Origin of the sequence: Arenibacter latericius DSM 15913, assembly GCF_000424985.1 — a bacterium.
In the GTDB taxonomy this organism is placed as follows: Bacteria; Bacteroidota; Bacteroidia; order Flavobacteriales; family Flavobacteriaceae; genus Arenibacter; species Arenibacter latericius.
Genome location: NZ_AUKX01000041.1, coordinates 1 through 46,037, shown reverse-complemented (window position 1 = coordinate 46,037; position 46,037 = coordinate 1). Strand labels below are relative to the sequence as shown.

At 35.8% G+C, this 46,037-nt stretch carries 45 protein-coding genes and 1 rRNA gene; 24 read left to right on the top strand and 22 right to left on the bottom strand.

What is annotated here, in order from left to right; translation table 11 throughout:
- Positions 1 to 158 precede the first annotated feature (158 nt).
- Positions 159 to 270: ribosomal RNA gene (gene rrf, locus H344_RS0112955) — 5S ribosomal RNA — on the top strand.
- Positions 271 to 629: 359 nt separating this feature from the next.
- Here rrf and H344_RS0112950 read toward each other — a convergent pair.
- The 9 genes from H344_RS0112950 to H344_RS0112910 form a co-directional block, all read right to left on the bottom strand.
- A complete protein-coding gene (locus H344_RS0112950; RefSeq protein ID WP_026810719.1) occupies positions 630 to 1,154 on the bottom strand; it encodes a 5' nucleotidase, NT5C type in 525 nt (174 codons plus the stop codon).
- A gap of 216 nt (positions 1,155 to 1,370) precedes the next feature.
- A complete protein-coding gene (locus H344_RS0112945; protein ID WP_034256605.1) occupies positions 1,371 to 1,622 on the bottom strand; it encodes a DUF6095 family protein in 252 nt (83 codons plus the stop codon).
- A 24-nt stretch (positions 1,623 to 1,646) separates the two neighbouring features.
- A complete protein-coding gene (locus H344_RS0112940) occupies positions 1,647 to 2,471 on the bottom strand; it encodes a DUF4249 family protein (protein WP_026810717.1) in 825 nt (274 codons plus the stop codon).
- Positions 2,472 to 2,475: 4 nt separating this feature from the next.
- Positions 2,476 to 4,854, bottom strand: a complete 2,379-nt coding sequence (locus H344_RS0112935) for a TonB-dependent receptor (RefSeq protein WP_026810716.1) — start codon at positions 4,852 to 4,854, stop codon at positions 2,476 to 2,478.
- A gap of 105 nt (positions 4,855 to 4,959) precedes the next feature.
- Positions 4,960 to 7,179: an NADP-dependent isocitrate dehydrogenase gene (locus H344_RS0112930; RefSeq protein WP_026810715.1), complete on the bottom strand. Its 2,220-nt coding sequence runs from the start codon at positions 7,177 to 7,179 to the stop codon at positions 4,960 to 4,962.
- 1,102 nt (positions 7,180 to 8,281) lie between these two features.
- Positions 8,282 to 8,632, bottom strand: coding sequence for a 50S ribosomal protein L19 (gene rplS, locus H344_RS0112925; protein WP_026810714.1), 351 nt, complete (start codon positions 8,630 to 8,632; stop codon positions 8,282 to 8,284).
- A 214-nt stretch (positions 8,633 to 8,846) separates the two neighbouring features.
- The gene (trmD, locus tag H344_RS0112920; RefSeq protein WP_026810713.1) at positions 8,847 to 9,524 is read right to left on the bottom strand and encodes a tRNA (guanosine(37)-N1)-methyltransferase TrmD; all 678 of its coding nucleotides are present in this window, start codon (positions 9,522 to 9,524) and stop codon (positions 8,847 to 8,849) included.
- A gap of 235 nt (positions 9,525 to 9,759) precedes the next feature.
- Positions 9,760 to 10,380 (bottom strand): hypothetical protein, encoded by a 621-nt coding sequence (locus H344_RS0112915; RefSeq protein WP_026810712.1) that lies wholly within the window; start codon positions 10,378 to 10,380, stop codon positions 9,760 to 9,762.
- A 301-nt stretch (positions 10,381 to 10,681) separates the two neighbouring features.
- Positions 10,682 to 12,076, bottom strand: coding sequence for a S1C family serine protease (locus H344_RS0112910; RefSeq protein ID WP_026810711.1), 1,395 nt, complete (start codon positions 12,074 to 12,076; stop codon positions 10,682 to 10,684).
- Positions 12,077 to 12,205: 129 nt separating this feature from the next.
- Here H344_RS0112910 and dapF point away from each other — a divergent pair, with 129 nt between their 5' ends.
- The 4 genes from dapF to H344_RS0112890 all read left to right on the top strand — a co-directional run bounded on the left by dapF (position 12,206) and on the right by H344_RS0112890 (position 15,349).
- Positions 12,206 to 12,994 (top strand): diaminopimelate epimerase, encoded by a 789-nt coding sequence (dapF, locus tag H344_RS0112905; protein WP_026810710.1) that lies wholly within the window; start codon positions 12,206 to 12,208, stop codon positions 12,992 to 12,994.
- Positions 12,981 to 13,508 (top strand): GNAT family N-acetyltransferase, encoded by a 528-nt coding sequence (locus H344_RS0112900; RefSeq protein ID WP_026810709.1) that lies wholly within the window; start codon positions 12,981 to 12,983, stop codon positions 13,506 to 13,508. The genes dapF and H344_RS0112900 overlap by 14 nt, the downstream gene beginning before the upstream one ends.
- Entirely contained in the window at positions 13,508 to 14,551 is a 1,044-nt protein-coding gene (mltG, locus tag H344_RS0112895) for an endolytic transglycosylase MltG (RefSeq protein WP_026810708.1), read from the top strand. Before H344_RS0112900 ends, mltG begins: the two co-directional genes overlap by 1 nt.
- Before the next feature lie 162 nt (positions 14,552 to 14,713).
- On the top strand, positions 14,714 to 15,349 hold the full coding sequence (locus H344_RS0112890; RefSeq protein ID WP_026810707.1) for a hypothetical protein: 636 nt from the start codon (positions 14,714 to 14,716) through the stop codon (positions 15,347 to 15,349).
- 123 nt (positions 15,350 to 15,472) lie between these two features.
- Here H344_RS0112890 and H344_RS0112885 read toward each other — a convergent pair whose 3' ends face one another.
- The 3 genes from H344_RS0112885 to dnaA are packed head-to-tail and all read right to left on the bottom strand — an operon-like array spanning position 15,473 to position 18,100.
- The gene (locus H344_RS0112885) at positions 15,473 to 16,195 is read right to left on the bottom strand and encodes an SAM-dependent methyltransferase (protein ID WP_026810706.1); all 723 of its coding nucleotides are present in this window, start codon (positions 16,193 to 16,195) and stop codon (positions 15,473 to 15,475) included.
- On the bottom strand, positions 16,196 to 16,663 hold the full coding sequence (locus H344_RS0112880) for a low molecular weight protein-tyrosine-phosphatase (RefSeq protein ID WP_026810705.1): 468 nt from the start codon (positions 16,661 to 16,663) through the stop codon (positions 16,196 to 16,198).
- A gap of 12 nt (positions 16,664 to 16,675) precedes the next feature.
- Positions 16,676 to 18,100 (bottom strand): chromosomal replication initiator protein DnaA, encoded by a 1,425-nt coding sequence (dnaA, locus tag H344_RS0112875; protein WP_026810704.1) that lies wholly within the window; start codon positions 18,098 to 18,100, stop codon positions 16,676 to 16,678.
- A 198-nt stretch (positions 18,101 to 18,298) separates the two neighbouring features.
- On the opposite strand from dnaA, the gene H344_RS0112870 reads away from it, so the two are divergent.
- The gene (locus H344_RS0112870) at positions 18,299 to 18,697 is read left to right on the top strand and encodes an acyl-CoA thioesterase (RefSeq protein WP_026810703.1); all 399 of its coding nucleotides are present in this window, start codon (positions 18,299 to 18,301) and stop codon (positions 18,695 to 18,697) included.
- Here H344_RS0112870 and H344_RS0112865 read toward each other — a convergent pair.
- The 4 genes from H344_RS0112865 to ribD are packed head-to-tail and all read right to left on the bottom strand — an operon-like array spanning position 18,686 to position 21,813.
- On the bottom strand, positions 18,686 to 19,297 hold the full coding sequence (locus tag H344_RS0112865) for an IMPACT family protein (RefSeq protein ID WP_026810702.1): 612 nt from the start codon (positions 19,295 to 19,297) through the stop codon (positions 18,686 to 18,688). The genes H344_RS0112870 and H344_RS0112865 overlap by 12 nt on opposite strands.
- Before the next feature lie 8 nt (positions 19,298 to 19,305).
- Positions 19,306 to 20,169 (bottom strand): DMT family transporter, encoded by an 864-nt coding sequence (locus H344_RS0112860; RefSeq protein WP_026810701.1) that lies wholly within the window; start codon positions 20,167 to 20,169, stop codon positions 19,306 to 19,308.
- The gene (locus tag H344_RS0112855) at positions 20,169 to 20,771 is read right to left on the bottom strand and encodes an HAD family hydrolase (protein ID WP_026810700.1); all 603 of its coding nucleotides are present in this window, start codon (positions 20,769 to 20,771) and stop codon (positions 20,169 to 20,171) included. The genes H344_RS0112860 and H344_RS0112855 overlap by 1 nt, the downstream gene beginning before the upstream one ends.
- The gene (gene ribD, locus H344_RS0112850) at positions 20,764 to 21,813 is read right to left on the bottom strand and encodes a bifunctional diaminohydroxyphosphoribosylaminopyrimidine deaminase/5-amino-6-(5-phosphoribosylamino)uracil reductase RibD (protein WP_026810699.1); all 1,050 of its coding nucleotides are present in this window, start codon (positions 21,811 to 21,813) and stop codon (positions 20,764 to 20,766) included. The genes H344_RS0112855 and ribD overlap by 8 nt, the downstream gene beginning before the upstream one ends.
- Before the next feature lie 30 nt (positions 21,814 to 21,843).
- Here ribD and H344_RS0112845 point away from each other — a divergent pair, with 30 nt between their 5' ends.
- The 5 genes from H344_RS0112845 to H344_RS0112825 all read left to right on the top strand — a co-directional run bounded on the left by H344_RS0112845 (position 21,844) and on the right by H344_RS0112825 (position 26,242).
- Positions 21,844 to 22,359: a GNAT family N-acetyltransferase gene (locus tag H344_RS0112845; protein ID WP_240484984.1), complete on the top strand. Its 516-nt coding sequence runs from the start codon at positions 21,844 to 21,846 to the stop codon at positions 22,357 to 22,359.
- A 42-nt stretch (positions 22,360 to 22,401) separates the two neighbouring features.
- Complete coding sequence (prmC, locus tag H344_RS0112840; protein WP_026810697.1) at positions 22,402 to 23,253, top strand: peptide chain release factor N(5)-glutamine methyltransferase; 852 nt, start codon at positions 22,402 to 22,404, stop codon at positions 23,251 to 23,253.
- A gap of 154 nt (positions 23,254 to 23,407) precedes the next feature.
- Positions 23,408 to 23,578 (top strand): LOG family protein, encoded by a 171-nt coding sequence (locus H344_RS21460; RefSeq protein ID WP_084148806.1) that lies wholly within the window; start codon positions 23,408 to 23,410, stop codon positions 23,576 to 23,578.
- A 57-nt stretch (positions 23,579 to 23,635) separates the two neighbouring features.
- Entirely contained in the window at positions 23,636 to 25,633 is a 1,998-nt protein-coding gene (gene ligA / locus H344_RS0112830) for an NAD-dependent DNA ligase LigA (RefSeq protein ID WP_026810696.1), read from the top strand.
- A gap of 306 nt (positions 25,634 to 25,939) precedes the next feature.
- Entirely contained in the window at positions 25,940 to 26,242 is a 303-nt protein-coding gene (locus tag H344_RS0112825) for a hypothetical protein (protein ID WP_026810695.1), read from the top strand.
- A gap of 57 nt (positions 26,243 to 26,299) precedes the next feature.
- Here H344_RS0112825 and H344_RS0112820 read toward each other — a convergent pair whose 3' ends face one another.
- From H344_RS0112820 to H344_RS0112795, 6 genes are all read right to left on the bottom strand, one after another.
- Positions 26,300 to 27,076, bottom strand: a complete 777-nt coding sequence (locus tag H344_RS0112820; RefSeq protein WP_026810694.1) for an NIPSNAP family protein — start codon at positions 27,074 to 27,076, stop codon at positions 26,300 to 26,302.
- Between the two features lie 277 nt (positions 27,077 to 27,353).
- Positions 27,354 to 29,678, bottom strand: a complete 2,325-nt coding sequence (locus H344_RS0112815) for an FdhF/YdeP family oxidoreductase (RefSeq protein ID WP_026810693.1) — start codon at positions 29,676 to 29,678, stop codon at positions 27,354 to 27,356.
- Between the two features lie 5 nt (positions 29,679 to 29,683).
- Positions 29,684 to 30,052, bottom strand: a complete 369-nt coding sequence (locus tag H344_RS0112810) for a DUF7009 family protein (protein ID WP_026810692.1) — start codon at positions 30,050 to 30,052, stop codon at positions 29,684 to 29,686.
- Positions 30,053 to 30,119: 67 nt separating this feature from the next.
- Positions 30,120 to 30,953, bottom strand: coding sequence for a formate dehydrogenase accessory sulfurtransferase FdhD (gene fdhD, locus H344_RS0112805; RefSeq protein ID WP_026810691.1), 834 nt, complete (start codon positions 30,951 to 30,953; stop codon positions 30,120 to 30,122).
- Positions 30,954 to 31,075: 122 nt separating this feature from the next.
- Complete coding sequence (locus tag H344_RS0112800; RefSeq protein ID WP_026810690.1) at positions 31,076 to 31,987, bottom strand: bifunctional metallophosphatase/5'-nucleotidase; 912 nt, start codon at positions 31,985 to 31,987, stop codon at positions 31,076 to 31,078.
- A gap of 2 nt (positions 31,988 to 31,989) precedes the next feature.
- A complete protein-coding gene (locus H344_RS0112795; protein WP_240484983.1) occupies positions 31,990 to 32,715 on the bottom strand; it encodes a 5'-nucleotidase C-terminal domain-containing protein in 726 nt (241 codons plus the stop codon).
- Between the two features lie 110 nt (positions 32,716 to 32,825).
- Here H344_RS0112795 and H344_RS0112790 point away from each other — a divergent pair, with 110 nt between their 5' ends.
- The 13 genes from H344_RS0112790 to H344_RS0112730 all read left to right on the top strand — a co-directional run bounded on the left by H344_RS0112790 (position 32,826) and on the right by H344_RS0112730 (position 45,923).
- The gene (locus tag H344_RS0112790; RefSeq protein ID WP_026810688.1) at positions 32,826 to 33,359 is read left to right on the top strand and encodes a DUF6913 domain-containing protein; all 534 of its coding nucleotides are present in this window, start codon (positions 32,826 to 32,828) and stop codon (positions 33,357 to 33,359) included.
- 2 nt (positions 33,360 to 33,361) lie between these two features.
- Positions 33,362 to 34,252 (top strand): 4-hydroxy-tetrahydrodipicolinate synthase, encoded by an 891-nt coding sequence (gene dapA, locus H344_RS0112785; RefSeq protein WP_026810687.1) that lies wholly within the window; start codon positions 33,362 to 33,364, stop codon positions 34,250 to 34,252.
- A 420-nt stretch (positions 34,253 to 34,672) separates the two neighbouring features.
- Positions 34,673 to 35,482, top strand: coding sequence for an outer membrane protein assembly factor BamD (locus H344_RS0112780; RefSeq protein ID WP_240484982.1), 810 nt, complete (start codon positions 34,673 to 34,675; stop codon positions 35,480 to 35,482).
- A 13-nt stretch (positions 35,483 to 35,495) separates the two neighbouring features.
- A complete protein-coding gene (locus H344_RS0112775; protein ID WP_026810685.1) occupies positions 35,496 to 35,828 on the top strand; it encodes a DNA-directed RNA polymerase subunit omega in 333 nt (110 codons plus the stop codon).
- A 3-nt stretch (positions 35,829 to 35,831) separates the two neighbouring features.
- Positions 35,832 to 37,037, top strand: a complete 1,206-nt coding sequence (coaBC, locus tag H344_RS0112770; RefSeq protein WP_026810684.1) for a bifunctional phosphopantothenoylcysteine decarboxylase/phosphopantothenate--cysteine ligase CoaBC — start codon at positions 35,832 to 35,834, stop codon at positions 37,035 to 37,037.
- On the top strand, positions 37,030 to 37,920 hold the full coding sequence (gene porD, locus H344_RS0112765; RefSeq protein WP_026810683.1) for a type IX secretion system protein PorD: 891 nt from the start codon (positions 37,030 to 37,032) through the stop codon (positions 37,918 to 37,920). The genes coaBC and porD overlap by 8 nt, the downstream gene beginning before the upstream one ends.
- A gap of 247 nt (positions 37,921 to 38,167) precedes the next feature.
- The gene (gene recN / locus H344_RS0112760; RefSeq protein ID WP_026810682.1) at positions 38,168 to 39,820 is read left to right on the top strand and encodes a DNA repair protein RecN; all 1,653 of its coding nucleotides are present in this window, start codon (positions 38,168 to 38,170) and stop codon (positions 39,818 to 39,820) included.
- Positions 39,821 to 40,049: 229 nt separating this feature from the next.
- Positions 40,050 to 40,862, top strand: a complete 813-nt coding sequence (locus H344_RS0112755; protein WP_026810681.1) for an enoyl-ACP reductase FabI — start codon at positions 40,050 to 40,052, stop codon at positions 40,860 to 40,862.
- 139 nt (positions 40,863 to 41,001) lie between these two features.
- Positions 41,002 to 42,009, top strand: a complete 1,008-nt coding sequence (locus H344_RS0112750; RefSeq protein WP_026810680.1) for a glycosyltransferase — start codon at positions 41,002 to 41,004, stop codon at positions 42,007 to 42,009.
- A gap of 3 nt (positions 42,010 to 42,012) precedes the next feature.
- Positions 42,013 to 42,969, top strand: a complete 957-nt coding sequence (locus H344_RS0112745; protein WP_026810679.1) for a YbbR-like domain-containing protein — start codon at positions 42,013 to 42,015, stop codon at positions 42,967 to 42,969.
- Positions 42,966 to 43,553, top strand: a complete 588-nt coding sequence (gene coaE, locus H344_RS0112740) for a dephospho-CoA kinase (protein ID WP_026810678.1) — start codon at positions 42,966 to 42,968, stop codon at positions 43,551 to 43,553. The genes H344_RS0112745 and coaE overlap by 4 nt, the downstream gene beginning before the upstream one ends.
- Before the next feature lie 79 nt (positions 43,554 to 43,632).
- Entirely contained in the window at positions 43,633 to 45,207 is a 1,575-nt protein-coding gene (locus H344_RS0112735; RefSeq protein ID WP_026810677.1) for a sensor histidine kinase, read from the top strand.
- 8 nt (positions 45,208 to 45,215) lie between these two features.
- Entirely contained in the window at positions 45,216 to 45,923 is a 708-nt protein-coding gene (locus H344_RS0112730; RefSeq protein ID WP_026810676.1) for a response regulator transcription factor, read from the top strand.
- The last annotated feature ends 114 nt before the right edge of the window (positions 45,924 to 46,037 follow it).

The window sequence follows — 46,037 nt, the reverse complement described above, 5'->3', positions numbered from 1 at the left end:
CACGACAAACCTTTTTAATATAATAGCACGTTAACACGTACTTTACCTTGCCCTTGCCTTTTCTGGCAAGTATACCCTGTCCCTATTATGTCAACGATATTGCGTATTAAAAACGCGGTGTGTACTCCTTGCAAAAAGCAGGATTACCGCCAAAGATTTTAGGTGGCCATGGCGACGGGGCCCACCCCTTACCATCTCGAACAGGGAAGTTAAGCCCGTCTGCGCCGATGGTACTGCTATACCAAGTGGGAGAGTAGGCCGCCGCCTTTTTTTAAGAGTCCCTTCATCGTAAGATGAGGGGACTTTTTTTTTATCCCTATCTCATCTTTGTTACTGCTTAGATCGTAGCTGTCTTCTTTTAAAGGAGCTGCGTCATCAATTGATGATAGGTTAGTAAGGTGCGACCGCGATGCGGCCGTATGGTGGCTGTCGTGACAAGTCACGATGCGCTTTGGTCTGCTGGCGCGGAACCTCGGTGGATGCCACTTAGTTGGTGTCAGTCTTAACACTTGATGCTAGGATGTTAATGTGCGACTGCGATGCTGCCTATGGTGGTTGTCGTGACAAGTCACGATGTGCTAGTTGGAGGAGAATGAGGCCGCAGCTGCGGCCATGGTGAAGATAAAAATTTATAACAATAAGTCGGCCACTTCCATCCAATTGTCTGCACGTTCATATCCCGTGGTGTGTATATTGTGCGGAGAACTGAATAGAATTTTCCTACCATTAAAAGTTTCTAAGTTGTAACTGCGGTCGTCTATTAGAATATCCCCTCTAAGGATGTGTTTGTGACCACAAAGGATTCTATTTTTCCAATGAATAAAAGGAAAGTATTGATCTAACCAATCACTTTTTTCTCTTAGTGAGTTTGGAAATTCCATTGCAGCAGAAGCTACATATAAATCATATTTTTCAGATAACTCCTTCATTATTTTCTGACTGTCCTTAATTGGTTTTAAATCGCGAAAGAAACCTTCGGTTCTAGCATGATTTTTTACAACATGATATCTGTCTTCAGGGACGGATTGCCAAACCTCTTTTCCAATACAATCATTTACATGCAGGTTCTCATTATACTTTTTATTGTAAAGTTCTATATGCGCATTATAAGTATCCGCAAACACTTCATCCATATCTACAAAAAGGGTCTTCATATTAAAAATTATATAAATTTTGAAAAATTATGTTATTCTCGCGTATTAAGATTTAAATACTTCCACATTAAGGTTGATACCTACTTGTGGTTTTATTTCTAGGTCTTAGCGGCTACATTGGGGTTAGTTATTCTATACGTAAAGGACATTAGAATAAGAAAAAGTTTCAATAGAATATAGGCTTATGCTTAAATTTGTAATAAGCTATAAAATACCTTATTTCAATCCTTTGTTTTTAGCTTCACTCTTTTTTTGGAATAAAGAATCCATAACTATTTTAATGCTATAGAAGCCCATGCTAACCGCCGCTATCGCTAGAATAATGCCTATAATTAAGACGGGCCAATACAATGGATGTCCCTCGTTTTTAAAAGCTTGATATATTACTACTGGAGCAGTAAACATTAAAAATAGAGTATAAGCTAAAAATTTCAGCCCTTTTACCAAAAGGTCTTTATTTGTTCTCATTATAATATGATTTAAGTAGGTATTCTAATTACTCGCTGTTTCTTTATTAATTGTTATTGTGCGTGAAAAAGTTTGACTTACCGCAAAATATCCCAATCCAAAATTATTTTTATTTGAGCTATTTATAATGTTACCACGAACCGTAGTTGCAGGTGTACTAAAGGGACCTGTAGCAGATCCACTTTGTTGTAGGATTTGGTTCATATAATTAAAAAACATTTTATCGATCCCAATAATGCTAATTTTAAGTTCGGACTGGTCTTTAAGATCTTTATCGTAAAAAAATGATAATTGAAATGGTTGACCCTGGTAGAACTCATCTTCGGTGACTAGATATTCTCCGAAATTAAAATCGAATAAATAATAATCTCTTCGATCTCCATTATCAGTAAAACTAACCAAAACCTCTGTTTCATCATCCCCAAATAAATTATTTGATCCTTGGGTTAAAGAATCGATAGGTACGGCTGGAACAAATTTTGTTTTTGCTTGATAGTTCTGATTTTCATAACTCAGGTTGAGTGCTAGTTCTCCATTAATAAGTTGTGAAGTTTCCCAGTTGGCTTCATAAATACCAGTACCGGGTTTAGTTTCATACAAATTAATAAAAGTGTCGTTTTTCAAATTAGTAATACTAATTTGCTGTAAGGAAACAGGTGAAACGGTGTCAAAGAACGAACTGCTTTGACTTGCTTTTACTCGGACCCTAGTTGTTGCATTTGTGGTATCGTTTATTCTAATTAGCGCATCAATCACCAATCGTTGATCTGCCGTAGGAAGATCAACATCGATTACATCCTGACAGGATAGTATTGGTAATAATATTATTATAAAGAATATTCTACGCATTTCTTTAAAATTTAATATTGTAAGTTACTGCTGGTACTATTCCGAAAATAGAAGTCCTTACAGCTTCGTTAACTCCAGTATCCGAATTCCTACTAAAACCAATAGACGCAGCATTTTTTCGATTATAAAGATTATAAATACTAAAGACCCATTCAGATTTTAGCTTCCTACCTTTATTCTTCCTAGGGGTAAGGGTAGCTGAAACATCTATTCTATGATATGCAGGCAATCTTTCTTTGTTCCTTAAGCCATAATAGGGAATGGTTAAATTCTGATACTCAAATTGCCCGATGGGATAATTGGTGGGTTGGCCTGTTTGAAGCACAAAATTACTATTAAAACTCCATTTATTATTAAGTTCATAATTTCCATAAACGGAAAGGTCATGGGTTTTGTCGTATGGTGTATTATACCATTGTCCCATATTAATACCACTTTCTTCCATGGTTCTACCTGGAGTTTTTTGCTCCGATTTGGATAAGGTGTAGGATAGCCAACCTTGCCATCTGCCTAGATTCTTCTTAACCAACAGTTCTAGGCCATAGGCTCTAGCCTCCCCATTTAATATAACTTGCTCTATAGCATCATTCGCTATAAGGTTAGCTCCGTCTATATAATCGATGCGGTTTTGAATCTTTTTAAAGAACACCTCTGATTCCATTGAATACATCCCATCCTTAATATTTTTAAAATATCCCATCGCATACTGGTCTAGGAGTTGTGGTTTTATAAAAGGTCCGCTTGGGGTCCAAACATCTAATGGAGTAGGGGAGCTAGTGTTAGAAATTAAATGTAAATATTGTGCTAATCTAGTATAACTAGCCTTTACAGAATTATCAGGGTTAAACGTATAGGATAAAGCTACACGTGGTTCCCATTGGGTATAAGTAGCTAGTCTTTCGCTTTTTTTAGGATTAATGGTAGATATTGGTTCTGCCTTTTCGTATATCTGTAGAGTTGGATCAAATTGTACTGCTGTGTTGTCTTCATACACATTGAGTTCTTCTTGTCCCAGCCTCATAAAATTACTTAGACGCAGGCCGTATTGTACATTTAAATTATCTGTAATTTCTTGTTCTAAATCTACATATATAGCGAATTCGTTGGCATACTTCTGAATCAATTGATCTTCTAGTATTCCGGAGGAAGGTCGGTTGGGTTCAATTTTCCCTGGATTAAATTGATAATAAATATTGTTAAGTCCGTAATTTAACTGAAACGAGTTGCTGATATAATGTTTAAAATCATATTTTAAATTAAAATTCTGTATACCAGAATTCCATTTAAATCCAACAAAGTCGAGTTCTAACCCGTAATAATAATCGGAATAAATTAAGGAGAGGTTAGAAAATAATTTATCTGTAAAGAGGTGATTCCACCTGAAGTTCATCACTGCATTGCCATAAGTGTTTATGAAACTCTCACTAATTCTAAAAACGTCTCTTCCAAAGTAACCCGATAGGTATATATTATTCTTGTCATTTATCTTAAAATTCAATTTTGTATTTAGGTCATAGAAATAGGCAGAATTGTCTACGTCAAACAAGGGTAAGAATAAATGAGCGTAGGAAGCTCTGCCTCCAATTAGAAAGGCAGCTTTATCCTGTATTATGGGGCCTTCTACTAACAATCTACTAGCGACCGCACCAATACCGCCATTAACTTTTAGTTCCTTGCTATTGCCTTCTTTTTGGAAAATCTCTAAGACAGAGGAAACCCTGCCGCCGTACCTAGCGGGTATTCCACCTTTAAATAGCTTAACATCTTTAATAGCATCTGGATTAAATACCGAGAAAAATCCAAAAAGATGAGATGAATTAAATATAGTGGCTTCATCTAAAAGAATTAGGTTTTGATCTACAGATCCTCCTCTAACGTTAAAACCTGAAGAACCTTCTCCGGCATTAGTGACTCCAGGCAATAATAGAATAGATTTTATAATATCGGCTTCACCCAAGATTACCGGAACCTTTTTTATTGTTTCTGTGGATAGGGAATTAACGCTCATTTGTGGTTTGCGAAGGTTTAATTTTTCAACGTCTTCCGTTACCACTACCTCTTCTAATTGTTCTGCTGCTGTAACTAATTTAAAATTTATTCGCTTATTCTCCGTTGAGAGATCAATATTTTGGATAATATCTTCAAACCCTAAGTAACTAACTTTTATTTCATAATTACCTTGAGGTAGGGTAATAGAATAAAATCCGTATTCATTGGTGATAACTCCTTTTGCCAGTGAAGGTATGGAGATAGTGACCCCTATTAAAGTTTCGTTACTAGACGCTTCAGTTACCGTGCCGCTTAGCGTATACCGGTTTTGAGAATATACATTCAGAGAAAATATCAAGAATATTAAAAAAGATAACCTATGGTCTGTCCGCATTAATTTTATACTGAATTATTTACCACTGATAAATCTAAACAATTATTAAAACAAAAAGACCTTTTCATGAGTTGAAAAGGTCTTTTGATCTAGTTGACTTTTACTTTAAATGGTATCTAGAATACTATTAAAAGTTGTACTAGGTCTCATTGCTTTGCTGATAAGGTCATTGTCTGGGAAATAGTACCCTTTTATATCTACTGCTGACCCTTGAGCTTTATTCAATTGATCTACGATTTCCTCTTCGTTGTTAGATAATTTTTCAGCGATAGGTGTAAAAATTGATTTCAATTCTTGGTCTTCACTTTGTTCAGCTAAGGCTTTTGCCCAATACATTGCTAAGTAAAAATGACTCCCTCTATTATCTAGTTCATTAACTTTTCTAGAAGGGGATTTATCATTGATTAAGAATTGTTCTGTAGCAGTATCCAAGGCTTCTGCCAATACTACCGCTTTGGAATTATTTTCTTTTTCACCTAAGTAATCCAAGGAAACCCCTAGAGCTAAGAATTCTCCTAAGGAATCCCATCTTAAATGGCCTTCTGATAAAAATTGCTGTACGTGCTTTGGAGCAGATCCACCTGCACCAGTCTCAAATAATCCTCCACCGTTCATAAGTGGTACTATTGATAACATTTTAGCACTAGTACCTAATTCTAGGATAGGAAAAAGGTCTGTTAAATAATCTCTTAATACATTCCCTGTCACAGAGATAGTATCCTTACCATCCTTTACTCTTTTTAAGGTATATAGAGTAGCCTCTTCTGGGCTCATTATTTTAATGTCGAGTCCTTCTGTATCATGATCCTTTAAATAAAGATTTACTTTCTTTATTAACTCAGCATCATGAGCTCTATTCTCATCTAACCAAAATATAGTAGGTACGTTAGTAGCTCTTGCTCTAGATACTGCTAATTTAACCCAGTCTTGGATAGGAGCATCCTTAGCTTGACACATTCTCCAGATATCACCTTCCTCTACGTTATGTTGAATTAGGATTTCTCCAGAATTAACGTCTTCTACGGTTACAGTACCATCGGCGCTAATTTCGAAAGTTTTATCGTGAGAGCCATATTCTTCAGCTTTTTGTGCCATTAATCCAACGTTAGGAACCGTTCCCATAGTGGTAGGATCAAAAGCTCCGTTTTCTTTACAGAATTCAATAGTTTTGGTATAAACACCTGCATAACTACTATCTGGAATAACGGCTTTAGTGTCTTGTGATTTTCCTTCGGAATTCCACATCTGGCCAGAGTTTCTTATCATCGCAGGCATAGACGCATCAATAATAATATCACTAGGAACATGAAGGTTGGTAATTCCGTTGTCAGAATCTACCATAGCCATAGAAGGTCCGTTATCAATAGTATTTTTGATGTCGTTTTCTATTTCCGTACGTTGTGCTTCTGGAAGTGTTTTAATTTTGTTAAGCAAATTCTCTAAACCATCATTGGCGTTAATCCCAATCGAGGCAAAAGTAGTGGCATGCTTTTTAAAGACATCTGCGAAAAACACCTTTACTGCATGTCCAAAAATAATAGGATCGGATACTTTCATCATGGTTGCTTTCATGTGCAATGAAAACAACACACCCTTGTCTTTAGCGTCTTTTATTTGCTCCTGTAAAAAGTTAAGTAAAGCCTTTTTACTTAGAACCGTCGCATCTATGATTTCACCCTTTAAAAGAGGAAGACCCTCTTTTAAAATTGTTTTACTACCATCTTCTTTTGTGTGAACGATATTCACTTTGGTGGCTTCCTTAAGGGTAACCGATTTTTCGTTTGATTTAAAATCACCATGATCCATTGTAGCAACATGGGATTTGGAGTCGGAACTCCAAGCACCCATTGAATGTGGATTCTGTTTTGCATAATTCTTTACCGCTCTAGGAGCTCTTCTGTCTGAGTTTCCTTCTCTTAAAACTGGATTTACAGCACTCCCTTTAATTTTATCATATCTCGATTTAATATCCTTCTCTTCATCATTTGAAGGAGCATCTGGATAGCTTGGAATTTTATAACCTTTTGCTTGTAGTTCGGCTATGGCCTCTTTCAACTGAGGAATTGAGGCGCTAATATTAGGAAGTTTTATGATGTTGGTATTCGGTGATTTCGCCAATTTTCCTAATTCTGCCAAGTCGTCCGAAATCTGCTGATCTTTTTCTAAGTAGTCAGGGAATACAGCAATGATTCTGCCCGCAAGTGAAATGTCTTTTAAGTCTACATCAATTCCAGCTGGCTTGGTAAATGCCTTAACTATTGGAAGAAATGATTGTGTAGCTAAAGCAGGGGCTTCGTCTGTTTTGGTATATAAAATTTTTGGCATTTGTCTTTCTGTTTTAAGTTTAAGCGATGCAAATATACAATTTATAAAATGCCAATTAAACTGATAGCCTTTTAAATGGAGTTATTGTTAAGAATATTGGGGCTATATGTGGTGGTTACCATAATAATTAATTATAATTTATCTCCTTTGGTCGTATTCGTCTATTTTTTTAATATTTAATCTGCTTTAAATTTTCACCTAATAGGAGCTGATTGGATGCTATATTAGTAATGGAGTTTTTTGATTTATGATTAAATACCCAATTAATGGGGAGTTATGAAACTAGGTCTAATTGGGTTAATTAATTGGAGTAAGCCTTAATTTTCTTTACGGCTATCTGTAATACTGTTCTACGGTGGACTGATTCTAGAGAATATTTTCTTTACATCAGTCAGTGGACCATTTAGATTGATGCGGTTATTATAAACCTCAAAGAATTGAAGGAGTGGTTTAAGGATTTCTTTATTACAGAAAAACCTAAGACAAAAGAAAGATAATTGAGTTGCATAAACACAACATCTTATTATTACTATGGATTTTGGATGGGGAAGGAGATGGGGTGCTAAAAAAATAAAAGCCATATCATTGTAGTATATACCTTGATATGGCTTTCTAGAAACAGTTTACAAACAAGTTGTTCTGTACTATTGTTACAAAACGGCAACCATTGATTGCTTTTGCGTCGCTGTTTCAACGTTTGAAACACTTAATTTTCTAATTAAAGAAAACGGTGTTTCTCCCATTACCTAAATAAGTGATATTGTTAATGAGCATCTAAATACTCCAATAACAATGGTCAAATATTTACAAATTTTGAATCTTACCTAAGTAAGATCAGAATTCGATTTCAATTTGCAGTATTCCTAACATTAAATTGAAATAAGCAAATGGATAAAGAACGTAAACTTTATATAACCCTTATTTCATGAAATAACTAATAGTTACCTTATAAATATAAAGCTTTATTATCTAATAACCAAGTGTTTGTGATGATTTTAATAAAGATGTTATAAACACCAAATTAACATTGGATTTTAACAATTGTTCATAAAAAAAAGCGTCCATGAAACATGAACGCTTTTTGTATGCTGAAAGGATCGTATTAAGAACGAATTTCTTTAATTCTAGCCTTTTTACCAGTAAGCTGTCTAAAGTAGAAAATACGAGATCTACGAACTTTACCTCTTTTGTTAACTTCTATCTTTTGTAATGCAGGCATATTTACTGGGAAGATACGCTCTACACCAATAGTACCTGACATTTTACGGATAGTAAAAGTTTCAGTTGCTCCAGATCCTCTTCGTTGTATTACAACACCTCTAAAAAACTGGATTCTTGTTTTTTCCCCTTCTCTAATTTCATAGTACACTGTAATAGTGTCTCCTGCTGAAAATTTTGGGAAATCTTTCTTAGGAACAAATTCGTTTTCTACAAATTTTAATAACTCTTCCATGATATTTTATTAACAGTTACTTAAGTCAACATTCACGATTATCGTCAGAGGTTGAATTAATGGAGTGCAAAAATAGTTGATTTTTTAGAACTTACAAGTGAATGTTTCTTTTTTATCTAGATTTCCTGTATTTAGATGTATCTTAAAATAATACTTTCTTAAACTTAATATGTTGAAGTTCCTTATTTTAAGAAAGGCTACTAAATACATCACCCTATTGATCCAATAAATCTGGTCTTAGTTTCTTTGTTCTATCATAGGCTTGGTCTTCCCTCCATTTTTCAATTTTAGGAAAATTACCACTAACTAATACCTCTGGTACCATATGTCCTTTATAATCTGCAGGTCTAGTATAAACAGGTGGTGCTAATAGATTGTCCTGAAAAGTATCGGTAAGAGCAGATGTTTCATTATTTAAAACCCCAGGAATGAGTCGGATTATACTGTCACATAGTACAGCAGCGCCTAATTCCCCACCTGAAAGGACGTAATCGCCAATGGAAATTTCTTTAGTTATAAATAAGTCACGTACCCGTTGATCTACACCTTTATAGTGGCCACACAGAATAATAATATTATTTAATAGTGATAAGCTATTAGCTGTTTTTTGATTTAAGGTATTACCATCTGGTGTCATATAGATAACCTCGTCATAATCCCGTTCTTTTTTTAAAGCAGATATACACTTGTCTATAGGCTCTATCATTAGTACCATTCCTGCGCCTCCGCCAAATTGATAATCGTCTACTTGGTTATAGCTTTTATCTGTATAATCTCTTAAATTGTGTAAGTGTACTTCAACAATCTTTTTATCTATAGCCCTTTTTAGGATAGATGCTTCAAATGGACTTTTAAGAAGGTCCGGGACTACGGTAATAATATCTATTCGCATAACTAAAAGGTAATTACTATTAGGGCCAATTAAAATAGCGGTGCAAAAGTAATGAAAACACTTGGATAATTTTAATGTTGCATGGTTACTGTAAGATGTTGACCTAGTAGGGCTTTATCAATATGAGCAGTATTCTTTATATGACTCGGTGATATTATTGATTCATATAAGGAAAAGAGAATTATCGTATAGAGTTAATACAAATAAAAAAGCTCCCGAGAGGGAGCTTTTTTTATCACTTGGATTTTTTGTATTTGTTTATTTCGTCTTGAAGCTGTCTGCTAATTTTCTGCTCACGTTCCAATGCACGTCTTCTATGATCTTCGTATTCTTTTTCTACTTCAGAAAGCGACTGTTTAGCCTCTTGTGTAAGGATATTACTGTTTCTAAATTTATAGATAAAGAAAAGTAATAGGAGAAGTAAGGAGCCAATGATGGTCCATAGAATTACATTATAAGTGCTTTTTTCGATTAAAAGGCCTAAAAAAGACATGCTATCCTTTTCTTCTGTAACCGATGCAAGGTTATTAGTGGTCTCCTCCAGTTGTTGATTTAAGGATCCAATAGTCTCTTCGTGACCTGCAATGGTTGAATGAAGTTGGGTTGCCCTTTTGCTAAACTCATTAATAGAGTCTAAGACATTTTGTCTTAACTTATCAAGATTAGCTTCTTTTACCACCCTATATCTTACGCCATCTGCCCTCCAAGGTCCAGATTTTACAGTGATATATTCAAATTGGGAACTTATGGGGCCGCCATCTAAAGAAAGTACTACTTCCTCATCATCTTCCTGAGCAAGGTTTATGTTAAATGACAATAGGGCCATTACAATAAATAGTAATCTATACATTTTCATTAACGTAATTCTTATTGTTATTATTTATACCTAGACGGCAAAAGTACTTTAATAATCCCAATTAATAAATAAAACTAGTAACAATAATGAGTATTAACAGCTTAAAATCCACCTTGTTCCCTTCTAGTAGCTCATCTTAGACTGTTTTAGAAAGTAGGTGTGTTTCCTTGTTTTCCCTAATGTTTTGTAAAAAAGTGAATCTATAGACTTTAAATAATATCTAGCAAAGTTTTTTTCTATCGCTTTTGATATAAAAAAAGCGCCTTATTTAAATTTAAGACGCTTTTTTATTGTTGTATTGTTATTGAATAATTAGTCGCTCAATTTCTCCTTTTTCATTCAACATGGTGACGCTTGTTCTGCCATATCGTGTAATGCGACCAAATTTGGTTCTTGCATCTCTAATATCGTTAATTTCTTCGTCTCCAAAAGAGATTAACACCTTACCTTTTAAATCATACGCTCTAAAGGTTTCGGGAACTCCAATAATTTTGACACCTTTCTTGGTTTTAAATTTCTTCTTGTCCTTCTCAGTCAAATTTTTCACCTCGAAACCTAAATGAGGAATAACCATTGTTTGTCTTTCTTTTAAAGTTACTGGGACTTCAAAGGTTTTTTCATCTCTTAAAACAGAAACCATCAGTTCGTCTCCTGGTCTTTTAGAGGCAATATAGCCAATGAGGTCAGAGTATCTTCTAATTTCAACATTATCAATCCTTTTTATAATATCCCCTTCCGTTAATTCGGCATCATCAGCACCAGAGTCTTCTTCCACTTTTGCGATGTAAACTCCGTCTATTTCATTTAAACCTTTTTCTATTGCGTATGGACTATTGATTGGAACAGTGCTTATTCCTAAAATTCCTTTTTGAACATTTCCATATTCAATTATATCTTCAACAACTTTTTTAGCAATATTGCTTGGTACAGCAAAAGAGTAACCTACAAAAGAACCTGTTTGCGAGGTTATAGCAGTATTAATACCTATTAGATCTCCATTTGTATTTACCAAGGCTCCGCCACTATTACCTGGATTAACAGCTGCATCGGTCTGAATAAAGGATTGATCTAAACTTCCAAGGGCCCTTGCCTTAGCGCTTACAATACCTGCAGTAACCGTAGAAGTTAAACTAAAGGGGTTACCTACTGCTAAGACCCATTCACCAACCTTTGTTTCGTCCGAGTCACCAAAGGCTAGGTAGGGGAGTTTTCTGTCGGCATCTATTTTAATTAAGGCAATATCCGAATTTGGATCTGTTCCAATGACCTCCGCTTCATACGTTTTATTATTGTTTAGAGTAACTTGTAGTTGATCAGAATTAGCAATTACATGATTATTGGTAACGATATAGCCATCTTGGGAAATGATTACACCAGATCCTGTACCTACTTGCGATCTTTGAGTCCGACCAGAACCATAGAAAAACTCCATTAAGTTTGTGGGGCCCTTACTTATGGTAACGTTTTTAACGTGTACTACCGCATTAACAGTCATTTCTGCAGCGGTGGTAAAATCCACTTCATTGATACCAGCACCCTTGGCAGAGGTTGGTGTATAACTAGTAGTGACTAGCTGTGCTCCGTGGTCTGGGGAGACTATAGTATAACCAGGTTTTTCGAGAAAAAGTTTATAAGTCCCCAAAGTTATGGCACCTGCAAAAACAGCAACTAATAATAAACTTCCAAATTTCTTCATAAAAACATCGTTTTTTTAATTAACTACAGTAAAATTAACATAATTACTATTGAAAAAATTGCCTTTAACGACTTTTTAACTGCTAATTAAACTTTAATAAAATGATATCTTTGCATTATAAATTAAGATATGGTTTTAAAATTTTATAAGTACCAAGGAACAGGAAACGACTTTGTCGTTATTGATAATAGGGAGCAGATTTTCCCAAGTGATAAGAACGAATTAGTGTCCTTTTTATGTGATAGAAGATTCGGTATTGGAGCTGACGGATTAATTTTACTAGAGAATGATGATGCTACCGATTTTAAAATGGTTTACTATAATTCTGACGGGAATCAAAGTACTATGTGTGGTAATGGAGGGAGATGTATAGTAGCATTTGCCAACCATTTAGGGATTATAACGAAAGAAACTTCCTTTGTGGCGGTGGACGGATTGCATAAAGCAAAAATAGAAGATGATGTTGTTAGCCTTCAAATGCAAGATGTTAATGATTTAAAAGAAAAGACTAATTCTCTATTTTTAAATACTGGATCTCCGCATCACGTGCAGTTGGTAGATGGAGTAAAGGATTTCGATGTTCGTAAAGAGGGAGAAAGATTAAGGTATGGAGTGTATGGTAAGGAGGGGAGCAATATTAATTTTGTTGAAAGGATAGCTGATGAATCTTTTTTCGTGCGGACATATGAACGGGGGGTAGAAGATGAGACACTATCTTGTGGAACTGGAGTAACTGCGGTAGCTTTGGCAATGCATCACTCTGGGCAAGCTAATAGTAATACTGTAGCAATAACAACTCCAGGAGGCAAATTAGAGGTGAGTTTCTTAAAGAATGAAGGTAAGGAAGGGTATAACGAAATATGGCTGACCGGTGCTGCTCAGCTTGTTTTTAAAGGAGAGATAAATGTTAAATCTTAAAGGTAAGCGGCTGTTTCTAAGGGCGCTAGAACCCGAAGATTTAGATTTTCTTTATGAGCTAGAGAATAATCCGGAAATTTGGGAAATAAGTGGCACTACTGCGCCCTACTCTAAACATATTCTAAGAATTTATTTGGATAATGCCCATAAAGATATCTATGAGGTAAAACAGTTGCGGTTATGTATCTGTAATCTTGAAGGTAAAGTGATTGGGTTGATTGATTTGTTCGATTTTGATCCCAGGAATTTAAGGGTAGGAATGGGGATTGTGATAAGTGAAGAAGCGAATAGGAATCGTGGTGTTGGGGCAGAGGCTATTGAAATTTTATGCGATTATGTGTTCTCTGTTTTAGGGCTTAGACAAGTATACGCTAATGTGTTGGAAGATAACGCTCCAAGTATTCATTTGTTCACTAAATTGGGATTTAAGAAGGTAGGGGTAAAGAAAGATTGGATAAGTTCTAATGGGAAATTTAAAGACGAAATTCTTTTTCAAAAGATAAATAAAGGGTAATGAAAACAAAGCGTGTTTTGTTAATTATAGTTGGCTTAGGACTTATAATTGGTGCTGTCTTAGCTTATATGGTGTATGATACTTTCTTTACTCCTAATACTAAGTTTCAAGAAGAAACCACCTATGTATATATTCCTACAGATGCTAATTTTGAAACGGTAAAAGGTGTTCTGGAGGCTTCTTTAGATGATATATCGAAATTTGAATCCGCTGCCAGTACAAAGGGATATAGTGATAATGTAAGGGCTGGTAAATTTGCCCTGAAAAAAGGAATGAATAATAATGAAATTATTAATTCACTAAGAAGTCGCAATATTCCAGTAAAATTAGCTTTCAATAATCAAGAAACTTTGGCGGATTTGGCTGGTAGAGTGTCTTTGCAAATTGAGGCGGATAGTTTGAGTTTGTTAAAGGCTTTTCAAGACCTCTCATTTTTAGAAGCTAATGGTTTTAATGAAGACACCGCGCTTTCCATGTATGTTCCTAATAGTTATGAATTCTTTTGGAATACCTCTGCAGAAGGCTTTAGAGCGCGAATGTTAAAGGAGTATAATCGATTTTGGAATGAAAGTCGACTAGCTAAGGCTAAGGAACGTGGATTGAGTCCTTCTGAGGTTTCTACATTGGCCTCTATTGTCCATAAAGAAACTGTTAAAGTGGATGAAAGACCTAGAGTAGCTGGAGTTTATCTTAATAGATTAAGGACGGGCATGTTGTTGCAGGCAGACCCAACGGTGATTTATGCTATTAAAAAGCATACAGGGAATTTTGATACTATTATTAAAAGGGTTTTGTATAGAGATTTGGAGTTAGATTCTCCGTATAATACCTATAAAAATTCTGGTTTGCCTCCAGGTCCAATTGCTATGCCAGATATATCTGCAATAGATGCTGTTTTAACTCCTGAAAAACATGACTATTATTACTTTGTGGCTAATGTTGAGAATTTTGGATACCATAAATTTGCAAAAACTTTGGCGCAACACAACCGAAATAAAGTACAGTATATCCGTTGGATAAATTCGCAAAAGATTAATAGATAGTGTTTTAGAGCTAATTTATTGGCTGTTTATCTTATTTTTATACTAATTTTTTATAAAGTATCGTTAAAAAGGGTTTTGATTATTAGAAAGGAAGTATATTTGCGGACTGAAATTTAAGCAGGCTTATTTTTGTTTAGCCGTAAGTCTTAAGAAATCAAATATATGAGAAAGTGGACAAGAGTTTTGTTCCCCGTAATCATCATCTTTATTCTGTTTAGCTTCAGTTTTAAGCCGGTAAATGTTGTTGTAACCGTTCCAGAAGCCTTAAGAGTAAATGAACCTACAGAAGTATTATTTCCTAATCACAAAATCATTTTAAAAAAGCCGATTACCATTCCACCCTTTTTGGGAACTTCCTATAATGGATTTAAGGAGGCCTTGGCATTTAAGGAGTCTCAAGGAAATTATTTTACCACCAATGCCTTTGGATACCTTGGAAAATACCAGTTTGGTATTGGTACCTTAGAATTATTGGGTGTATATAATGCAACTATGTTTTTGAATGATCCTATTCTTCAAGAAAAGGTGTTTCAAACAAACTTATCTAGGAATAAATGGATTCTGCGTAGGGATATTAAACGTTTCGTGGGAAAGAAAATAAATGGCCAAGAGGTTACTGAGTCTGGTATACTAGCTGCAGCTCATCTTGCTGGGCCAGGTAATGTTAAGAAGTATCTCCGATCTTATGGTAAAAGTGATGTTAATGATAGCTTTGGTACAACAGTATCATACTATATCAAGCGATTTTCTGGATATGACATATCACATGTTACAGCAATAAGAAATCCGAAGATTTAATTAACTACTAAGAAAAAATAAAAACACAAAAAAAGCTCCAATATTTAATTGGGGCTTTTTTTTGTGTTTTGGGTTGCTTGCCTAGACTTAATTAAACCTTGTGTAAAAGTTTAATATCTAAGGTTAAGCTTGAAAAATAAAAATAGTGGGTCTTTTGTGTAATGTTATAGAGGTGTTCTTCCACTCACTAACGGTTTTTGTAGCAATAAATTCTGTGGGCAGGGTAATGTCACAAGCAATGCAAATTTGTGTATGTGGAGAAAGAGTCTTTAAAAACTCGGCCAACAGCTTGTCATTTCTATAAGGTGTTTCTATGAAAATCTGCGATTGCTGATTGTCTCGAGATATCTTTTCAAACTTCTTTAAACTTGCTTTTCGCTCTCCGGCATCAATAGGTAAGTATCCGTTAAATGCAAATCGCTGTCCGTCTAATCCGCTTGCCATTAGTGCGAGTAGGATAGAAGAAGGACCTACTAAGGGTACTACTTGAATTCCTTTTTGATGTGCTATTTTAACCAATTCAGCTCCAGGATCGGCAATACCTGGGCATCCCGCTTCAGATAATATTCCTACATCATAACCCTCCAAACAGGGGGCTAAAAAAGTAGGTAGTAAATGGGGTTCCGTATATTTATTAAGTAAATTGATATGCAGGCTAGGCTGCGATTTTTTGGAGCTTATTTTTTTAATAAAATGGCGGGCAGACTTTTCATTTTCTACCACATAATGATCTATTCTTTCAATAGTGCCTTTAACGGAGATAGGTAATACCTCTAAAGGTGCATTATCTCCCAGAGTTGTTGGGATGAGAAATAATTTGCCGCGCATATTGCTAGTAGCCTCCATTTAAACGGAGTGTTTTTGGTTAATTTCTTCAGCTATTTGTTCGCAAGCAGAATCTAAAAGTTGAAAAACGTTCTCAAATCCGTCATCACCTCCGTAGTAAGGATCGGGAACTTCTTGTTCCGAGCTGGGTTTTTTGTGTAATATTAATTTTACCTTTTGCTGTTCTAAACTGTTAGTGGCCAAGGCTAGAATGTTAGCATAGTTGTCCTTGTCCATGGCATATATGTAATCAAATTTCTTAAAGTCTTCCTTTGTAAATTGTCTACAACGTTGCCCACTAATGTCTATACCGTGTTTTTTGGCAACTGCTATAGATCTTGGATCTGGCTGTTTTCCAATATGGTAATTAGCTGTACCTGCAGAATCAACAAAAACTTTATCAGAATCTATCTTCTCTTTTAAAATACCTTCGGCCAAGGGCGATCTACAAATATTTCCCAAGCAGACCATAAGGACCTTTGTGCTCATAGAACATTGATTTTATGAAAGTTTCTTGGTTAAATCGTCTATGTATTTTTTAAATTGCTTGTCTGTTTCACCAAGGTTGTCTACCGTCTTACAAGCGTGTAATACTGTAGCATGATCTCGTTTTCCTATTTGCGACCCAATACTTGCTAAGGAAGCTTTGGTAAACTTTTTAGCGAAGAACATTGCTAGCTGTCTTGCTTGTACAATATGGCGCTTTCTTGTTTTAGATTGTAAAGTGGCAACATCCATTTCAAAGTAATCCGAAACTACCTTTTGGATGTAGTCAATAGAAACTTCACGTTTTGTGTTTTTAACGAACTTCTCTACCACCTGTTGAGCCAATTCTATAGTAACTTCCTTTTTGTTGAAGGAAGATTGAGCGATTAAAGAAATAATAGCGCCTTCTAATTCCCGAATATTAGTTTTTATATGCTTTGCAACATAGTTAATAATATCTTCTGGCATTTCTACTCCATCCCTGTATAACTTGTTCTTTAGAATGGAAATTCTTGTTTCAAAATCTGGGGATTGCAATTCTGCGGAAAGCCCCCATTTGAATCGGGATAATAATCGTTGTTCAATGTCTTGCATATCTACAGGTGCCTTATCGGAAGTAAGGATTACCTGTTTACCATTCTGATGTAGGTGGTTAAAAATATGGAAGAAAACATCTTGAGTCCCAGATTTTCCAGATAAAAACTGAACGTCGTCAATAATAAGAACATCTATTAACTGATAAAAGTGAATAAAGTCGTTTCTAGTATTTTTCTTGACGGACTCTATATACTGTTGTGTGAATTTTTCAGCAGATATATAAAGTACTGTTCTTTCTGGATACTTGTCTTTAATTTCAACTCCAATAGCGTGAGCCAAATGGGTTTTACCTAACCCTACTCCTCCAAAAACTAGTAATGGATTAAATGAAGTGCCTCCAGGTTTATTGGCAACAGCCATTCCGGCCGATCTTGCCAACCTATTAGCATCTCCTTCTAAAAAGTTGTCAAAATTGTAATTGGGGTTAAGTTGAGATTCTATTTTTATATTTCTTATCCCTGGAATTACAAAGGGATTTTTTAACTGTGGATTTTTAGATTTTATGGCAACGTCTAATTCCTGAGGTTCTACATTGGATCTGTTAGAACTAGGAATCTTTTCAGTAAAAGGTTCTGAATTGCCATAAGTGTTCTCCATCTTAATGATGTAAACCAACTTAGCAGTTTCACCAAGCTCTTTAGTAAGAGCTACTTTTAATAATTTTACATAATGCTCCTCTAGCCATTCATAAAAGAATTTGCTCGGAACCTGAATACTCAAAGCCTTGTCCGTTAGTTTTACCGGCTTAATAGGTTCAAACCAGGTTTTGAATGCCTGCGGTTGGATGTTGTCTTTAATGAAGTCCAAACAATTGATCCATACAGAATTTGCAGTAACACTCATTTTAAATAATTTCTTTTTTGGTTAGTGTAAAATATGATGTAAATGCGGAGGAAAAACCCGCTCTTTCTAGTTAGGCAAATATGTGAACAATTATCCTAATAAAAAAATTGGATAGGGGTTGATTATTCTCTTTTTTTTTCCCATGTTGTTCCCAAGATTTCGCTTAATTTTAAATATATAGTTTTTAACCGATATAACATGGATTTTAACAAGATTTCTTTTAGGGTAAGATACGGGGAAACAGATCAGATGGGAGTGGTGTATCACGGGAATTACCCGCAATACTTGGAGATGGGACGGGTTGAGTGGTTAAGGTCGATAGGCATTTCCTATAAAACGATGGAAGAAAACGGAATAATGTTGCCCGTAATTTCTTTGAACATAAATTATAAAAAACCGGCGTTATATGATGACCTTCTGACAGTTACTACTCGAATCCATAAAAGACCCTTGGTGAGAATAGAATTTGACTACGAAATTCTTAATGAAGCGAATGAATTGTTGATAGAAGCTAATACCGTTTTGGCATTTATGGATTCTAAAACAAATAGGCCTATAAAATGCCCGGATTATATTTTAGACAAACTAAATGTTTAACCGTTTTATTTTTACCGGATGCATACTAGAAAATGTATCTTCCGTGCGATCGGAATCACTTCTTCTCACAGAAATTGTAATTTTACAGTCCATTCCCATTTCTTGAGAAACAATTTCTAACTGATTTTGTTTTATTGCTCGCATCACTTTATCCATTTCTGGGTAATCAAAAGATAAAAGAAACTGTTGCTGTAAGGTCTTGCTTATTACTTTGGCTTCTTCCAAGGTCATTTGTGCTGCAGTACGGTAGGCATTGATTAGGCCTCCTACGCCAAGTTTTGTTCCTCCGAAAATCCTAGCTACTACAATTAGTATATTGGTGACACCAAAGGATTGTATCTGTCCATATATGGGCATTCCTGCAGAATTGTTGGGCTCCCCATCATCATTGGCGCGGTATTTAATATCTTCTACTCCTAATTGCCAAGCATAACAAAGGTGATTGGCCGTAGGATGTTGTTGGCCTATTTCCTCTAGGATTGGTTTTACTTCCTCCTCGTCCAAAATAGGAAATGCATAGCCGTAAAACTTACTTTTCCTATCCTTAAACATGACTTCGGGGCTTGGTGAGCTTATAGTTTTATAAATGTCTGATGCCATAATCTAATTTAAAAATACGCCACTAAAATAATGCTGATAATAGCAAGTCCAATACCTGTCCAGTTTTTTGTGCTTATCTTTTCTTTGAATAATATGATTCCTAATAAGGTAGTAGACATAACTATTGCCACATTGTTAATAGTAAATACAGAAGCACTGTTCAGCTCTTTATGTTGTAGAGCTGCCAGTATAAAATAAACAGAAAAATAATTGGGTACTCCTAAGGCAATTCCCCCTAAGATATTCTTTAAACTTAACTTTAATTTCTGTTTAAAGGATCTAATTGCTACTAACATAAGCCCAACTGTTGCGGCTGAGGCAAAGATAGTGGCAGAAAATAAAGAAAACTCTTCTTTAGGTACTCTTGTTTCTTCCAAGAATTTAATACTAGTGTCTATTATTCCAGAACCTAGAAAGACTAGAGTAGGTAAAAGGTAGATGTTTTTATTGAACGGGAGTCCCTTTTCTTTTGCTGAGGCAAAATAAACCGCTCCTAAAGCTAAAACTACTCCTAAAATTTTAAGAGGCCCTAACTCTTCATTATAAACTAGAACACCAAATACCACAGGGATTACTAGAGACATTTTGGTGGCGACGGAAGCAACTGCAATCCCGCTTCTTTGTGAGGTTGCTGCTATAAGGTGAAAAACAAGAATAAATAATACCCCGAGGAGTAATGTCCCTAAAAACCATGGTTTTTCTGGGATTTCAATTAGGTTGATTTCTTTTTTGTAGAAGGAAAAACCAACAATAGAGGCTACAATGTAATTAACTACTATGGCATAAGAGGTTTGTATTTCCATTCTGGAATACAATTTAAAAACAACAAATATGATGCTTGAAAATAGAACACTTAGCCCAAGGTCTAACATTATAACTTGGTGTTTAGGTCAATAATGTCTTCCTTGCCAACTTGTAAGTGCCACGTCTTTATTCCCAATTTTGCTGCGGAATCTGTATTCTCCTGGGTGTCATCAATAAATAAGGTTTCCTCGGGTTTTAAATCGTTTTGCTCTAATACAAATTGGTAAATCTCCGCATTTGGTTTTCTGAGCTTTATTTCATGCGAAAGGTAAAACTGCTCAAAGCTGTTTTTAAACCGATTATAACGATCTATTCCCATGGTTTTAGCTACGTGAGGAATGTGTAATGCATTGGTATTGCTTAAAAGAAATAATCTATATTTCCCTTGACTTGCTAATTCTTCAATAAACTTCAATCTATAATCAGGAAGGTCTAATAACATGGAATTCCAGATGTCCGTAATTTCTGTGGTGGAAAGATTCTTAAAATCAAGCTGAAGTTGAGAGGTAAACTCCTTAGGAGTTATTTTTCCCACCTCAAATTCTTCGTTTAGCGTATAGAATCGTTTTGGAAGCTCTAAAATCCCTTGATTTTGAAATGCTTTAAAAACTACCTGTTTGTCTAGGTTGATAAATATATCGCCAAAATCGAAAATAATATTCTTAATCATGTTTTATCAGTGTTAATGTGTCGGTCAATATTGGTATGCTTTTTATAGTGCGTCCCTGTATCATTGGAGGCCTTAATCCGGTTCCAAACTGGGATTGTCCTGTAAAAACACGGGCTTCATCCCATAACTCAGCATCAATAAAACTTTGTAATGTCTGAGTGCCACCCTCTACAATAACACTCAATATTTGATGTTTATGGAGTATGTTACAGACTTGTTCAGCTAATTTTTCCTTAAAATCAATTTCTTCATAAAAAACACCTTTAATAGGGGTTGAAGGTGCTTTGTTAGTAATAACAATGGTTTTTACACTACTATCTAACACATGGAAATGAGTGGGTGTTCTTAATTTCCGGTCTAATATTATTCTTACAGGGTTACTTCCTTTCCATCGCCTTACACTTAAGCTGGGGTTATCTGCTAGTACAGTATTTGTACCTACCATGATGGCGTGCTCTTCACTCCGCCATTGGTGTACCAATTGCTGTGAGTGGGAATTGCTGATCCAAAACGGTTCGGGGTTATTGGCTCTTTTCGAGTCTGTTGGAGCAATATAACCATCACTGGTTTGGGCCCATTTTAAGATAATATAAGGACGAGATTTGGTGTGATAAGTTAAAAATCGCTTGTGGTGTTCTCTACATTCTTCCTCCAATATTCCAACGGTTACCTCACAGCCAGCAGATCTTAATTTCTCAACACCTTTACCAGCTACTTTTTCATGTGGGTCTAACACACCTATTACAACCCGTGGAATTTTATGATGTATAACTAGGTCGGCGCAGGGAGGTGTTTTCCCATAGTGGGAACATGGTTCTAAGGTTACATAAAGTGTAGCTTCTTTTAAAAGTGAATGGTCCTTTACGGAATTAATAGCGTTTACTTCGGCATGTGAGCCTCCGTAGGGACTAGTGTATCCCTCTCCAATTATTTTTCCGTCACAAACAATAACACTGCCTACCATGGGGTTGGGAAAGGTAGTCCCTAGTCCATTTTTGGCCAGTTGTATGCATCTCGAAATATATTTTTCATGTATCTTCACTCCGCAAAAATAGCACAATATTGGTAGATTTTGGAAAAGCAAAGGATAGGGGTAGTTATTAGGGAAATACAATCTGCGGATAATGAGAAGGTAGCCAAGTTAATCCGAAAGGTGTTAATTGAGTTAGGCGTTCCTAAAGTGGGTACGGCTTATGCGGATATTTCCTTAGATCAGATGTTTCAGAATTACCAAAAGCCTAAAGCTGCTTATTTTGTGGTGGAGGAACAAGGATGCATTGTGGGGTGTGCTGGTATTGCCCAATTGGAGTACGATAAGGGCAATGTTTGTGAATTGCAAAAGATGTATTTTCTTGAAGAAGCTAGGGGACGTGGATTAGGAGCTGAAATGATAAAAATCTGTTACAATCGTGCCTTGGAATTTGAGTACGAGTATATTTATTTAGAAACCATGCCTTATATGAAAGCGGCCCAAAAGCTATATCTTAAATCGGGTTTCAAATATTTGGAAGGGCCTATGGGCGATACCGGACATTATTCCTGTTCTGTTTGGATGATAAAACCATTACATCATTCATTTTTAGAATAAATTTTTTACCAATGGCCAATTAGAGGCAATTAATGAATTACAATGCATTTAAAAGAAATTAAAAAGATTTACCATAAAGAGCTAGATTCCCTTTATCCTAAAGAAGAGGTGGATAGTTTTTTTTACCTAACGATAGAACATTATTTGGGGTTGGAGCGATTTGTACTGGTTTTGGAACCCAATTTAACGATTACAAAAGAAGAGGAGGGACAATTGTTTAGTGCCTTAAGCGAATTACGATTACAACGGCCTATACAGTATGTGTTAGGAAGCACTCAGTTTTGCGATTTGGATTTTATAGTCAATCAAAATGTATTAATACCTAGACCAGAAACAGAGGAATTGGTCTATTGGATTTTAGATGAGCTGCGCCATGTTGAAAAAGAAATCTCCATATTGGACGTGGGGACGGGTAGTGGCTGTATTGCAATATCCTTATCTAAGTACCTTTCCCAAGCTAAGGTGCAGGGGTTGGATATTTCTAAAAAGGCATTAGAGGTGGCTAAACAAAATGCCATTAAAAATGAGGTGGAGGTAAGTTTTTTAGAATTTGATGCCCTCTCCTTAGAACAGTTTGAGGGCCAATATGATGTTATTGTCTCTAACCCTCCCTATGTTAGGGAGCTGGAGAAAAAAGCTATGAAAAAAAATGTGTTGGATTATGAGCCTGATGGAGCACTCTTTGTTCCTGATGAAGATCCATTGTTGTTTTATAAAAGTATTGTTAGGTTTGCCCATCACCATCTAAAACCTGGTGGAATGTTGTTTTTTGAGATTAATCAATACTTAGGGGAAGCGACTAAAAAGCTGATGCAAGAGGAAGGTTTTTTGGAATTAGACCTTAGGGAAGATATGTATGGTAACCACAGAATGTTGAAAGGGGTATGGGCTTAAATAATTAACTGATTATAGATTTAGCTATAAGGGGGATTTAACTGCTAAAAAGCTAGAAAACGAGATTACATCGGTCTCTAGTTAAATAAAAAACAAGATAAGTAAAGTAGTATTTTGCGGTAGTAAAGAGGGTAACGACCCAGAAATAATACAAATGGCTTACCAGTTGGGGCTTCATCAAAAACCTACAGGTATTTTAAATATCAATGGGATTTACGATGAACTGTTAGCGTTTTTGAGTAACATGGTGAGTAAAGGATTTTTAAAACAGGATAATTACGATATGTTGCTGGTAGATGATTCTATAGAGGGACTTCTGACATAAATGAAAAATTATCAGCCACAACCATTACCAAAATGGATAATAAAGGAACAATTATAAATGAAGATTAAAGAGCAAATAGAAGCACTGCGAAAAGAATTGCATCAACATAATTATAATTATTATGCGTTAGATAATGCTACTATATCTGACTATGATTTTGATATGAAACAGAAAGAGCTACAGGCTCTGGAAGCTAAATATCCTGAATATTACGATTCCAATTCTCCAACCTTACGAGTAGGGGGTACAATCACCAAGAACTTTGAAACTATAGTTCATGAACAGCGGATGTATTCTTTGGATAATTCTTATTCCAAAGAAGATTTAGAAGATTGGGAAAAGAGGATACAAAAAATACTGGGCGATGTTGCAGTAGAGTTTACCTGTGAGCTAAAGTATGATGGAGCATCTATTAGTTTAACCTATGAAGATGGAAAATTGGTGAGGGCCTTAACCCGGGGGGATGGATTTCAAGGTGATGATGTTACCAACAATGTAAGAACCATTAAATCGGTACCGCTACAGTTGCAAGGAGATTATCCAAAGAAATTTGATATTCGTGGTGAAATAGTTTTACCTTTTGAAGGATTTGCTCAAATGAATAAGGAGCGGATAGAGAATGGCGAGGAACCTTATATGAACCCTAGAAATACCGCAGCTGGGAGTTTAAAATTGCAAGATAGTGCGTTGGTAGCGGAACGTCCTTTAGAGTGTCTTTTATACAGTGTTGTGGGAGCAGATCTTGGTTTGGAATCACAATTTCAAATGTTAGAAAAAGCTAGAAGTTGGGGATTTAAGGTGCCTACCGTGGCAAAACTTTGTAAATCTACCAATGAAGTGCTAGAATTTGTGGAATATTGGGATGTATATAGACACCAACTGCCATACGAAACAGATGGGGTAGTGGTAAAGGTAAATAACATACAATACCAAGAAGAGCTTGGCTATACGTCTAAGTCCCCACGATGGGCAATGGCTTACAAATTTAAAGCAGAGCAGGTTTCTACCACCTTAGATGAAATTACCTATCAAGTAGGACGTACTGGAGCCATTACTCCTGTTGCTAATTTAACACCTGTTTTATTGGCAGGTACTACTGTAAAACGCGCCTCTTTGCATAATGCAGATCAAATAGAGAAATTTGATATTAGGGTAGGTGATACGGTTTTTGTAGAAAAGGGAGGAGAAATCATCCCAAAGATAATTGGAGTCGATTTTACTAAAAGACCTTTAGATTCGGAGCCAACGGTATATATTGATAGATGCCCAGAGTGCGGTACTCAGCTGGAGCGTACAGAAGGAGATGCTAAGCATTACTGCCCTAATGAATATGGTTGTCCTCCCCAGATTACTGGTCGCATTCAGCATTTTATTTCCCGAAAAGCCATGGATATTGAAGGCCTGGGAGCAGAAACGGTAGAATTGCTTTTTAGAGAGGGGCTAATTCACAATTATGCCGATTTGTATAGCCTTACTAAAGAACAACTACTTCCGTTGGAGCGAATGGCCGAAAAATCGGCGGAAAACTTAATTAAAGGAGTTGCCGAATCGATTCAAATTCCTTTTGAAAGGGTATTGTTTGCATTGGGAATACGTTTTGTAGGAGAAACTGTGGCTAAAAAACTAGCGAAAGCCTATAAAAATATTGATGCACTGCAAAACGCTACGACGGAAGAATTAATGCAAGTAGACGAAATTGGGCAACGGATAGCGGAAAGTGTAGTAGGCTTTTTTGCAAACGAAATCAATGTGGAGATTATTTCTAGATTGAGACAAGAAGGGGTGCAATTAGAGATTTCTAAAGAAAAGTTGCTCAACCAGACGGAGTTATTTAAGGGTCAAACTTTTGTAGTATCCGGAGTATTTGAGAATATAAGTAGAAATGAGTTAAAGAAATTGATAGAGGATAATGGAGGAAAGGTAGGCTCTAGTATATCCTCTAAAACGTCTTATCTTGTGGCAGGAGATAAGATGGGGCCAAGTAAAAGAACCAAGGCAGAAAGTGTAGGGGTGCCTATTATCTCTGAAAGTGATTTTATGGAAATGTTAGAATAATAGATCGATTTAAGTCTTTTACACAGCTAGAGTTGTTTTGGTGCTAAAGGATTACACATCTTATCTTTCTTTTTAACAGAGGACGGAGATTCGTTCATTGATTATAAGGCTATTTATAAGGCTATTCTTTTACCCATCAGATAAATAGCAGATTAGGAAAAGGTTTTATTATTTAACGTATAAAAAATGACTAATAATGAAAGCTTAAAGTGCTAGACCCTAGACCTGTTATATTAATCAGAAATGAATCCTTTATGCCTTTATCTAATGTAGAAGTATAGATTGTTTATTTAAAATATTTTAATAATGTCTATTCCAAAAAGTTATATAGAATTTAAAGAAACACTTACACATCAAACCCCGCCACTTACTTGGTCTGAAGCCTTGCGAGCGATGTGGTTTGATGTTAAGGGGGATTGGGAGGCATCCCATAATATTGCACAAGATTTGCACGACACCAATGGCAGCTGGATTCACGCTTATCTACATAGAAAAGAAGGGGATAAGTTTAATGCTGGATATTGGTATAGAATGGCGGGTAGAAGTTTCCCTAGCATAAGTTTGGAAGAGGAACAGCAGGAATTAGTGACGTATTTTTTAGAGCAATAGTGATAAAAGGGATTGTTTAGGAATAAAGATAATGTGGCTACCCTATAAAATGTAATACTAGTAATCAGAGTACTCCGTTGGATAGTAAAAACGGGTAATATTTTTAGAAACGTTATTTTGGTAGTTTTCATCCGTTTTTAACTTGTTCCATACAGGTGAATTAGCAAATGACTCCCAATGTGCATCTCTACTAGCTTTATTTTCAAATGTGGTCATATACATAAGGTTTGGCATTGTGGCCCCGGATATTACCTCTCCGTAAAAAACAGCATTAAACCCTAAATCGTCAAAGAGTGCTATTTCTCCACCTTGGTTAAACATGGCTACTTTATTGGTGTACTTGGCCTCGGTGGCAGACTCATAGCTTCTTAACTCGTATACACGTTCTTTGCGAGGCCCTGTTAAAGGGGAAGCATTCATCTTGGGCATATCTATAAAAGCTTTTAAAATTATTGATTCTGCCCTGTTATAGGGTGGATTGTTATAGGGGGCGTTTAAAAAATCTTTAGCAGCTGCCATATATGCTTTATCCTTATGTAACTTGGATTCTAAAGTCTCTAACACCTTTAAAGTTTTCATAGGAATCAAAACCTTAATGCTCCTAGGGTTTAAAGAATCAATGGTTTTAGGTTTAAAAACGCCCACGTTCTTTATTTTAAATTTTTTTAAGGCAGGCAATAAGGCCTCGCTGAGGTATTTATCAGTTCTATTTTCTTGTTCCTTGCTATCTAAAAGGTAGGTTTTAAGTTGATAGTACTCCCTTTGCTGGGCTTGTATCAAATTACTTACTGAGAATAGGAGTAAAAATAATGGAAGGTATAGCGCTTTGTACATGTGGTTAGATTAATTAGTTGTTGTTTTAAGTTTAATGAAATGTGGTAAAGTGGGCCGTATAAAGATAGTTTACTTTCGCTTATTGTTTTTAGTTTATTCGGTAATCGAGATTTGAATGCTCAGAGGCGGGCCTGCCCGAATCTTTTAGGCGGGCCTGCTACGAGGCAGTTTACTCCTTACATATTAGATTACCTTTTCTTTAGGGTCAATAATTCAAAGGAGGTTTTCTTCCAACAACGTTTCATGAACTCGACTTTAGGGAATTCAATAAATGAAATTAGTAATTACTTTCCTTAGGTTTATGTTCTTTTAATTCTATAACTACTGATTTTGAAGTTGGCGTGTTGCTATAATCAGCTGTACTGCCTACAGGTACTAATACATTTGCCTCCGGAAAATATGTTGCACAACATTTCTCAGGGATATTATATTCTAGAACAATAAATTTCCTAGCAACCCTTTCCTTACCATTATGATAGTTGTATAGGTCTACCAATTGCTGGTTTTTTAGTTTTTGCTTTTCAATATCTTTAGGGTTCATCAAGATAACCCTTCTTTCGTTATATATGCCGCGATAGCGATCGTTTAATCCATATATGGTGGTATTAAATTGATCATGACTTCTGATGGTCATCATTAGAAGTTCTTTTTCCTTAAGAGGGATGTACTCGCTATGGGAAATACTGAAATTGGCCTTACCAGTGTGGGTGTTATACGTATTATCTCTATTGCAATTGGGGAGGTAGAACCCAGAGGGTTGTCTTACTTTTAGATTATAATTATCAAAACCAGGAATGCAGGCTTCAATGCTATCTCTAATATGATCGTAATGTTGCAAGTATATGTCCCAGTTTACTTTACTATTTGGAAGGGTAGCTTTCGCCAAGCCGCAAACAATAGCTGGTTCACTTAGTAGTTGAGTAGAAACAGGTGTTAAACTTCCTTTAGAGCTATGAACAATTCCCATAGAGTTTTCTACACTAACAAATTGCAATTCTCCATTTTGAAGGTCCTTATCGGTTCTTCCCAAACAAGGTAGAATAATAGCTTCTTTCCCATGGATGAGGTGGCTACGGTTTAATTTTGTGGATACGTGTACGGTAAGATCGCAATTTTGAAGGGCTTGTGCGGTGTACTGTGTATCTGGAGTAGCGGATAGGAAGTTGCCGCCCATAGCAAAGAATACCTTTGCCTTGCCTTGGTGCATTGCTTTAATACTCTCTACGGTATCGTATCCGTTTTTTCGTGGCAGATTAAAATCAAATTCCTTTTCTAAATTATCTAAAAGAGATTCTGGTGGTTTTTCGTAAATCCCCATAGTCCTATCTCCTTGTACATTACTATGTCCGCGAACTGGGCAGGTACCTGCTCCAGGTTTGCCAATACTTCCTTTTAGAAGCAGTATATTTACAATCTCCTTAATAGTATTTACGGAGTTTTTATGCTGAGTAAGGCCCATGGCCCAACATGCAATCACTTTTCGTTTGGTCGCTAGGATATCCACAACCTTTTCCATTTCCTTAAGCGATATCCCACACTGCTCTATTAAATTTTCGATATCCAAGGACCTAATGTGGTTGAGGTAGCTATCAATTCCTTTAGTTTTTTCTTGGATAAATGCATGATCTAAAACAGTGCCAGGAGCCTTATCTTCCCTGTCTAATAATAGTTTAGTTAATGCTTGCAATAAGGCCATGTCCCCATTTATTTTAACCTGTAAATATAGGTCGGTTAAAGAGGTGCTAATGCCTAAAGCCCCCTTTACTTGTTGAGGATTGCTAAAATTTAGTAAACCTGTTTCTAATAGGGGGTTAATAGAAATAATGGTTGCCCCATTCTCTTTTGCTTTTTGTAGGGCGCTTAACATCCTAGGGTGATTGGTGCCAGGGTTCTGTCCTAATATTAAAATAAGGTCTGTTTCGTAAAAATCTTCCAATTTTACGGAGCCTTTACCAATCCCTAAAGAGTCGGTGAGTGCCACCCCGCTACTCTCATGGCACATATTGCTGCAATCTGGCATATTGTTGGTGCCGTATTCTCGTACAAACAGCTGAAAAAGAAATGCCGCTTCATTACTGGTTCTTCCGGAGGTATAGAAGATGGCCTCATCTGGGTGTTCCAATTTATTCAGGTGTGCTGCAATTTTTTTAAATGCCTCCTCCCAACTGACTTCTTTGTAATGATTAGCACCTTTGGGTAGGAACATGGGTTGGGCTAGTCGACCTTTTTTTCCAATCGTATAATCGGAAAGAGAGGCAAGGTAAGAGACGCTATTATTCTTAAAAAAATGAGCATCTAGTTTTTTAGAGGTTGCTTCCTCCGCAATGGCTTTAGCGCCATTCTCACAATATTCTGCAAAAGAACTTCTTTCATCATCTGGATCTGGCCAAGCACAACCTGGGCAATCGAATCCCGATTTTTGGTTGAGGTTGGCTAAAGCTTTTAAGCCTCTACTCATTCCCATTTCCCCAAAAACGTGTTTGGCAGTAGAGATTACTGCAGGGATTCCTGCAGCTACCTTTTTAGGGTTACTAGTTCTAAGTCCTGTTAATTTTTCTGGCGGTTCGGGATTGGGTGATATGTCTTTTGCTTTCTTAGTCATAAAGATTATTTCATTGCTGCTGGGTTTGGGTAATTGTCAGATTCATCTTCCGTGCGTTCATCTAAACAGACAAAGTCCTTTTCTAACAGTAATCGTAAAGTCTGTCCATCTTCTAAAACCATATAGGATTCGTAGCCTACCCGTTCGGAATCTGCCCATTTTTCAGATTCCTTTTTTGGGAAATTTAGGGTGATGGTATTTTCTTTGAAGGATGCTTCTAGGGAATCGATATTATCCTTGGCTTTTACGGCATACCTAAACTGGGTGCTATTGAAAGAGGTTTTTTCTTCAATATAGCCCAATTTCTGAAGTTGACTCACTTCTGATTTGGTTAATCTGTAGCGAATGGAATTACCTCGGATTCTAATTTTCATTTAAATATGGTTTATGCTTAATACATAAAGTTACCTCTTTAGAAAGTTGGTTCCAAAATGTAACGTCTTAAATTTTTATACGTTTGGCATCATTGTAAATATTGTATCGGCTATGACTTAGGAAGCCAACAAGGGTTACATCGTGTTCTATAGCCATCTCCACGGCAAGACTAGATGGCGCTCCTACAGCGGTGACAAAATGAATACCGGCCATTACTGCCTTTTGAATCAGTTCGAAACTGGCACGTCCGCTTAGAAATAAAATATGATTATCTAAGGGAAAATGATTGTTTTGAAAACAGTTTCCAATAAGTTTATCTAAGGCGTTATGCCTCCCTACGTCTTCTCTTAGCTCCAGCAAATTTCCTGAAAGGTCAAATAAGGCGGCTGCATGGATTCCACCAGTAGTATTAAAAATGGTTTGCTGTTGATTTAAAATGTCAGGGAACGATTTTAGAAGATCCTTATCTACCTGAAAATTGGCTTCTGACTGGGGTAGGAGAGAAATTGTCTTTATTGCTTCTAAACTAGCCTTGCCACATACACCGCAACTGCTACTGGTGTAAAAGTGCCGATCTAATTTACTAAGGTCAATGTTCTCAGAATTGCTGAGGTAAATGTGAACGTTATTTTCGGTTAAAGAAATGTTGTCTATTTGCTTTGTAGATGCTAATATTCCTTCTGTAAATAAAAAACCTATTGCTAGATCGGCATCATTACCTGGGGTGCGCATGGTAATGGATATGTTTTTATTGATAATAGGTGGATCGGCATTGATTACACTGATGCTTATTTCTAATGGCTCTTCCACTGCAATGGTATCCATAACCTCTTCGGTATCATCAAAATTAATTTTGATAATACTCTTTGAAGTGGTCGATTTTTCGCTGTCTTCTTTCATTGTAATGCTTTTTGGTGAAGTCCTGCCTTATGCTATTAGGTTATCAGAATAGGTGCCTTTATAATCATACTTCACCTTTTGCGTTATTACTTTGCACAAGACTAAATTGCAATTTTGCTGACCTAAACAGAGATAGAGACCCCTTCTGATTTTGTTGGTTTTCCGTTTTCAAAATAAAAATCTAATCGGCCTACATTAATACCAAAGCAGCCTACCTGATTAATTAGAACTGGAAGATCTTTTCTATTAGTGGTTACTGTTGGCTTATCTAAAAAAGTATGGGTATGCCCACCAATGATAAGGTCAATATTCTCAGTGGCTGCAGCAATTTTCATATCGTCCACCCTTTGTGAATTGGTGTATTGGTAGCCTAAATGTGAAAGGCATATAATAAGATCGCATTGCTCCTCATTCTTTAAGGTGTTGCTCATTTCCTGAGCCATTTCAACAGGATCCAAATATATAGTTTCCTTGTAGAGCTTTTTAGAAACTAATCCTTCTAAAGCGATTCCTAGTCCAAAAACGCCAATTTTTATTCCATCGCGAACAAAAATCTTATACGGTTTAACATGTCCGTCTAAAATAGTTTTTGAAAAATCATAATTGGCAGATAAGAATTCGAATTTTGCGTAGGGTAGTTGAGCGGCTAAACCACTCAAACCGTTATCAAAATCGTGATTTCCTATGGTTGCGGCATCATACTGCAACATGCTCATTAGTTTAAACTCTAATTCACCACCGTAAAAATTGAAATAAGGAGTTCCTTGAAAAATATCCCCTGCATCAAATAGTAAGGTATTCGGATTTTCTTTGCGTATTTGCTCTACTAAAGTTGCTCTTCTAGCAACTCCTCCTAAGTTAGGGAAGCTAGAGTGAGTGGTAGGGAAGGGGTCAATATGACTGTGAACGTCATTAGTATGCAGTATGGTGATATGTTTCTTTGCGTCTTGTTGACAAGAGCTTAATGATAATCCACCCATTCCAATGAATGCGGAGGTAGCTGCGGTTTTGGAAATAAATTTTCTACGGTCCATTCCTAATCTATTTGTATAAAACGGTCATCAATTGTGGCGTGTATGGTATCTACTTTCTTAAAATAATCTATCATGGTGTTCCTAATAAGGTAGTCGGTATCCATCAGGGAAAGATGATTTTTAAAGAAATTCATCCTGTCACCTCCAGTAATCAAATAGTCAGAGGTGGCCACAAAATAGGTTTTATTTTCATCGAATGGTTCTCCTTTTATATTTACCTCCTTTAAGTCTTTATTTTTGTCCACTACAATTTGAATTCCCGCTATAGGGTGTGGTACACTAGATTTTAATAGGTAGGAGAGCAATTCTTTTATAGACTTTCCATCTAACTCTGCAATAAAAACTGAATTTTCAAAAGGCATCACCTCAAATGCATTTCTTGTAGTAATATTCCCTTTAGAAATTATAGAGCGTATTCCTCCAAAATTAAGAAGAACAAAATCAATGTCATTACCTGTTCTAGCTTTGAAAATTGGATTTACCTCTTTCAATACAATGTCTGCCATTAAATTCCCTGCAGAAGTATTGTATTTGCCCTCAGTTTTAGTAATAGCCTTTGGCGTATAGGCAAGTACGCTATCTAGTATTTCATTTATTCTAGTACGGTACGGTGCTACAAGCGTTTCTATACTATCCTTAGCTTTTACACTTTGATTGACTTCTAGCTGTTTTCCGTCAATAGATTTTAGTTTTGGCTGTGGTTGTGTACAGGCGTATATAGTACACATTGTTATAAATATAACAAAATGTTTATTTTTTAAAATCATATAGTTCTTACCTTCGTAACTTAATTAGCAATGATATATTTACTTTTACATTCTAGATAATGTAAAAATACATGTTTTTAAAAAAGATAAAGAATAAATTAAAGGTTAGAGCCGCACGCAAGTATTTGCGACAGGAATTAGCCGCACCGTCAAACGTCCCAAATAAGGGAGTTGGAGTAAGTTCTATAGGATTTATTGTGGATTTAGATAAGTTTAATAATGCTGATTCTTTTTATACGGTTATAGAGGAATTTTCATTACGACCTAATGCAATAAAGGTTATAGGTTACAAAGAATTTTATGATAAAAATTCGCCCTATAGTACACCAGTGTTTTCTGATAAAGATCTGGGGTGGGATGCTAAAATTGAAAATAGTTACGCCTTAGAATTTTTGGAGAATGAATATGATGTGTTGGTTAATTATTATAACGAGGATAAATTATTGTTGCAATTAATGAGCATAAAGGCCAAAGCTAGATTAAAGGTAGGCTTTGGAGGAGTGGATAAAAATTTTAATGATTTAATTTTAAATATACCTATAGATGATTTTCAAACCTTTAAAATGGAATTGAAAAAATATTTACGGGTTTTAAATGAGATTTAGTAATGGAACAATTAATGGGTACGGGTGTTGCTTTGATTACTCCTTTTAATGAAGATTTTACAATAGATACAGAGGCACTTACTAAAGTGGTGAATTATTGTATAGATGGAGGAGTAGATTATCTAGTGGTTTTGGGAACTACTGGAGAATCTGCAGTGCTTTCCAAAAAGGAAAAGCAATTGGTAATCAATACCGTAGTTTCGGCTAATGCAGGGAGATTACCCTTAGTTCTTGGAATTGGAGGTAATAATACTGCCGCAGTTGTAGAAGAACTACAAGAGGTAGATCTTAAGGATTTTGTAGCAATCTTGTCTGTGTCACCATATTACAGCAGACCTACCCAAGAAGGGATTTATCAACATTTTAAAGCGATTTCATTGGCTTCTCCAAAACCAATTTTGCTTTATAATGTACCTGGAAGAACTGGAAGTAATATGTTACCAGAAACAGTGTTAAGACTTGCAAACGACTTTAATAATATAATAGGTATTAAAGAGGCAAGTGGGGATATGGTGCAAGTGATGAGCTTAATAAAAGATAAACCACATGGATTTATGGTAATCTCTGGCGATGATTTTACTGCGCTACCAACTGTACTTGCAGGCGGAGATGGTGTAATCTCTGTATTGGGCCAAGGGTTGCCTACGGAGTTTTCTAGAATGATTAGGTTTGGATTGGAACATAGAGTTAAGGAGGCTTTTGAGTTACATTATAATCTAATGGAGGGGATGGACTTGATTTTTAGAGAAGGAAACCCCGCTGGGATCAAGGCTTTGCTAGAACACATGGGGATGGGTACCGCTTTAGTGAGACTTCCTTTAGTGGAAGCTACAACAAGTCTAAAAAAAAATATCAATCGCTTCGTAAGCAAGCTCCTTAAGATTGTTGCTTAGCTTTTAGAAAAGTAAAAAATTACGATCCGGTGTCTGTGTTGGACTTAACAGTCTAAATGCGGCACCGGATTACTTTTTGTAATGCTTAGTGTAAGGAAGGTTATCTATTGTTTGATACGGCTTATTGTGGGGTAATCAATAAAAATTCTGACTAACGATTTACGTTATGCTTAGTATCTAAAATCTTCTTTCTATTAAAAATGATTTTGGTGGTTTTTTCTTTTAGGTATCGGTATATTTTAAAGTCGCGCATTAGGGGCAATATCCTTCTAATTGTTGAATTTTAAAGGGGAGATACTTCTACATAGTTAAAAGTTGCACAAAAAATTTGCTACTAGAAGGGAAGGAAGTTATTTTAGCCTGATAATAATGTTTTTTATATCCGATCAAAAACCTTAATTTTGCAGAATGTTTTTAAAAATGAAACGACTATTCCCCTTTTTGTTATTGGCAGTTATCCTTACTTCTTGTAGTGAGTACCAAAAAGTACTTAAAAATGAAGATGTTAAGGCGAAGTATGATATGGCCGAGAAATTTTATGAAGAGGGCGACTTTAAAAGGGCAAACCGTTTATTGGAGCAGATTGCTCCAAAGTATATAGGAAGACCACAAGGTGAGCGGGTTATGTTTTTCTTGGCTGATTCTTATTTTCAGATCAGGGACTATAATATGGCTGGATATCAGTTTGAGCGATTCTTAAAATCCTATCCAAAAAGTGATAAAGCTGCAGAAGCAGGTTTCTTAGGAGCAAAAAGTTATTACAAATTATCTCCAAAATACTCTTTGGATCAAACCGATACCGATAAGGCATTAATAAAACTACAGAATTTTATTAATGCTTATCCAGATTCCGAATTTATGGGAGAAGCCAATATTATGGCAAAGGAACTCACCACTAAGAAGGAGCGTAAAGAGTTTGAAATAGCTAAGCAGTTTAATACTATTGGGGAGTTTGACTATACCTTTTTAACGCCAGCGGTAACCGCTTTTGATAATTTCATTGTAGATAATCCAGGTTCCGTTTATCACGAGGATGCTCTTTATTATAAATTTGATGCGGCAACTAGATTGGCATTCAATAGTTTTGAGTATCTTAAAAAGGAGCGACTAAATAATGCTAAGTCGTACTATAATGCATTGAAAAAACAATTTCCTGAGTCTAAGTATTTAGAAGATGCTGAAAAGACCGTGGGAAAAATAGAAAAAGAATTACAAAATTATTCCAAATAAAATATCACCTGTTATGAACACAAACGATTTAAAAAGCTCTAAAGCTCCGGTATCTACGGTAACCATCAATAGGAATGAATTTGATGCGCCGACCGAAAACATTTATGAGGCAATTTCAATTGCTGCTAAAAGAGCTGTTCAGATTAATTCTGAAATTAAAAAGGAGCTTTTGGAGAAATTGGAAGAGTTTGCTACCTATAGCGATAGCCTAGAAGAGGTTTTTGAGAACAAAGAGCAGATAGAAGTATCTAAGTTCTACGAAAGGTTGCCTAAGCCTCATGCTATTGCAGTAAGAGAGTGGTTAGACGATAAAATTTATTATAGGAATACAGAGAAAGATGCGTAAAGGATGTTAAGCGGTAAAAATATACTTTTAGGAGTTACCGGAGGTATAGCTGCTTATAAAACCACCTTTTTGGTACGCTTACTTATTAAAGCTGGCGCTAACGTTAAAGTGATTTTAACGCATAGCGCCAGCTCTTTTGTTACTCCCTTAACCCTTGCTACATTATCTAAAAACCCAGTGCACACCACTTTTATAAATGAGGAAGATGGTAGTGTTTCATGGAATAATCATGTAGAATTGGGACTGTGGGCAGATCTAATGATTATTGCTCCAGCTACTGCAAATACCATGTCTAAAATGGCTCATGGGAATTGCGATAATTTATTGATGGCAACCTATTTATCTGCCAAATGTCCTGTTTACTTTGCTCCTGCAATGGACTTGGATATGTATATACACCCTTCTACTTCTGTAACATTCGATAAGCTGACCTCTTTTGGGAATATTATGATTCCTGCTAATACAGGAGAATTGGCAAGTGGATTGGTAGGCGAAGGCCGGATGGCAGAACCAGAGGAGATTGTAGATTTTATAATTAAGGACCTTACAAAAGGATTGCCATTAAAAGGAAAGAAGGTATTAATAACTGCTGGTCCTACTTATGAAGCTATTGATCCCGTTAGGTTTATAGGGAATCACTCTTCAGGGTTAATGGGATACGAACTGGCTAAGAATGCGGCAAATTTGGGGGCCGAAGTGTTTCTAATTTCTGGCCCTTCACATTTAACCATACAGCATTCACAGATAACCCTTATCAAAATCACTTCTGCAGATGAGATGTATAAGGAAGCGCATGCCTTATATCAGGATATGGATATTGCTATTTGTGCTGCAGCAGTATCGGATTATAAGCCCAAATCGGTAGCAAATCAAAAAATTAAAAAGAGCGATCAAGAGTTTAATATATCCTTGGTTAAAAATAAGGATATTCTATTTTCTTTGGGACAACAGAAAAAAGGTCAGTTCTTGGTGGGGTTTGCCTTAGAGACCGAAAATGAGGAGGAAAATGCCATAGGAAAACTAAAACGTAAGAATTTAGATGCTATTGTTCTTAACTCTTTAAATGATACAGGGGCCGGGTTTGGCAAACAAACCAATAAAATCTCTTATATTGATAAGAAATTAAATATTAAATCGTTTAAACTAAAGACCAAGGCAGAGGTCGCTCAAGATATTTTAAACGAAATTATAACCCGTATTCATGCGTAACCTTATTCTAGTATCGCTTTGTTTTATTATTTCCCTAGGTTTGGCGGCTCAGGAACTGAATTGTACCGTTACCATTAATGCCGATCAAGTTGGAAAGACGAATCAGCAGATATTTAAAACTTTGGAACGCTCCTTAAGCGATTTTGTAAATAAAACAAATTGGTCTAATAGGGAATATAAGGATAATGAAAAGGTGAACGCTCAAATGTTCATTACTATCACGGAGTACGAGTCTAATAGTTTAAAAGGGAATATACAGTTACAATCTTCTCGCCCTGTTTTTAATACATCTTATGAAAGTCCTATTCTCAACTATAAGGACAATCAGTTTAATTTTCAATATATAGAGTTTCAACCGTTGATTTATAGCGAAAACAATATAGATTCTAATTTGGTAGCGGTAGTCTCTTATTATGTTTATTTAATTTTGGGATTAGATGCCGATACTTTTTCTTTAGAGGGGGGGAGTGAATATTTTAGAAAGGCACAGCAGATTGTTGGTCTCGCGCAAAGTGGAAACGCTGCTGGTTGGAGCAGAACTAGCGGAGAGCGCAGTAGGTTTGAATTGGTGGATAATTTAATGTCTAATTCCTATAGAGAATATAGAGTTGCCATGTATAACTATCATAGAAAAGGCTTAGATATTCTTGCTGATAACAACAGTACAGGGAAGCAAGTTGTTGCTGGCACCTTACAATTGTTTGAAACAATGGCCTCTAGGCACCCTAATGCTTTTTTAACCCAGTTGTTTTTTGATGCCAAAGCGCAAGAGATTCAAGATATATTTTCTGATGGTCCTAAAGTAGATGTAGTTCAGCTAAAGGAAACTTTAAATAAAATTGCGCCACTTTATTCTTCAACTTGGAATCAGATAAAATATTAAAAAGGTTGTTTACAGGTTTAAGCTAGAGATTACGTACAAATCTTTAGATATAGCCTATGTTTTTCAATTCGGTTTATATGATTTTGCGGTAGGGTCAAAATACTATTTTACGTGTCAGTTCGCTTTATTCTGGTCTTACTTATAGCTACATGTCCTTTAGGAATAATTAGTTTGTATAAAAAAATTATACTCCCATTTTTTTCCAAAACAATAACAATTATCTTTACCCCAATAATAGACTTATACCTTGCTGACAAATCTTTCAATTAAAAATTACGCTCTAATAGACCACCTAAACGTTAAGTTTACTAATGGTTTTACGGTGATTACTGGTGAGACAGGTGCCGGTAAATCCATTTTATTGGGTGGCTTGGCCTTAGTGTTAGGTAAGAGAGCAGATCTCTCCTCTCTTAAAGACAAGGAGAGTAAATGTATTGTAGAAGGCGAATTTGATATAGCCAAATATGAATTGAAATCGTTTTTTGATAATAACGATTTAGACTACGAGCGCAAAACTATCGTAAGGCGAGAAATTTTGCCTAGCGGTAAATCAAGAGCCTTTATAAATGACACTCCCGTGACTTTAGATGTGCTTTCTAAATTGGGAGGGCGGTTAGTAGATGTGCATTCCCAGCATCAGACCATGCAATTAGGAGAGAGTGATTTTCAATTAAAAACTATTGACGCTCTTGCTAACAATGAGAAAGTGTTAGTGCAGTATGCTGCTAAATTGGAGCAATATCAAACCAGTACCAAAGAATTAGAGCAGCTTTTAGAGTTTCAAAGTAACGCTATTAAGGAACATGAATACAATAGTTTCTTATTGGAAGAATTAAACTCTGCTCCTTTAAAGGAGGGTATAATTGAAACCTTGGAGGAGGAGTACGAGCAGTTAAACAATGTAGAAGTTATTATGGAGCAATTGTCGCAAGTGCAGCAATTGCTTAACGATGAGCAAATAGGAGTGATTAATCTGCTGACAGAATTGAAGCAGATTTCACATAAATTAGGGCATTATGGGCAGCATTATAGTGAACTGGATGAACGTGTTAATTCTGTTTTCATAGAATTGGATGATATTTCTAACGAGTTCATAGCCCTAAACGATCAGGTTGATACCAATCCTGAGATGTTAGAAGAGGTGAGTGCTAAGTTGCAACTTCTACATACCCTATTGAAAAAGCACAATGCCCACGATGTATCCGAACTACTTGGTATTAAGAAGGAATTGGATGATAAAGTGCAAGCCACAGAAAATGTGGAAAGTGATATTGAAGCGAAGAGAAAAGAGTTATTAGAGTTAGAAGCAGAATTGAATACAATAGCTTCTAAGTTAAGCAAGAACAGAAATAAAATACTTCCAAAACTAAAAAAACAATTAGAAGGTACCTTAGCAGAGTTAGGAATGGCTAGTGCTACCTTTAAAATTGAAATTCACCCTTCCAAAGAGTTTAAGGCTACAGGGAAAGACGACCTTACCTTTCTTTTGTCTTCCAATAAAGGTTCTGCTTACGGGGAATTAAAAAAAGTAGCATCAGGAGGAGAGCTCTCTAGGATAATGTTGGCTATAAAGTCAATTTTGGCCAATTATGAAAATCTCCCGACGCTGATGTTCGACGAAATTGATACGGGAGTATCTGGCGAGATATCCAATAAAATGGGGGATATTATGCAAGATATGAGTAAAACCATGCAGATATTCTCTATTACACACCTTCCACAGGTAGCGGCAAAGGGTGCTCACCACTTTAAAGTTTATAAGGAAGAGGAGCTAATGGGAACTCAAACCAAGATGAAGCCACTTTCTAAACAAGAACGTATTACCGAACTAGCGGAAATGCTAGGCGGGAAGGCAATTACAGAATCGGCATTAGCCCACGCCAAGGAATTATTAAACTAATAAGGAGGTTTCGGATTTTCTTTATATGTATTTAATCTAATTATTTTAGTAAACAGCTAGTTTTATAAAGCGGTTTTGCAAAATAGTTGCACATGGGATTGCTTTGGGGATTTTACCTTGCAATTTGATTGTGCTTCTATATTTTATTAGAGAAGCGCTCCATCATTAAATAATGCCCCGTTAATTTTTAATATCTTTGGTGAACGTAAAAATCACAAAGAAATAAAATATGTTGTTTAACTTATTGAAGGGTAAAAGAGGAATTATATTTGGGGCTTTGGATGAAAATTCTATTGCTTGGAAAACCGCTGAGACCGTACATGCAGAGGGCGGAACATTCGTATTAACTAACGCGCCAATAGCTATGCGAATGGGGAAAATAAACGAGCTAGCCGAGAAAACGGGGGCTACTATAATTCCTGCAGATGCAACTAGTGAGGAAGATTTAGAAAACCTAGTAGCGAAATCCATGGAAATTTTAGGGGGAAAAATAGATTTTGTACTCCACGCCATAGGGATGTCTGTAAACGTACGTAAAGGGAGGTCTTATACCGATCAAAAATATGATTTTACTAGTAAAGGTTGGGATGTGTCAGCCCTTTCCTTTCATAAAGTAATGCAGAGTTTATATAAGGCAGATGCCATGAATGAATGGGGAAGTATAGTGGCGCTTACCTATATGGCGGCACAGCGAACTTTTCCAGACTATAATGATATGGCCGATAATAAAGCTTATCTAGAGTCCATAGCACGTAGCTTTGGTTACTTTTTTGGAAAAGAAAAAAAGGTTAGGGTAAATACTATTTCTCAATCTCCTACACCTACTACCGCAGGACAAGGTGTAAAAGGATTTAATAGTTTTATTAATTATGCCGAAAAAATGTCTCCTCTAGGAAATGCTACTGCCCAGGAATGTGCCGAATATACTGTAACTCTTTTTTCAGACTATACTAAAAAGGTTACTATGCAAAATTTATTTCATGATGGAGGCTTTTCTACCACAGGAGTTAGTCAGGAAATAGTTGATAGTTTTTCAGAATAATTAAACAACTAACATAAAGAAAGTAGGTGCCTTATAATATGGGGTGTCTATTTTGGATCAACGGGAAGAAAATTAATGAATCCTTGATTTATAGAGGTCTTCCCGTTTAGATTACTTTTTAAAAGTATTATTAAATATAATGAAGTTGTTTTTTTCCTTTATCGTACCCGTATTTAATAGGCCAAATGAGGTGGATGAGCTCTTGCAAAGCCTTGTGCTTCAGGATTATGATAAACCTTTCGAAGTGGTGATTGTAGAGGACGGTTCTACGGAGAGTTCCCAAACCGTTATAGATGGTTATAGGGATAAACTAGATATCACTTACCTATTTAAACAAAACTCTGGGCCAGGCTCTTCCCGTAATTATGGGATGCAGCGTGCTAAAGGAAATTATTTTATTGTGTTGGACTCAGATTGTATCATTCCTCCGCAGTACCTTTCTGTTGTAGATGCTTCGCTTTCTAAAAGTTATGTAGATTGTTTTGGTGGTCCAGATGCTGCCCATTCCTCCTTTAGTCAAGTGCAGAAAGCGATTAATTACGCTATGACGTCTATTCTCACTACCGGTGGGATAAGAGGAGGTAAGAATTCTGTGGGGAAGTTTCAGCCTAGAAGTTTTAATATGGGGATATCTAAGGAGGCGTTTCAGAAAACACAAGGGTTCGGTAATATACACCCAGGTGAGGATCCAGACTTAACTTTTAGAATCTGGAAAGCAGGGTATAAAACAAGGCTTATCCCAGAGGCCTATGTTTACCATAAAAGAAGGATTGATTGGAGTAAATTTTATACCCAAGTTCGGAAATTTGGTATGGTAAGGCCTATCTTAAATCAATGGCATCCAGGAACTGCTAAAATCACATATTGGTTCCCTAGTCTATTCTGTATAGGGCTACTTGTCTCTATTGTCTCACTATTTTTCGGACTATTTCTACCAATTATTATTTATCTCCTTTATTTTGGTTTACTTTTTGTACATTCCTTTATAGTGAACAAAAGTTTTAAGGTGGCATTTTTGTCTCTTATAGCGGTGTTGATTCAATTTTTTGGATATGGGATTGGATTTTTTAAAAACTCCGTTCTTTTAATTTTTAGTAAAAAAGAACCTCAAGTATTATTCCCTAAACTGTTTTTTAAAACCTTATAGAAATTGGTAGAAATCATAAAAAACATACTTCAAAAAAGAAAAGTAAAACAATTCTTGATATTTCTTTTAGCCTCTAGTTTGGCGTGGTTTATAAGTAATTTGGCAGAAGAGTATACCAATGAAGCTACCTTTAAGGTACAGTATCACAGTAATCCCGATAGCTTATTGTTAAAAAAAGTGTCCAAAAACAATGTTCGGGTTAGGCTTAGGGCTAGTGGGTATCAGTTTTTAGTATTCGGATTTAAAAATAAAGTGGTTAATGTAGACTTATCTGCTTTAGAAGAACGTGGCAAAAAATTTTACATGTCACCTTTGGACTATAGGAGTCAAATAGAAAATCAACTTTCAAAATCTATAGAAATTATAGAAATGGACCGGGACACCATGTTCTTTAGTTTTCAGAGACTTATGAAAAAGAAAGTTGCGGTGGCTTCCAAAGTAGATATTGATTTAGAGCAACATTATTTACTAGATAGGGAGATAGAATTGATTCCCGATTCCATAACTGTAATCGGTCCCGAAAATGAAGTGGCAGATCTAGAGTTTATCCCAACAAAGAGTTTGTCTCTGACTAAATTAACTGGAAATTTTTCTAAAACTGTAGGTTTAGATCTCCCTACAGTTTTACAGAATACCACCTATTCTACTAATCAGGTCCGAGTGGAAGGAGAGGTCTTTAGGTTTTCTGAACGAATATTAACGGTTCCTATAAATATTATAAATGTTCCAAAAGGAGTGGTAGTTAGAACCTTTCCAGAAACTGCTGAAGTTTTGTGTAGAGATCGATTGGAGAATTTAAAAAAAATAAAGGAAACCGATTTTGAGGTTAGTGCAGATTATCTTCAAATTGACGAAATGGGGGATAATATTCTTGAATTGGAGATTACTAAGAAAGTAAATTCGGTAAATGAAGTACAATTAAAGGAAGATAAAGTTGAGTTTATATTAATGAAGCAATGAAGATTATAGGTTTAACAGGGGGAATCGGTAGTGGAAAATCTACAGTGGCGACTATGTTTCGAGATCTAGGGGTGCCGGTGTACATTTCTGATGAAGAAGCTAAGAAATTAATGAATACCTCCCAATCAATAAAGCAAAACCTTATTGCTTTATTTGGGACTGATAGCTATAAAGAAGGTAAATTAAACCGTGGCTTTATTTCTAAAAAGGTCTTTAACGACCCAGAATTGCTGAAGAGATTAAATAATATTGTACATCCAGAGGTGCGTAAACATTTTACGCAATGGGTAGCAGCGCAAAATTCAGACTATGTAATTCAAGAGGCTGCTATTATATTCGAAAATGACTCCCATGACCGTTACGATCAAATAATATTGGTAACCGCACCTTTGGAAACCCGTATCAAGAGAGTTATGAAAAGAGATGGGGTAACTGCAGAACAAGTTATGGAACGGGTGAAGAATCAGTGGGAGGATAATAAAAAAGCTTCGCTATCCCATTTTGTTATAGAAAACTCAGATTTAAAGAGAACAAGGGCTCAAGTAGAGGAAATACACCTAAAATTGCTAAAAATCAGGACATAAGCGCTGAATTTTAACAATATTGTTAAGTTTAGGTTAAACCTACAATGCGCTAAATGTTAAATTTATAATTTTACTGTTAATGAATAAAAGGTTATTTGGTCTTCTTGTTGTCTTAATGAGCCTATCCCTTATTGGGATAATTTTTGTTCAAAGCTATTGGATAAACAAATCAGTAGAAGACAAAGAAGAACAATTTTCTAATACGGTAACCCAAATATTAAATAGGGTTGTAGAGAATATTGAAAAAAGAGAAGTACAAGACTACCTTAACGAGTTTTATAAGTTAAAAGATAGTATAGGGAAGCCTAAGGCGACCCATCTTAAAAATTTCTTTTTCTTCGATAGGGATCTTAACTCCAATGAAATCCGATTTTACTCTCATGGGATTTTGGAGGAAGATTATAATATGGCATCTAAGTTCTTTGATATAGGGTTTGATACTGCTACCTTTAAGAATATTACTAGTATAAGGCGGACAGAAATTTATAAGGAGGATTTCGGTTTGGATGGCAGACAATATTCCCTTACTCCGGTGCAAAAACTTGAAAAGATAGGGGGGTTATCTTCTATAGATAAGGCGGCAATGGACGATAACTTTAGAGAGATGGCCAAATCCAAATCTATTTATAAGCGGGTGTCCAAACAAGAAATAGAATTGTTCTTAAGTCGTGAACTTGAAAATAGAGGCATAGATATTGATTATGAATATGGGGTGTATAGTAGAGGGTTGCCTACTAAGTTGAGATCTGATGATTTTAAATTTTCTGAAACAACACTTTACAAGGCGCCTTTGTTTAAGGATAGTGAAGGAAGTACAAATTTTTCCCTATTGCTTACGTTTCCAAAGAAGAAAAGATTTTTGATACAATCTATTCTTGGAATGGCAATTTTATCCTTGGCGTTTACCTTAGTTATTGTTGTTGCTTACTCTAGTGCCATCTATCAGTTGATAAAACAAAAGCAGATTTCAGAAATTAAAACGGACTTTATCAATAATATGACCCATGAGTTTAAAACGCCAATAGCCACAATAAATTTAGCGGTAGAGGCAATTAGAAACCCAAAAATAATTGAAGATAAAGAGAAGGTATTACGGTACCTACAAATGATAAGAGATGAGAATAAAAGAATGCACGCTCAGGTAGAGAATGTACTTAGGATTTCAAAACTGGAAAAAAACCAGTTAGATATCTCTAAAGATAGAGCAGATGTGCACGAAATAATAGGAGATGCTATAACCCATGTAGAGCTGATTGTTGGAGATAGGGGAGGTTATATTAATACGCATTTAAGTGCCGAACGTACAGAAGTATTGGCTAGTGAAATGCATTTTACCAACGTTATAGTTAATATTCTGGACAATGCGATAAAGTATTCAACAGATGCTCCTAAGATTGATGTGTATACAGAAGTTGTTGGGAATAATATATTAATCAAAATAAAAGATCAGGGAGCCGGGATGAGTAAAGTGGTCCTAAAAAAGGTTTTTGAAAAGTTTTATAGGGAACATACCGGTGATATACATAATGTAAAGGGCCATGGACTAGGTTTAGCTTACGTGAAAAAAATAGTTGATGATCACCAGGGTGAAGTTTATGCTGAAAGTGAAAAAGGAAAAGGATCTACTTTCTATATAAAACTACCCTTAATTTAAAAGTTATTATGGAAACAGTAAATAAAAAAATATTGCTAGTTGAGGATGATCCAAATTTTGGAATTGTCCTAAAAGATTATTTGGCCATGAACGATTTTGACGTTACGTTGGCAAAAAATGGAATGGAGGGTTTTGAAAAGTTCAAAAAGGACAATTTTGATGTCTGTATTTTGGATGTAATGATGCCCTATAAAGATGGATTTACTTTGGCAAAGGAGATCAGGGAAAAAAATGAAAATGTTCCTATAGTTTTCCTAACTGCAAAAACCATGAAGGAAGATGTGCTTAAAGGATATAAGGCTGGTGCTGATGATTACCTAAATAAGCCATTTGATTCGGAGGTGCTTTTGATGAAGTTAAAAGCTATTATCCAACGTAAATCTTCTAACTCCTTGGCAGATAGCAAACAGTTTGAATTTACTCTTGGGGGATTCCAATTAAACTCCAAGCTTAGATTCTTAAAATTTAAGGATGAGGAGCCTATAAAGCTTTCTCCGAAAGAAAATGAACTGCTTAGATTATTGGCGTTACATGAAAACGATCTGATGCCTAGAGAGTTGGCGTTGACTAAAATTTGGAGAGATGATAATTATTTTACCTCTCGTAGTATGGACGTGTATATTGCAAAATTACGTAAATACTTGAAAAAGGATGAAAACGTAGAAATACTAAACATCCACGGAGAAGGATTTAGATTGGTTGTTAAAACCGAATAGGATGCTATTTTAACTTATAAAAAAAACACCGGATTTCCGGTGTTTTTTTATTTAGGGTAGTTTTGTTAGTATTTCTGCAACTATTTCTTCAGGTCTCGGTGCTATCGAAACTTT

Bases quoted from the DNA above. Each gene is read 5' to 3' on its own strand.
- H344_RS0112950 (WP_026810719.1), bottom strand. From the start codon at position 1,154: ATGAAGACCCTTTTTGTAGATATGGATGAAGTGTTTGCGGATACTTAT.
- H344_RS0112945 (WP_034256605.1), bottom strand. From the start codon at position 1,622: ATGAGAACAAATAAAGACCTTTTGGTAAAAGGGCTGAAATTTTTAGCT.
- H344_RS0112940 (WP_026810717.1), bottom strand. From the start codon at position 2,471: ATGCGTAGAATATTCTTTATAATAATATTATTACCAATACTATCCTGT.
- H344_RS0112935 (WP_026810716.1), bottom strand. From the start codon at position 4,854: ATGCGGACAGACCATAGGTTATCTTTTTTAATATTCTTGATATTTTCT.
- H344_RS0112930 (WP_026810715.1), bottom strand. From the start codon at position 7,179: ATGCCAAAAATTTTATATACCAAAACAGACGAAGCCCCTGCTTTAGCT.
- rplS (WP_026810714.1), bottom strand. From the start codon at position 8,632: ATGGAAGAGTTATTAAAATTTGTAGAAAACGAATTTGTTCCTAAGAAA.
- trmD (WP_026810713.1), bottom strand. From the start codon at position 9,524: ATGCGAATAGATATTATTACCGTAGTCCCGGACCTTCTTAAAAGTCCA.
- H344_RS0112915 (WP_026810712.1), bottom strand. From the start codon at position 10,380: ATGAAAATGTATAGATTACTATTTATTGTAATGGCCCTATTGTCATTT.
- H344_RS0112910 (WP_026810711.1), bottom strand. From the start codon at position 12,076: ATGAAGAAATTTGGAAGTTTATTATTAGTTGCTGTTTTTGCAGGTGCC.
- dapF (WP_026810710.1), top strand. From the start codon at position 12,206: ATGGTTTTAAAATTTTATAAGTACCAAGGAACAGGAAACGACTTTGTC.
- H344_RS0112900 (WP_026810709.1), top strand. From the start codon at position 12,981: ATGTTAAATCTTAAAGGTAAGCGGCTGTTTCTAAGGGCGCTAGAACCC.
- mltG (WP_026810708.1), top strand. From the start codon at position 13,508: ATGAAAACAAAGCGTGTTTTGTTAATTATAGTTGGCTTAGGACTTATA.
- H344_RS0112890 (WP_026810707.1), top strand. From the start codon at position 14,714: ATGAGAAAGTGGACAAGAGTTTTGTTCCCCGTAATCATCATCTTTATT.
- H344_RS0112885 (WP_026810706.1), bottom strand. From the start codon at position 16,195: ATGGAGGCTACTAGCAATATGCGCGGCAAATTATTTCTCATCCCAACA.
- H344_RS0112880 (WP_026810705.1), bottom strand. From the start codon at position 16,663: ATGAGCACAAAGGTCCTTATGGTCTGCTTGGGAAATATTTGTAGATCG.
- dnaA (WP_026810704.1), bottom strand. From the start codon at position 18,100: ATGAGTGTTACTGCAAATTCTGTATGGATCAATTGTTTGGACTTCATT.
- H344_RS0112870 (WP_026810703.1), top strand. From the start codon at position 18,299: ATGGATTTTAACAAGATTTCTTTTAGGGTAAGATACGGGGAAACAGAT.
- H344_RS0112865 (WP_026810702.1), bottom strand. From the start codon at position 19,297: ATGGCATCAGACATTTATAAAACTATAAGCTCACCAAGCCCCGAAGTC.
- H344_RS0112860 (WP_026810701.1), bottom strand. From the start codon at position 20,169: ATGTTAGACCTTGGGCTAAGTGTTCTATTTTCAAGCATCATATTTGTT.
- H344_RS0112855 (WP_026810700.1), bottom strand. From the start codon at position 20,771: ATGATTAAGAATATTATTTTCGATTTTGGCGATATATTTATCAACCTA.
- prmC (WP_026810697.1), top strand. From the start codon at position 22,402: ATGCATTTAAAAGAAATTAAAAAGATTTACCATAAAGAGCTAGATTCC.
- H344_RS21460 (WP_084148806.1), top strand. From the start codon at position 23,408: ATGGCTTACCAGTTGGGGCTTCATCAAAAACCTACAGGTATTTTAAAT.
- ligA (WP_026810696.1), top strand. From the start codon at position 23,636: ATGAAGATTAAAGAGCAAATAGAAGCACTGCGAAAAGAATTGCATCAA.
- H344_RS0112825 (WP_026810695.1), top strand. From the start codon at position 25,940: ATGTCTATTCCAAAAAGTTATATAGAATTTAAAGAAACACTTACACAT.
- H344_RS0112820 (WP_026810694.1), bottom strand. From the start codon at position 27,076: ATGTACAAAGCGCTATACCTTCCATTATTTTTACTCCTATTCTCAGTA.
- H344_RS0112815 (WP_026810693.1), bottom strand. From the start codon at position 29,678: ATGACTAAGAAAGCAAAAGACATATCACCCAATCCCGAACCGCCAGAA.
- H344_RS0112810 (WP_026810692.1), bottom strand. From the start codon at position 30,052: ATGAAAATTAGAATCCGAGGTAATTCCATTCGCTACAGATTAACCAAA.
- fdhD (WP_026810691.1), bottom strand. From the start codon at position 30,953: ATGAAAGAAGACAGCGAAAAATCGACCACTTCAAAGAGTATTATCAAA.
- H344_RS0112800 (WP_026810690.1), bottom strand. From the start codon at position 31,987: ATGGACCGTAGAAAATTTATTTCCAAAACCGCAGCTACCTCCGCATTC.
- H344_RS0112795 (WP_240484983.1), bottom strand. From the start codon at position 32,715: ATGTGTACTATATACGCCTGTACACAACCACAGCCAAAACTAAAATCT.
- H344_RS0112790 (WP_026810688.1), top strand. From the start codon at position 32,826: ATGTTTTTAAAAAAGATAAAGAATAAATTAAAGGTTAGAGCCGCACGC.
- dapA (WP_026810687.1), top strand. From the start codon at position 33,362: ATGGAACAATTAATGGGTACGGGTGTTGCTTTGATTACTCCTTTTAAT.
- H344_RS0112780 (WP_240484982.1), top strand. From the start codon at position 34,673: ATGAAACGACTATTCCCCTTTTTGTTATTGGCAGTTATCCTTACTTCT.
- H344_RS0112775 (WP_026810685.1), top strand. From the start codon at position 35,496: ATGAACACAAACGATTTAAAAAGCTCTAAAGCTCCGGTATCTACGGTA.
- coaBC (WP_026810684.1), top strand. From the start codon at position 35,832: ATGTTAAGCGGTAAAAATATACTTTTAGGAGTTACCGGAGGTATAGCT.
- porD (WP_026810683.1), top strand. From the start codon at position 37,030: ATGCGTAACCTTATTCTAGTATCGCTTTGTTTTATTATTTCCCTAGGT.
- H344_RS0112755 (WP_026810681.1), top strand. From the start codon at position 40,050: ATGTTGTTTAACTTATTGAAGGGTAAAAGAGGAATTATATTTGGGGCT.
- H344_RS0112750 (WP_026810680.1), top strand. From the start codon at position 41,002: ATGAAGTTGTTTTTTTCCTTTATCGTACCCGTATTTAATAGGCCAAAT.
- coaE (WP_026810678.1), top strand. From the start codon at position 42,966: ATGAAGATTATAGGTTTAACAGGGGGAATCGGTAGTGGAAAATCTACA.
- H344_RS0112735 (WP_026810677.1), top strand. From the start codon at position 43,633: ATGAATAAAAGGTTATTTGGTCTTCTTGTTGTCTTAATGAGCCTATCC.
- H344_RS0112730 (WP_026810676.1), top strand. From the start codon at position 45,216: ATGGAAACAGTAAATAAAAAAATATTGCTAGTTGAGGATGATCCAAAT.